This window comes from Bartonella sp. MR168JLCBS, assembly GCF_042194175.1.
The window spans coordinates 1-57,671 of the sequence record NZ_JBHIMP010000003.1; the positions used below are offsets into that span (position 1 = coordinate 1).

Consider the following 57,671-nt stretch of genomic DNA (forward strand, 5'->3'; position numbering starts at 1 on the left):
TTTGAGACGCTAAATTATGCTATTGAGGATGTTCGCAAGGAAGCAAGACAAGCAGCAGCGATTGGTTTAGCGGTGTCCAACTTACGTTACTATGATATACCAGGATCTTTAAGTGTTTCATTTGGTAGTGGTTTGTGGCGCAGTCAATCCGCATTTGCTATTGGGGCTGGTTATACATCTGAAGATGGAAATATTCGCTCGAATGTATCTATTACGAGTGCTGGAGGTCACTGGGGGATAGGTGCTGGAATTACTCTGAGGTTGAGATGATAATAGAAAAAATGGCTGTTATTGTAAAAAAGAGAAGTATTTTAGTAAAGGTTCTGTTTGCTCTTGCCTTAATAGGCAAGAGCAAAAGCTTTGCTAACGAGAACAATAATATTTATACAGTGCATCCACCGCACTTATCGATACCTAAGGGAGAACCTGGTGAAACACGTCGAATTATTATGCAGTTTTATGACTGGACTTTGATTTGTGACGAAAAACAAAAGCTTAAACATAAGCAAGGTATATGTAATGTGACACAGACTGTTCATGATCAAGAAGGAAATACCATTTTTAGTTGGTCTCTTGTGTCTACGACAAGTGGTCAAGCAGTGATGCTTTTTCGAACATTGCCAAATTCTGATATAAATGTTCCGATTCAAATGTTTGTAAAAGGTGTTAAAAAACCTGTTCTTATTCATTATACGCAATGCAATGAAACCGTTTGTTTGGCACAATCGCCTGTAGGGCCGGTTTTGACTAAACAAATAGAGCAGGACAATAAAGTACGTATTTCCTATAAACTTAAAGAAGGAAAGGTATTTTCTTTTACTGTACCATTTAAAGGGTTAAATGCAGCACTTAATTCTTTACGTCCTTAGAATCCATCGAGTATTTTTAACAAGAGTCATTTTTTCATAAATCGTTGTATTATATTTTTGAGTGTAAATTATAAGGTCAAATAAGTAAGAATTTTTATATAATATGACATCGAGCTGATTTATTGGAAAGAGTGAGAGTTTTATGAATATAAAGTCACAATAAGTTCTTTATATGTAATAGAAAATAAAGTTAGTATTTTCCATAAAGCTTAAAGAGTGGTTTCGTGAGTTATTAGAAGTAAAAAAGATTAGAAATACTCGATTTAAAATAATTAAAAAGATAGATTCCTTACAATAATAAGTAGGCTAAATTCTTTTTTAAAGCTTTAAATGGATTTTTAGAGCGGTCTGATTAAGCATTAATATTTTTCAGATAAATTTATAATCCTAGAGAATTTTTTGAACGATAGTTTTAATTGGTATTCACAAAATAACAGCTATTGTAATTGCATTTTGTAGTATTATGGAACTTTTATTCCAGCATAATCAAAGCCATTTCATTGCATACAACAAATAAGGCTCGTGTGTGGATAACGAGATTGAAAAAAGAAAAAATTTTTTATAAACCGTACTAATGTATAGGTTGTTGTGACCTTAAGAGTCAGCAAATAGTATGATAATGTAGGTTTGTTACAATAGAAGTGTGCTCCGTGTAAATGGTATAAAGAAAAGAGCAAAATTTATAAAAATTGATGCGAACGTAAACGATTAATTTATAGTTTTAAGTTCATAAAGAGAAGCATGATTTCACGGAAACAACCAAAAGATTATACAAAAATCTGAATGATGCTAGTTTAGAAAATTTTAATGATAGGCAAAGAAAGAATGATTTCTTGTATTTATCATTTGATGCTGCATTTTTGATGCTGCATTATTGCTTTATTTAGGAATGAGAAGAAGAGTTTTCGCGTTTATTTATTGGGGGGAACGCTCAAGGGATAAGAGAAATGACCCCGTTAAACTATGGTTCAAAAGAGTTAAAGCGAGGAGAAATATACGATACCAAAGCAGATCAGTTGTATGATCAGTGCGGTAGTAATACAAATAATCGTTCTGCATTGTCACGAACAGAATCATACTCTGTTTTTGTTGATATAAAGAGACAACAGAGAAAAAAACATTATGAACAGAAACAGGCTTTTGTTCAATCTGAGACAGCTTTTGAGTTTCATAGTCAGATAATGATAGGTGCTCAAAAAACAAAAAAACTCAAAGCGCCTTTTCTTCGACGGTTCCCTCCAGTAAAGTCTCCACCTCTTTATGCAGCACTTGATCTCGGAACGAATAATTGTCGTCTTCTTATCGCATCTCCCAGTAAGCCTGGATATTTTCGTGTTGTTGATGCTTTTTCTCGTATTGTAAGATTGGGAGAAGGTTTAATAAATAATGGTTTTCTTAATACACGAGCTATGGATCGTGCGATTGAAGCATTAAAGATTTGTCATTTAAAGCTAAAACAAAGGCATATTAAGCGTTATCGCTTGATTGCAACAGAAGCTTGTCGTTCTGCAGAAAATGGTAAACATTTTATTCAGCGTGTTTTGGAGGAGACAGGTCTTGAATTGGAAATTGTTGATCGGCAAACAGAAGCGCGTTTTGCTGTTACAGGGTGTAGTACACTTATTGAACCAAATACTGACGCAATTGTGCTTTTTGATATTGGAGGGGGATCATCAGAAATTGTGCTACTTGATGTTTCTCAAAAGCGTTCTTTTCGTTTAGCTAGACAAATTATCGCTTGGACTTCTCTTCCTGTTGGTGTTGTTACGCTTTCTGAACGTTTTGGAGGGAATGATATTAGCTTAGATGATTTTGAAAAAATGAAAAGCTATGTGCGAGGGTTATTAAATAATTTTTCAGATCGTCATAAATTAGGAGAGTTAGCGCAAGGTTCGAAGTTTCATCTTTTGGGAACCTCCGGTACAGTTACGACTTTAGCAGGAATGTATCTTAATTTAGAGCGTTATGATAGGAAAAAAGTGGATGGCATTTGGATGAATGATGCAGACATTACTCTTATGACAAAACGCCTATTGTCATGGGATATAGAAAAACGTGTCGTAAGTCCTTTTATTGGGCGCGAGAGAGCAGATTTAGTTTTAGCTGGTTGTGCAATTTTAGATGTTATTCGGGAAGTTTGGCCAAGTCAGCGTTTAAGAGTTGCTGATCGTGGATTAAGGGAAGGAATTTTGATAGAGCTGATGTTACGCGATAGGGTATGGTGTCGTCATAGAAAGAGCGGAGATTTCAAGCGTTAGAGAATTAAATATGGAGACAATGAATAACGATGAAAAAAACAACAAAAACACCGAGGGGTGGCTACGGAGGTTCAGGGTCACATGAATTATATCAGCGCGTAAAAAAGAAAGCAGGAACCATTAAAGCTTCATCACGACGATGGTTAGAGAGGCATCTGAATGATCCTTATGTCCATCAATCAAAAGTAGATGGTTATCGTTCGCGTGCGGCTTATAAACTCATTGAAATTAATGAGCGTTATAGGTTTTTGAAAAAAGGTCAAAAGGTTATTGATCTAGGAGCAGCACCTGGGGGATGGTGTCAGGTGGCTGAGCGTATAGTAGGGTCAAGTGATGAAGATCCTAGCGTTGTTGGTATTGATTATTTACATGTTGATCCATTGCCTAGAGTTGCCATGTTGGAAATGGATTTTTTGCATACAGATGCACCGCAGAAATTAATTGAAACTTTAGGGACAAAACCGGATGTGGTTCTTTCTGATATGGCAGCGCCAACAACAGGTCATCGTCAGACGGATCATTTAAGAACGATTTATTTATGTGAAGTTGCGGCTGATTTTGCTCTTTCGGTTCTTAAGCCTGGGGGACATTTTTTAGCAAAGGCTTTTCAAGGAGGAGCAGAAAACACTCTTCTCACAATACTAAAACAGCATTTTAAAAAAGTCTATCATGTTAAACCGCCTGCAAGCCGATCAGAATCAGTAGAGCTTTATCTTCTAGCACTTGAATTTAAGGGAAAAACAAAAATACAAGAATAGCGCCTTCTTTTAAGAAGATTTAACTTTACTTAACCTATTTAGATGTGATGATTTTTTCTCAAAGAGTTATCGGCGATATTGACAGTTTTTCTGTTATCAATGATGAAAAACTGGTAAAACTAATGTATTGCCTATAGAGGTAGAGAGATTGATTCCTCAGAGAGTGCTTCCAATGAAATTTCTTGATCAAGCTAAGGTTTATATTCGTTCTGGTAATGGAGGTTCTGGAGCAGTATCATTTCGTCGTGAAAAATTCATAGAATTTGGGGGACCTGATGGAGGGAATGGAGGACGGGGTGGTGATGTTTGGGCTCTTGTTGTTGATGGGCTTAACACGCTGATTGATTATCGCTACCAACAGCATTTTAAAGCAAAAACAGGGGGGAATGGCAAGGGTCGTAATATGACGGGTGAAAAGGGTGACGATGTCATCCTTAAAGTTCCGGTTGGGACGCAAATTTTTGAAGAAGATAATACAACGTTAATCTGTGATTTAACGGAAGTGGGGCAGCGCTATCGTCTTGCAAAAGGAGGGAATGGCGGTTTTGGTAATCTTCATTTTACAACATCGACAAATCGGGCACCGCGTCGTGCAAATCCAGGTTTGGCTGGAGAAGAGCGCGCAGTATGGCTTCGCTTGAAATTAATTGCTGATGCTGGGCTTGTTGGTTTACCTAATGCTGGAAAATCAACTTTTTTAGCTTCTGTAACGGCTGCAAAACCAAAAGTTGCAGGTTATCCTTTTACCACTCTACATCCTCATCTTGGTGTTGTACGTATTGATGGTCGTGAATTTGTTTTGGCTGATATTCCAGGATTAATTGAAGGAGCGCATGAAGGTGTGGGAATTGGAGATCGTTTTTTAGGACATGTAGAACGTTGTCGCGTACTGCTTCATCTGATTTCTTCTCAAGAAGAAGATGTAGCAAAAGCATATCAAATTGTGCGTCATGAACTTGAGGCATATGGAAATAATCTAAGTGATAAGACTGAAATTGTCGCTTTAAGCCAGATAGATACTCTGACAATTGAAGAGCGTAAAACGAAACAAGAAGCTTTGCAAAGAGCTGCGGGTCAACCTGTTATGATGTTTTCTGCGGTTAGCCGCGAAGGTTTAGAAAATGTGCTGCGGGCTGGTGCACATATTATTGAAATGTCAAGCAAAGAGGAGATCAGTGGGGATAGCAAGGTTGATTGAGATGGCTGTTGGATCGCAAAAACTTACACACTATAAACGTATTGTGGTCAAGATTGGATCTGCCCTTTTGGTTGATCCTCAGACAGGTTTACGGGTTGAATGGCTTAAAAGCTTGATCAGTGATGTTGTTGAATTGCACAAAAAAGGCGTAGAGATATTGTTGGTGTCTTCAGGCGCTATTGCTTTAGGAAGGACATTGCTACAGCTTCCTAAGGGCGTTTTGAAATTGGAAGAAAGTCAGGCATGTGCTGCTTTGGGGCAAATTGAGTTAGCAAAAACCTATGGTGATGCGCTTGCTCAACATGGGCTCAAAACAGGCCAAATTTTGCTCACTTTATTTGATACGGAGGAGCGAAGGCGTTATCTCAATGCACGTGCAACGATTGAGATGCTTTTATATTTGGGAGCTGTGCCTGTTATTAATGAGAATGATACTGTTGCAACAACTGAAATTCGTTATGGTGATAATGATCGTTTAGCTGCACGTGTGGCAACAATGGTGAGGGCAGATCTTTTAATACTTTTATCTGATATTGATGGTCTTTATACAAAGTCTCCCCATAGTGATCCTACGGCTGAATTTATACCTTTTGTTGCATCCATTACGCATGATATCGAAAAAATGGCAGATGTTGCTGCTTCAGAGTTTTCACGGGGAGGAATGAAGACTAAGCTTGATGCCGGAAAAATCGCTAATGCTGCTGGAACGGCGATGATTATCACCTCAGGCAAGCGTATGAATCCCCTTGCTGCAATTGACAAAGGTGAACGTAAGAGTTTTTTTGCGGCAAGTAAGAAATCTGTCAGTGCTTGGAAAACATGGATTTCTGGTCATTTAGATCCATCTGGTGTTTTGACGATTGATCAAGGAGCCATTAGGGCCCTTGAAACAGGAAAATCGTTATTAGCTGCAGGGGTTATTGCCGTTGAGGGAAATTTCCAGCGTGGGGATACGGTTGCAATTGTTGGTACAGATGGAGTTGAGATTGCGCGTGGACTTGTAAGCTATGACAAAGATGAGGCTGTACGCATTATAGGACATAAAAGTGAAGAAATTGAAGCTATTCTTGGGTATGAGGCGCGCTCTGCTATGGTGCATCGTAATGATATGATTGTACGTTGCTTGACCAATTCTGTTTAAAAAAGTTACTTTTGTTTTTATTGTTTTGGCAGAGTGGATGATACGATGACTTTAGAAGAACAAATGAAAGATATGGGACAAAAAGCGCGCTATGCCGCTGCAGCGTTGGCTGTTGCTTCTTCTGAGCAAAAGAACAATGCATTGGAAATGATCGCTTTAAGTCTGGAGGCTCAGTCAGATGAGATTTTACGGGCGAATTGTCAAGATTTAGAGAATGCTGCTCAGAATAATTTGAAAGCTGCAATGATTGATCGGCTAAAATTAGATGACTTGCGTTTACGTGCAATGATAGACAGTGTTCGCCAAGTTGCTCGTTTATCTGATCCTGTTGGACAGGTCATGAGCGCGTGGAAACGTCCAAATGGGCTTCATATAAGTCGTGTACGAACACCTCTTGGTGTGATTGGTATTATTTATGAAAGTCGTCCAAATGTTACAGTTGATGCGAGTTCTTTGTGCTTAAAAGCAGGCAATGCTGCGATTTTGCGTGGTGGTTCGGATAGCTTTCATTCTTCTCATGCTCTTCATGTAGCTTTGGTACAAGGTTTAGAGCGCTCTGGTTTACCCAAAGATGCTATTCAAATGGTTGGAACGACAGATCGCGCTGCCGTTGGGGAAATGCTCAAAGGATTGGATGGAGCGATTGATGTGATAGTACCACGTGGTGGAAAGAGCCTTGTTGCCCGCGTTCAGTCTGATGCACGTGTTCCAATTTTTGCTCATTTGGAGGGACTTTGTCATATTTATATTGATAAATCGGCAGATTTAGATATGGCACGCAATATTGTTTTAAATGCAAAGTTGCGGCGGACAGGGATATGCGGTGCTGTTGAGACAGTTCTCATTGACAGTCAGGCATTAAAAAAGTTTCTTCCTGTTTTAACTGCTTTACAGGAGAAGGGGTGTGAAATTCGTGCTACAGAAGATATTGTTTTTCTTATGCCAGATGTCAAATTAGCTTCTGAAGAAGATTGGTCGCATGAATATCTTGATGCTATTCTTTCTGTTAAAACGGTTGAGGGTGTTGAGGGAGCCATTTCTCATATCAAGCGTTATTCATCAGGACATACGGAATCGATTATTGCTGAGGATTTGGAAGTGGTGAAGAATTTTTTTAATCATTTAGATTCAGCTATTTTGCTGCACAATGCGTCCACACAATTTGCTGATGGAGGTGAATTTGGTTTTGGAATGGAAATTGGTATTGCAACAGGAAAAATGCATGCACGTGGCCCGATAGGTGTTGAACAGCTAACTTCATTTCAATATCATGTTAAAGGAAATGGTCAGGTTAGAGCTTGAGAACACCATTTTTTCCATGGAAAAATTGTATGCCACATGTTGAAAGATCCAATGTTGTGGGTCTTTTTGGTGGTTCCTTTAATCCACCGCATGCAGGGCATCTTCTTGTTGCAAAAATTGCCATTCGGCGTTTGCATCTTGATCAGTTATGGTGGATGATCACTCCAGGAAATCCTTTAAAGGATCGTACACAGTTGCTCTCTTTAGAGGAGAGAATGCAATTAAGTTTTAAACTTATTGACCATCCAAAAATTCGCTTAACAGGTTTTGAACAGGCTATAGGGAGCAAAGTATCAATAGATACAATTTTTCATATTCTTACCCATTACAGTGGCGTAAATTTTGTATGGATTATGGGGGCAGATAGTTTTACGACGATACATCATTGGTATCGATGGCATGATATCGTTTCTATGCTTCCTATTGCGATTATTGATCGTCCTTTAGGCAATCGGTCGGCACTTTCTTCTCCTATGGCACATATTTATCGTCGTTTTCGTTTGGATGAGAGAGAAAGTAAGCGATTACCTTTTATCAAGCCACCAGTTTGGACTTATTTGCATGGACCTTTATCTTTTCAATCTTCAACAAACCTGCGTTTGAAAAAGAATGATTTTTCTTGAACATTTCATAAGATTCTGCTTCTCTTTAGAGAAATCTCTTTTTAGATTCCACAATGATAAGAAAGGATATTGATCTGAAAAATATTGCACACAAACACTCTTACGATAGTATGCCTTCAAAAGAAAAAAAAGTTTTTTCTGTTAGAGAGAGTCTTGAAGTTATTCTCAAGAGCTTAGAAGATACAAAAGCAGAAGATATTGTTTCTATTGATATTCGGGGGAAGTCATCTTTGGCTGATTATATGGTCATAGCTTCAGCAAATTCGCAGCGTCATGTATCTTCTGTTGCTGATCATTTATTACATACTTGGAAAAATAATGGGCAGGGGCTTGCGCGTGTAGAAGGGCTTGCTGGAGGTGATTGGGTATTGATTGATACAGGTGATATTATCATTCATCTTTTTCGTCCAGAAATTCGCCTTTTTTATAATTTAGAAAAAATATGGATGACTCCGGATTTAAACGATACAGCTTTGCTTCTCTTCGGAGATCATTAAAATGCAAATTTCTATTTTTGCGGTTGGTCGTATGAAAAGTGGGGCGGAGCAAAAATTAGTTCAGCATTATTTGGATCGTTTTTCTAAAATTTCTGGAGTTGTAGGCTTTCATTTAAAAAAATTACAAGAGATACCAGAAAGTCGTGCTCAAACAGCGTGTCAACGTATGGAGGAAGAGGGGAGAAGACTTATTGAATTTTTACCTGAAAAATGTCGATTAATTGTGTTAGATGAGCGTGGAGAATCGATTTCTTCAATTTCTTTTTCTGAAAAATTGAGGTGTTATCGTGATGAAGGCATTCGAGATGTCGTCATTGCTTTGGGAGGACCTGATGGACATAATGAACAAATAAGGAAGCATGCTGATTTTCTTTTATCTTTTGGTTTGATGACGTGGCCACATCAAATCGCACGTATTCTTCTTACAGAACAACTTTACCGCGCTGTGACAATCGAAAATAATCATCCGTATCATCGTTTTTAATATTTTTGTGCAATTTTTAGCACTTATTTATATATTTATTAATATTGTTTTAGCTGACACCATTTAAAGCATCTCTAATGTATACGATGAGGTGTCATGGTTGGGCAAATGAAAAAGCTTCTTCATAGAAAGATGCTATATTTATATGGGGAGTGCGTGATATTTGTCATTTTGCTCTTGAGTATGTTTTTTTGCTTTTCTGTATCGCATGCGGAAGATACAATGAGGAGTACGGAAGCACATAAAGAATTAGGAGAAATTCGCCAAAACATTTCACTTTCGCGTGAGCGTGTTGCTTTTCTTACGCATCAGGTTGAGCATTTAAAAAAAGATCAACGTGTTTTGAGTGATGCACTCATAAAGGCGGCTAAAGAAGAACGTACAGTAGCAGATGATATTGCTAAAAGGGAAGAAAAGCTTAAAAAAATGATAGAAGAGCGGGTACAAGTCTATCAAAGTTTAAAAAATCGTCGCACTGAATTTGCGGAAGTTCTTGCAATTTTGGAACGTATGGGATTGAATCCGCCTCCTGCTCTTATGATACAGCCAGAGGACGCGTTGGCTTCTATACGTAGTTCTGTTTTATTAGGTACTGTTATTCCTCAGATGCAAGAGAAAACACGAGATTTAACACAGAAACTCAAGGAGTTGACCAATTTGAGTAATTCCATTACTACGGAATATACGGCATTAAAGACAAAACTGCAAAATCAAGCAGAGCAGCGAAAACGTCTAGAGCTTTTATTAGACAAAAAAAACAAACTACAAAAAAAATCAGAAAAAGAACTTACAGAACAGCAACAAAAAAATATTGCTCTTGCTAAAAAAGCGCAGTCTTTGGAAGAATTGATTTTAGAGCTCGACCGTCAGTCAAAACTTAGCTCTGATGCATCAGTACAGGTACGGAAAAGTTTGCAATTGTTAGAACAGTCCAATTTTGAAAGCCGAAAAGGTTCTTTACTTTTTCCTGTTTCAGGAAAAAGAATACATCGCTCTAACAAAAATTCGCAGATTACGCGCTTTGGTGAAACGATAGAAACAGAGTCAGGAGCTGTTGTTATATCACCTGTAGATGCTTTTGTTGCTTTTGCTGGGCCATTTCGTTCTTACGGACAGTTAATTATTCTTAATGTTGGAAATGGTTATCATATTATTCTTACTGGAATGTCGAGAATTAATGTAAAACAGGGGCAGTTTGTCCTTTCTGGTGAGCCTCTGGGTATAATGGAGATGCAATTTATTTCAAACAGTGTTGCATTGGATATAGGAAAAACTTCTCCAATGCTTTACATTGAGTTTAGAAAGCAGGGAAAACCTGTAAATCCAACTCCTTGGTGGCAGACTGAAAAAATAAGAAGGAGCCAAAATGATTCGTAAAGTTATTCTTTTGGTCGCTGGGGTATTGCTCGGCGCCTGTTCAATGATTATGGTGCAGTCTGTTGCTGCGAATAATGAAGATAATGCATATAAAAAGCTAGCTATATTTGGCGATGTTTTTGAGCGCGTGCGTATGCAGTACGTTACAGTTCCAGATGATAAAAAGCTCATTGAAAATGCTATCAATGGCATGCTCACATCACTGGACCCTCATTCATCTTATTTGAATGCTGAAGAAGCCAAGGATATGCGGGATTCTACGAAAGGAGAGTTCGGAGGTCTTGGTATTGAGGTCACTATGGAAAAAAACTTGATTAAAGTTGTTTCACCAATGGATGATACTCCCGCTTCAAAAGCAGGTATTTTAGCAGGAGACCTTATTTCAAAAATTGATGATGTACAAACGAATGGTCAAACATTGAATGAAGCTGTTAATAAGATGCGAGGTGCTCCTGGAACACCAATTACCTTAACAATTATTCGTTCTGGCGTTGATAAGCCATTTGAAGTGAAGATTGTTCGTGATATTATCAAGGTAAAAGCGGTGAAGTATCGGGTTGAGGGCGATATTGGATATTTAAGAGTTATCCAGTTTTCTGAGCAGACATTAGGTAATCTTCTGGCGGCAATTAAAGATATCCAATCTAAAATTCCTGAAGATAAGCTAAAAGGTTACGTTCTTGATTTGCGACTTAATCCTGGTGGGCTTTTAGATCAAGCTGTTAATGTTTCGAGTGCTTTTCTCAATAAAGGTGAAATTGTGTCGACTCGTGGGCGCAAAAAGAGTGATGTGATAAGGTTTGATGCGAAGCCAGGTGATGTTATCCATGGAAAACCGCTCATTGTCCTTATTAATGGTGGTTCGGCAAGTGCTTCTGAAATTGTTGCGGGTGCATTACAAGATCATCGTCGTGCAACAATTTTAGGGACGCAGTCTTTTGGTAAAGGATCTGTTCAAACAATTATTCCTTTGGGTGAAAATGGAGCTTTACGCTTAACAACAGCACTTTATTACACGCCATCTGGCACTTCTATTCAAGGAACAGGGATCACGCCTGATATTATTGTAGAGCAACCACTCCCTGAAAAATATAAGGGTTATGATGTAAAAGTTGGTGAGTCTGCATTAAAAGGACATATCAAAGGAAAACGAGAGAGTAATAAAGGATCTGGTTCAGCTGCTTTTGTTCCGAAAGACCCTAAAGATGATATTCAATTGAATGAGGCCTATAAGCTGTTACGAGGTGAAATGGCAAATGCAGCATTTCCACCAGATCCCAATAAGGATGTGTTAAAGTGAGAAATGATATCTATAGCTTGCGATTTTGAGGAATATTAAATGGATGCAGGTATTAATTTGAAGATTCTTCCATATCGCAAATGTGTTGGGATTGTTGTCTTTAATCATGAGGGTAAAGTTTGGGTTGGGCGTCGTTTAATGACGCCTATTCATGCAGAGACCGAGATATCTCATCGTTGGCAGCTTCCTCAAGGAGGGATTGATGAAGATGAAAAACCGTTAGATGCAGCATATCGTGAACTTTATGAAGAAACGGGTATTCGATCTGTAAAGTTGATTAAAGAAGCACAAAATTGGTTCCACTATGATTTTCCACAAGAACTTATTGGGTGTACATTAAGCAATAAATATCGTGGACAAATACAAAAGTGGTTTGCTTTCCAGTTTACGGGAAAGCTTTCTGAAATTGCGATTAATCCGCCACCAGATGGCAATAAAGCGGAATTCGATCAATGGAAATGGATTGATCTAGAAACCCTTCCGTTGATCGCTGTTTCTTTTAAAAAACATGTCTATATGAAAGTTGTCAGCGAATTTCGAGGTAGCCTTAGACCATTATAAAAGCTATATGATTATGAGAAAGCTTTTTTATTAAGACGCTTTATATCATTTATAAATAATAAACATGTTTCTCTTTTATGTAAAGAACAGGAATATAAAATGAAAAAATTATTTAATTTACTTATAGTTTTTACTCTCTTGAGTATTTCATCTGTTGCATTTGCGACAAATTCAAAAACTCCTGCATCAAAAGATGCGGCAGCGACATTGCCAAATGGAGCTTCTTCTTTGACTGAAACCTACGGTTTGTGGACTATTAATTGTGGTATACAAGAAGGGAAAAGAATTTGTTTTATGCACCGTCAAGAAGTAAATGAGCAGGGGCGTGTTGTTGTGGCTATGAGCCTTATTCTCAATGCTGAGGGTGTTGTATCTGGTAATTTAACAGTTCCTTTTGGTATTTTGGTTTCTAAGCCTGTTCGTTTACAAGTTGATGAGGGAAAAGCTGTTATCGAAACTGGTATTCGGACTTGTGTACCAGCAGGTTGCATGGTTCCTGTCGTTTTTGACAAAAATCACGTAGCAGCTTTACGTTCTGGAAAACAGTTAAAGTTGGCAATGACAATTGCTGCTGCAGGTGAACCAGCTTTGAATGATTTATTTGTTCAGCTCAATGGTTTTAGCAGTGCTCTTAACCGTTTGACTGCTTTGCAGAAATAATTTTAAAAATAAAATAAAAGCGGCCTTTAAAAGGCCGTTTTTAGTTAGTTTGTTTTTTATATATTAATAATTAAAACGATGAGGTTTAAGATTAATCCTATAAGGGATATTCAGACTTTTTTGCTGTTTCTTCTATTTTCATGTGCTATTTTTAATTTTGATATTTGTTTTCTAGCTGCATCGTCATTAAATAGAGAGATGAAGAATTTAGATGTCTGGTTTTTATTCAAGAAAAAGAGTATTGAAGTATAAAACCATTTTTTGATACACAAACCTGCTTTAATGAAGGTTTTCTATACGCTCTTCTGTTTCCTTGATTGAAAGGGATGACGCATGATTTATGCATTGCTTCGAACGATTGATTTGATTTTTGATATTTATATTGATATTTTAATCGCTAGTGTCATTTTTTCTTGGCTTTATGTCTTTAATATCATAAATTCGCGCAATCGCTTTGTTGTTTTGATAGGAAGCTTTCTAAATCGTCTTACAAATCCTGTTCTAAGCCGTGTACGGCAAATTTTACCAAATTTTGGAACAATTGATATTTCACCTATTGTAGTGTTCATTATTATTTATTTTATTCGTACTTTCATGTGGCGCATTTACGCAAACATGTATTTATAGAAATATTACTTGAGGCGAATACATGTTTTATCAAGTTGATAAAAATAACTTGATTTTGTTTGTATATCTCATTCCTAAATCATCCGTTGACAAAATAATAGGGGTTGAATGTAGGGACGGTGAAAAACAATATCTGGTTATACGCCTTCGTGCTGTTCCTGAAGATGGAAAAGCGAATAAAGCTCTCATTAAATTTCTTGCGAAGCAGTGGAAAATACCATCTTCTTCTATTTCTCTGAAAAACGGCGCAATATCTCGCTACAAACAACTTTACTTTTCAACACATTTAGAAGAGCTAAAGCAGATATGGCAATCCTTTAGAGATTGCATCTCGTAGAAAAAATAAATAATAAAGCCTATTAAAAAAACAGGCTTTTTAAAAAACAGGCTTTATTTTATTAAAATCGTTATATTTTTTTATTGCGCTCAACAGCTTGCTTAATTAATTCATGAGCAAAGTTTTTATCACGCCATCCTTCAATTTTAGCCCATTTTCCAGGTTCCAGATCTTTGTAATGCTTGAAGAAATGTTCAATTTGTTTGAGTGTAATCTCGGGAAGATCGGTATAGTCATGAATATTAATATAGCGTTTTGTTAATTTTGGAGTGGGAATGGCAATAATTTTTTCATCTTTACCACCATCATCTTCCATCATCAGAGCTCCGATGGGGCAAACATTGATAACACAACCAGGCATAAGTGGACGGGTATTACAGATAAGGACATCAATAGGATCACCATCATCTGAAAGTGTATGAGGGACAAAACCGTAATTTCCAGGATAAACCATTGATGTATGAAGAAAACGGTCAACAAATAATGCGCCCGACTTTTTATCCATTTCATATTTTATTGGTTGACCACCAAGGGAGACTTCCACAATAACGTTAATATCTTCTGGTGGATTTTTGCCTACAGGTATTTCCTTAATATTCATAGAGACATCCTTTCTGAGATATAGTGAGGCTCAATACAATTAAATATTTTACCAAAGAGATTATGAAATTAGCCTAAATTTGATGCACGTGTTTTTTCAAAACGTTTACGTTCATTAGGATCAAGATAGAGTTTGCGGAGACGAATATTTTTAGGGGTTACCTCCACAAGTTCATCATCTTGTATCCACGATAAGGCACGTTCTAATGTCATTCTAATGGGAGGCGTTAGCTTTACGGCTTCATCTTTTCCGGAAGCGCGCATATTGGTGAGTTTTTTTCCTTTTAACACATTAACTTCTAGGTCATTATCTCGTGAGTGGATGCCAATAATCATACCTTGATAGACTTTCACACCCGCATCGATGATCATAGGTCCACGATCTTCAAGATTAAAAAGAGCATAAGCGACAGATTCACCATTGTCATTTGAAATCATAACACCATTAACGCGACCAGCAATGTCTCCTTTATAAGGTTCATAAGCATGGAAAAGGCGATTCATAATTGCTGTACCACGTGTATCCGTTAAAAGTTCAGATTGATAACCAATGAGTCCTCTGGTTGGCGCATAAAAAACAAGTCGGACACGATTACCCCCAGAAGGGCGTAATTCCACCATTTCGCCCTTACGTTCAGACATTTTTTGTACAACAGTACCGGAATATTCTTCATCAACATCGATAACAACTTCTTCGATTGGTTCAAGAGTTATTCCATTTTCATCTTTTTGCATAACAACACGTGGGCGTGAAACACTAAGTTCAAATCCTTCACGGCGCATATTTTCAATGAGAACTGCAAGCTGTAATTCTCCTCGTCCTGAAACATAGAAAGAATCTTTATCGGCTGATTCTTCAATTTTAAGAGCGACGTTGCCTTCTGCTTCTTTTAACAATCTGTCACGAATGACACGACTTGTTACTTTATCGCCTTCAGTTCCAGCAAAGGGACTATCGTTGACGAGAAAACTCATAGTAACAGTAGGAGGATCAATTGGTTGGGCAGTAAGGGGTTCATTAACAGTAGGATCACAGAAAGTATCAGCAACGGTACCTTTTTGTAGACCTGCAATCGCAACAATATCGCCAGCACTTCCTTCTTCAATAGGTTGCCGTTCTAAGCCACGAAATGCTAAAATCTTTGAAATACGCCCAGTTTCTAAAAGTTTTCCATCTTGTCCAAGAACCTTGACATTTTGGTTGGGTTTTAGAGAGCCAGAATGAATCCGCCCTGTAATAATTCGTCCCAAAAACGGATCCGCTTCAAGAATAGTTCCAATCATGCGAAACGGTCCTTCTGCTACACTAGGAGAAGGGACATGCTGCGTCACAAGATCAAATAAAGGACTTAATCCCTGATCTTTTGGTCCCTCGGGGGCTTCAGCCATCCATCCATCGCGTCCAGATCCATAAAGAATAGGAAAATCAAGCTGTTCGTCGGTTGCATCAAGAGCAGCGAAAAGGTCAAAAACCTCATTAATGACTTCATCAACGCGTGCATCAGGTCGGTCAATTTTATTAATAGCAACAATAGGGCGCAACCCCACTTTCAATGCTTTGCCAACGACAAATTTTGTTTGTGGCATTGGTCCTTCAGCAGCATCAACAAGTACAATGGCTCCATCAACCATATTTAGAATGCGTTCAACTTCTCCACCAAAGTCGGCGTGCCCTGGTGTATCAACAATATTAATTCGAGTATCTTTCCAAACAACAGATGTCACTTTCGCTAGGATTGTAATTCCGCGTTCTTTTTCAATATCGTTTGAATCCATCATACGTTCACTTGTACGCTGATTATCACGGAAGTTTCCTGATTGCTTGAGTAGTCCGTCTACAAGCGTTGTTTTCCCATGGTCAACGTGGGCAATGATGGCAATGTTACGCAATTGCATAAATTTTCTTCTTTTCGTTTAATGAAATTTCATTTGAGGCAGAGTCTTTACATTCTTTGCCTGACTATTACAAAACCTTTTACATGTTTTTTTATAATTTTGGAAGATGGAGGTAATATTTTTATGGTAAAACTATTCATCCAAGTCTTTAAGGCTCTATTAAGCTTCAATTACTGGAGCTTCGTAAAAAGTTTTTTATAGTACGGATGTTTTATTCTCGAGCTAAGAATTGTCCATAAAAATCACTGTCAATTTGATTTTTATCAATATGATGTAAGGAATTTATATGAACGCTTGTAAGAATAAGTAAGTATAAAGCTAGCTGTATTATTGTTGTCGTTTTGCAAAGAGATTGATAAAAATCCCGAAGATCTCTCAATCCATAGCCAATTTATTGACGATTGTACGACATTTTTATTCTAATAAAGCTTTTTCTTATTCTATAACTTGTCAATCAAAATCCAGATCTAATGCAACCGTGTATTTGAGGTAAATATTGAGACGATTAAGCATTTTATAAGAAGTTCTAGCTTTTGTATGCCAGATTGGGTCAATAGTTATATCTGTTTTATTTATTTATGAAACCGGAATACAGTCTTATTTAGAAGGAATATGAAGGCATCAAAAGAAAATTCTTATCTTTGCCGTTAAGACAAATTTATGCTTTCAAAAGCATCTAAGCAATATCTTTAAAACCATGAAGATAGTGCATTGCCTCACACTTTTGTTAATCGCATTCTCTAATAGGAGTATGCGTTTCATGCCAAACAGAACGCTTTAAACAGAATAGACTTGTTGTTGCATATTCATGTACTTAAGAGAGATTTTTGAACGTACACTACATCCATTTCATGATAGGGCTCATAAATGATATAATATACGCGAATAGTATACTATCAACACCGTTGTGAAGAAATATAAAGCCTATTGAGCATATCATTATTATTCTTTCTCAGCTGTCAATATTGCAACAGTTTTTGATGCGAGAGAGAGGATATAAGAAGTATTTAATTTTTTCTTGAATAGTTTTTAGCTATACACCAATCCCCTTTGTGACAGGCAAGAAGATAACTTTAATTCATTTAATATGAGAAGCTTTATGATGAGGCAAATTTACGATATTCGGAGCTGTTATTCAATAAAAATAATAAATTGTCTATGGAGCGATGCGCTAGAAAATAAATTAATGGAGCTTATTCTCTTCTGGAAAGATCTTAGGTTACATGACAAAGTCTTTCCAGAAGAAAGAGTTTTTACTTTACATGTTTAAAGAAGAGTTCCTGACAAAATGATGGAAGCTACAGAAAAATAGATTATAATGCCCATGACATCTACTAAAGTTGCCACAAAAGGCGCAGAAGCACTTGCTGGATCAAATTTTAAACCTTTAAGAATAAAAGGCAGCATAGATCCAGAAAGAGAACCAAAGGTAACGATTCCGACTAAAGCTGTACCTACTGTTGTCGAAACAGCAATCCAATGTTGCCCATAGTCGTAGATACCGAATTGTTGCCAAATAGCAATGCGCGTAATGCCAATAATTCCGAGTAAGAGACCAAGAGATAGTCCTGTTGGAATTTCACGAATGAACACTTTCCACCAGTCTTTCAACGTGAGTTCACGTAAAGCCAATGCACGGATAATAAGGGATGTAGCCTGTGAGCCGGAATTTCCTCCTGAGCTCATAATGAGAGGTATGAACAGTGTAAGAATAATCGCTTTTTCGAGTTCTGTTTCGAAATGTTGCATAGCACTTGCTGTCAGCATTTCACCGACAAAGAGTAAAGCGAGCCATCCGCCGCGTTTTTTCATCATTTCAGGAAACTTAATTTGCATATAGGGCTTATTAAGCGCTTCCATACCCCCAAATTTATAGGCATCTTCATTCATCTCATCAACCATAGTATCAAGAACGTCATCGACGGTTACAATGCCAATGACATGGTTACTTTCATCAACTACAGGCACAGAGAGAAGATCATGGCGCTGGAAAAGGCGTGCGATGTCTTCATGATGTGTGAAGGGCGATATTGTAATGGGCGAGTCATGGGTAGGGACATTAAGAATTTGTTCATCAGGTGAGGCAAGAATAAGGTTACGCAGTGAAACAGCTTTGAGAAGAATACCTGTTTTAGGGTCAATTACATAGCTGGTATAAACGGTTTCACGTGTTCGCTCGACCTCACGAATGTGATCCAAAGTTTTTTGTATAGTCCAGTTTGAAGGAACGGCTATAAATTCTGTTGTCATCAGTGCCCCTGCTGTATGATCAGGATAACTGGTGAGTTTCTTAAGTTCAGCGCGCGTTAAGGGTTTAAGCAAGGCATAAAGTCGTGTGCGGGTTTCTTTATCCATTTCTTGAAAGACGTCTGCAGCAGCATCGGCAGACATGCCATCAAGAATTTCAACAGCACGATTTATAGGGAGAAGTTCTAGGATGGAAGCAGGTTGCTCAAGCTCGGGTTTATCAAAAAGTTCGATAACATAATCAAGAGGCAGAAGACTAAGAATGGTTACACGTTCCATGATATCGAGGTCATTGATGATATCAATAGAGTCTGCAAAATGCTGATTTTTTAACTTTTCAGCGAGAGCTTCAGGAGAAAAATTTTTGAAGTCGAAGGTCGTTTTAATTTCAGTCATGATAAAGTACCTCCTGAAGAGTTGGAGAGTTGTAAATCTAGATAATAGATGAGATAAAAACAAAAGTTTATGGAAGATTTAAAAAAAACTCCCCAGCTATATTCCCAATTGTTAATATTTGAAGTAAAGTCAAGGGTGAATTATAAGTTATAAACAAGTTTCTGAATCACTAAAACGAGAATACAGCTTAATTTGAGGATAATATAATATAAAAATCAGTTCTGATTTTTACCATCATTTCTTTAATGTAGTTTTGTGATTTTCAAAAGAATCTACAGCAATATTTTGTAAAGAGTGGAGATTATGCCTTTCTTCAAGTGTTTTTATTAATATGCAATTCTATTGTGGTGTGCGAGCGAATAATCTTTATTTCTCCAATATAATATGTTTTGAAATGAAAGAATTTTACGATTTCTAGTTTTTTATTCAATAGCGTTTGGAAAGGTCGTTTTGAAACTCACGAAATAGTTTTAGTATATTATCAATTTGTGTCGTAAAGATAATCGTTACAGCTTAAATTTATAATGGAGACATAAAGTATTATGACAAAAGCAGCAATGCTGGACTGGAAGGGATTTTCAGGTCTTCCTGATTTTTCTTCTATCAGTGATGAAGATTTTAAACCCGCTTTTGAACAGGCACTTCAAGAAGCCGAAGAAGAACTAGAGGCGATTGCGATGGTGCAAGAACCACCAACGCTTGAGAATTTTTTGCAGCCTTTTGAGCTTTGTGGCAAAGCGCTTGATCGTGTCTGTTCAATATTTTTCTTGCGCACCAGTGCTCATACGAATGTATTAATTCAACAGCTAGAGCAAGAGTTCGTTGTAAAACTTTCTCGGTATTCTTCAAAAATGATGATGGATGCACGGATATTTGCGAAAATAGATGCGCTTTATAAACAGTCGCAGCTGGGCATATTTGAGAGTGAAACAACACGTGTTCTTGAATTATGGTGGAAAAAGTTTGTTTGTCGTGGGGCAAAACTCGATGAAAAAGCTAAGAAACGGCTTTTGGAAATTAATGAAAGACTTGCTTTTTTAAATGCTACTTTTGGACAAAATGTCTTAAATGATGAAGCTGAATGGATTCTGTTTTTAAAACAGACCGACTTATCTGGTTTACCGCAAGATCTCATTGATTCAATGAAGGAAATTGCGTGTGAAAGAGGTAATGAAGAAGAGTATGCATTAACACTAGCACGTTCGATTGTTGAACCTTTTTTAAAATTCTCTGATCGTCGTGATTTGCGTGAGGTTGCATTCCAAGCTTGGGCTAAACGTGGTGAAAATAATAACAAGAATGATAATAAAACAATTATTGTAGAGATTGTTGCGCTTCGAGATGAGCAGGCTAAATTATTAGGATATAAATCTTTCGCAGATTTGAAACTCGATAATACCATGGCTAAAAGTGTTGATTCCGTTATGGATTTGCTTATGCCTGTATGGGAGCGCGCAAGAGCGAAGGCTTCTACTGAGCAAATTGAATTACAAAATTTTGCCAACAATCAGGGCAGCAATGAATCTTTAGCGGCTTGGGATTGGCGTTATTATGCTGAAAAACTTCGCACTGAAAAACTTTCTTTCGATAGCGCTGAGATTAAATATTATTTTCAGCTTGATCGTATGATTAAAGCGGCTTTTGGGGTAGCAGAAAAACTCTTTGGCATTACATTTGAAGAAAAAAACGCTGTTGCACTTTGGCATCCTGATGCACGTTTGTGGGAAGTAAAAAAGTCTGATGGAAGTCTACTTGGGCATTTCATTGGTGATTATTTTGCACGTTCTTCAAAACGGTCCGGTGCGTGGATGAGTAGTTTGCAATCACAATATAAATTGGATGGCGGACAAAAGCCTATTATCTACAATGTTTGTAATTTTGCTAAACCTTCTAAAGGGGAGGTTGCTCTTTTATCACTCGATGATGCGCGTACGCTTTTCCACGAATTTGGGCATGCATTGCATGGTTTGCTTTCTGATGTCACATGGCCATCTGTATCGGGAACATCGGTTTCGCGTGATTTTGTTGAGCTGCCTTCTCAACTTTACGAACATTGGTTAACTGTACCAAAGATTTTACAAACTTATGCTACGCATGCAAAAACAGGACATCCTATGCCGCAAGTATTAATGGATAAGGTTTTGTCAGCACAGACATTTAATGCTGGCTTTGCTGCAGTTGAATTTACTTCATCAGCTCTTGTAGATATGGCTTTTCATAAAGGACAAAAGGTAACTGATCCAACAGTGTTTGAACGCCAAGAATTAGAAAAGCTGCAAATGCCTGATACAATTATTATGCGCCATCGTCCTCCACATTTTACGCATATATTTTCAGGTGATGGTTACGCCGCTGGTTACTATTCTTATATGTGGTCGGAAGTCCTTGATGCTGATGCTTTTCAGGCTTTTGAAGAAACGGGAGATGTTTTTAATTCAGAGCTTGCTGATAAGTTGAAACGTTTTATTTACTCTGCTGGGGGAAGTCGTGATCCAGAGGAGCTTTATAAAGCTTTTCGGGGACGGATGCCTTTACCAGAGGCAATGATTAACAAACGTGGACTATAAGATATAACGGTATGGTTAATACCATGCCGTTTTCATATTATTCGAAAAATGCAGTTGTGATTTATGCAAATTTTCTCTTCACCATAGCTCTGTAAACAGAGTTTTTTATCTTATTTGCTTTTTGTTTACGGAGGAAATTAGATTTTGTATTTTAAAGAGACATTATGGGAAAGAAAAATTATCAGCTCGATCTTTTTGATGCCCATTTGATGGAAACCATGATTTTTTTATAAAACTTGACTTTCTTTTGCCTAAAAGGTGAGTGTTTTGTTGTGCCATATCATCGAGGCTCATTGGAGGCTGACGCATAATATTACTCCGCTCTTTATTCTCTGATTCTTGTATAAGTTTTTGAATAACTTGATCGGTTGAGTAAGGATTTTCATGAGAAAAGGCATAAAAATTTAAAATATTTTTCAATGGTTTTTCTAAATAAGAGGCAAGTTTTTTCTTTCCTTCAGAGGTGAAATGCATGCCATTATTGGTGCGTAATTTGGTTATTTTTCCATTAATATCATAGCCTGAAAAAGAAAAATTTCCTTCTTCATCACTAAAGCCGCTCCAGATATCGAGGAAATATCCTCCTGCTGTTTCTGTTTCTTGTTTGTAGAGCGCATTAAAAATTTTCATTTTTTGTGTCAAAAGGTCATTTCCAAAAGAAGGCTGACTTATCCATATCCATGATTTTCCAGAGGCATGAAGACTTTCAGCAATTTCGATAATTCTTTGTTTGTAGATGTGCATCCATTCTGATTGATCTGTGTTAATTGTGCTATAAGAGTCTGTGATTGGTTGATTATCATTTGCACCGATCATCATGATAATAACATCGGGGTTATTTTGATCAATGAGTTTAGAAATATTGCTTTGCCAAGAATAATAATCCGTTCGAACTAAGCCGGAAGCTGGCATTGCGTTGTTCATGATAACGATATCGCTATTATTTATAAAAAACTTCTTAAGTGCATCGGCAACAGCAGAAGCTGTAAAATCCCCTATGACAAGAATGCGCTTTGCATTCTCATTTTTTAGCTTTTGTATATTTTTTTGTGTTACGATCTTTTTTTGCGGCTTGTCTATTTTTTGTTCTATAATTTGCGGTGGTTGTTGCGTCTGTTTGTTATGTTGTGATAACCATTTGAAGAAGTTCGTTGCTTTACTTGGGGATGGCTGTATGAGCCCCACAATAGAAAGTGAAAATAGCAATAATGTCAAGTATATCAGGCGAACAGAAGACAAAACCTTAGTCTCCATTATTGTTTGCGCAGGAGAAAAAGCACTTGAGATGATGGATATCCATTTGCTTTTAGACCGTGACGTAGTTGAAAGGCTTTAATTGCTTTGCGAGAAGCTGTTCCGATTTTTCCATCAACATTCCCTTTATAATAGCCTAGTGCACTTAAGCGAGATTGCAGTTCTTTGCATTCTTGGAAAGTAAGAGGTTGAAAAGGTCTTTGCCAATCATGCACCAATCCAGGATGTCCAGCGATGCGATCAGCAAGAAGAGCAACAGCAAACGCATAACGATCTGCATTATTATAATGTTTCAGAACAAAGAAATTTTTTGTGACTAAAAATATAGGTCCTTTTGCTCCATCTGGATATTTTAATATTGCTTGTTCAGCTAATGTAGGAAGAGGATGCCCATTTGCGTGTTTTACACCTAATTTTTTCCATTGCTCAAAGGAATACCACCCTTCAGGAAGGTTTTTCCCCTGCGGCACTTTTACCTCTACTCCCCAAATAAGATTAGGTTGCCAGCCATTTTTGTGGAGAAGGTTAGCAGCAGTAGCCAGAGCATCTGGAACAGAGTTCCAGATATCACGCCGTCCATCCTGGTCCATATCAACTGCATAGGCGAGATAACTGCTTGGAATAAATTGTGTATGCCCCAATGCACCGGCCCAAGATCCAGTGAGTTGAGAGCGTTTAATTTCGCCACTTTGTAAAATTTTCATAGCAGCAATCAGCTGTGTATGTGCATATTTTGCACGTTTTTTATCAGCATAGGCTAGAGTTGCAAGAGAGCGAATGGTATCACGCATTACACTTTTATTGGCTAAAACTTTCCCATAGTTGCTTTCCATTGACCAAATAGCAAGCAGAATATTGCGGTCAACACCAAAACGTTTTTCAATTTGAAGAAGCCATTTGTTCCATTTTTGAGTTTGGCGCCGTCCTTCTACAATTGCAATATCATGGATACGATTATCGAAATAGTTCCATGAAGGAGCAACAAATTCTGGTTGGTATGCGGCGCTTTTTAGAACTTCTGGATCAATGGCATTAACACCTTTAAATGCCATATGAAACGTAGAAGGGGTAATATTGTGAGAAATAGCTATTTTTTTAAATTCTTTAATCCAGTGTTTAAATCCGCTATCAGCATATGAAAGGGATACAAAAAACATTAAAAAAGCAGAAAAAATAACGGCAGAGCCAGTGAGAAGAGTTCTCCAAGTTATTGACTTCTCTAAAAAAGAGAAAGTCTTCAATTCTGTTTTTTGCATTTTGAAATCCCCATTAATATTCAATTTATTAGATGTGCAATAACTTTATCTTGTATTTAGTTGAATCGATAATATGATCAAGAAGAGGAGAAAACTAAAATAAATAATTCATTTTAATCTTTGCAATAAATTCTCATATTCTCTTTTTCATTTTTGATTGTCCATTATAATGATAATCAAAACAATAAGATATCTTTTTTACCATTTCGTAAAAACATATGTTAAATAAAACAAAAAATATATGAATTCATTGAGGAGGATGAGTGTGCGTAAAATCCGGAAAGCTGTATTTCCAGTAGCAGGTCTTGGTACGCGTTTTCTTCCTGCGACAAAAACAATTCCTAAAGAAATGCTAACAGTTGTTGATAAACCTGTTATTCAATATGTTGTGGATGAGGCGAGGGAGGCTGGTATTGAGCATTTTATTTTTGTGACTGGACGTAACAAAGCAGTCATTGAGGATTATTTTGATGCGCAAGTTGAATTATACACGACACTTGCTGAATGTGGAAAGAAAGAAGATCTTGCACATTTATACCGTTTACAGCCATTACCAGGGTCAACTTCTTTCACTCGGCAACAGCAACCTTTGGGATTAGGGCATGCTCTTTGGTGTGCGCGTGAATTAGTTGCAGGGGAACCTTTTGCTTTGTTATTACCCGATATGCTGATTCAAGCCAAAAAGGGATGTCTTTCTGAGATGATTCGTCTTTATGAAAAGGTGGGGGGGGGAAATATTATTGCAGTTCAGGAATGCGATCTTGAGGAAGCACATAAATACGGTATAGTTGGCAAAGGTAAACAGATTGCCAATGGTTTTAAAATCACAAAAATGGTAGAAAAACCAGTGCTAGGAACGGCACCATCAAATTTGTACATCAATGGACGTTATATTTTGCAGCCAGAAATTTTTAATATTCTTTCCACTCAAGAACGAGGAACAGGAAATGAAATTCAATTAACAGATGCTATGATACGGCTTTCAAATGAACAAGATTTTTGGGGGTTGCAAGTAGAAGGGCGCACTTTTGATTGCGGTTCTAAAGCTGGTTTTATTGAAGCCAACGTTGCATTTTCTTTGGCACGCGCTGATATGCACAGCCATGTTTCTGCCTCATTGAAAAATTTACTGGAAACCATTAATGTTGAAAAATAATATAGATCTCTCATTTAATTTTATTGATCGAATTTGATTATGATAACACCGTCTCCTCATATGGCTTTGCAAGGTGCTGTTGCATCAGCGCTTAAAACACTTGCCAGTGAAAAGCAGGGGCTTGAAGTCCTTGAAAAAGCTCTTCTGGGAAGTCTTTCTTCTTCTTTTGAAGCGGCTGTTCAAACTATTAGAAATGCTCGTGGACATGTGGTAATTACTGGTCTTGGGAAAAGTGGTCATATAGGGACAAAAATTGCAGCAACCCTAGCCTCAACTGGAACGCCTGCCTTTTTTGTTCACGCTGCAGAAGCCAATCATGGTGATCTTGGTATGATTGGATCTGATGATGTTATTCTTGCTTTATCATGGTCTGGTGAAACTCAAGAGTTAAGTGGTATTATCAGTTATGCGGCGCGTTTTCGTATCCCCCTTCTTGCGATGACATCAAGTGAGTGCTCTGTATTAGGACGACAAGCTGATATTGTTTTATTGTTACCAAAGATAGAAGAGGCTTGCCCCCATGGGCTTGCTCCTACCACTTCAACAATTATGCAATTGGCAATGGGAGATGCATTAGCGGTTTCTCTTTTAGAAATGCGTGGTTTTACCGCAACGGATTTCAAAATATATCATCCTGGTGGTTCTCTTGGTGCAAGCCTTAAATACGTGTGTGATATTATGCACGAGGGTGATAATATTCCTTTGGTTATGCAGGGAACATCTATGATTGAAGCGATGAATGTTTTGGTGGAAAAGCATTTTGGTTGTGTTGGTGTTGTGAATCAAGAAGGCGAACTAATCGGAATTGTAACCGATGGCGATCTTGCACGTAACATGCATTTTAATTTATCAAAATTTAATGTTGACGAGGTGATGACCAAGGCTCCTAAAGTTGTAAAACCAAATACACTTGTTGGTGCAGCAACAGCTTTCATTAATGATCATCATATTGGTGCATTTTTCGTGGTTGAAGATAAAAAACCGATAGGAATTGTTCATTTTCATGATCTTTTGCGCATTGGCGCTGCCTAGATTAAAGTTTCCCTATCAAATAAAATGTTATTTTAGGTTAAAATAGATTGAATGATACAAAGTCACAGTTTTATTGTGAGGTGACTTTACTGATATTCTGTGGAAGAAAATGGTTATTTTACGCTGTTTAGAAAATTTTCAGGATAAAGATTATATTAGTCTCTTTGCGTATTTTAGAGAGGATTTTCTATCAGGAGGAGAAAGGATCGCCTCCTGCTTAATGTATGTGCCCCCTCTGTTCTTAAGAGAGGCTTCCCTTGTACGTTGTTTAAGATTTCCGCTTAAGGAAAAACTGTGCTCCTGTATGTGAGGTGCAGAGAAGTTGTGTGGCGTCATATGACATTGTACAATTGACTCTAGAAATTGTTCCACGGAGAATAGAGCGTATTTCAATTTCTATATTTTGGGCATTGAGATAATTATATGCCCCTTCTGATAGTTTTTCTTCTGTATCTGCTGCACGCGTTTCAAAAACACCATTGTGGAAAGAAGAAATAATACCATTCTCATCAACCCATTTTCCATCAATTCCAGTTGGCATATTTGAGTTATAATATTGCGAAAAGCTACAGGCACTTAACAGCAAGGTGGTAGTTGTAAGACATAAAATATGATAGGTATGTTTCATTTATTGCACTCTATTTAGATTATTTTGCTCTCTAGTTTTTATAACATTATTAAATTACTCCATGAGTCAATATGAAAAATTTGATGAAAATCAATGAAAAAGCAAAAAAATGGAAAAAAATGCCTTAATGTTGTATTTAATTAATAGCTTGATGAAGTTCGTAAGTGAAACACAAGAGGTGAAATATTTCTTATGGTTTACAACAATTTTTATATTAAGCTGCTGAGTAGTCTCAAAGGAGATTATTGACATTATGGTTGGTCCCATTCTTGTTGCGAGTGAAGATTATGGAAGACGTATAGAACTTTCTGCTATGCTGCGAGGTTTTGGTTATCGTGTCATTGAAGCAGAAAATGGTCTCCGTACGATTGATCTTTTACACAGGCGTAAAAACATTGTGCTTGCACTCCTTGATGTCGTTATGAGTGATTTGAGTGTGAGCGATTTGATTAAAATGATTAGAGTTGCTGGTGTTTCTGTTCCTATTGTCGTTATAGCACAACAAGAGAATCAGAATTTACTCCAGAAGGCTTTAACAGCTGGAGCTATTGATTATTGGATCCACCCAGTAACATTATTACGCGTAAGGGTTACTTTGGATATTCTTGCTCTTATTTCTGCCTTGGAGCATGAAGTTCGAGATATTCGGCGAAAAAAAGAGAATCATTTACGGTTTTCTGATCTTTGCATAAAAAGTAGAGCTATGCAGGTAGTGTTAGAACAATCGAGACAAGCAGCAACTTCTTTACAGAATCTTTTGATAGAGGGGGAAGTTGGAACAGGACGTGAGACATTAGCTCGGATTATTCATCATGAGGGATTATTCTCGGAAGGTGTTTTTATTCGCTTTCAATGTTCAGCCATCGTTGATCCAGAAGAAGAAAATCAGCAGTGGTTTAAAGAATTCCTACCATTGGTTTCTTCTCTTGAAAAAGGGACACTTTGCCTTTGTGATATTGATCGACTTGAGCCCATACAGCAAAAACGGTTTGCTCATTACCTTAAAGAAAGGGAAAGGGATACAAAAGGAGATTTTTTCCCTTTTCGGATCATTGCGATTTCAACATCGCGTTTAAAGGATTTGGTTAAAGAGAACTTTTTTTTGCATAGTTTGTTTGAACAATTTTCTCACTTGTCTATTAGCGTCCCTGCTTTACGAGAATTAAGGGATGATTTTCCAGAGATCACACAACGTTTGATTGATCGTATTATCACCGAAACAGGGCGGTCACATGTCCATGGTTTAGCAGGATCTGCTCTTTCCTTGCTTATGCAGTATGATTGGCCTGGTAATAAAAATGAGCTTGAAAACTTTTTATTTCGTGCGATTTTACTCAGTGAAGGACCGTTATTAACTGTTCGAGATTTTCCGCAATTAATGGGAAATCCATTAATGAATGTTCCCAATATCATTGAGGATAATATGCAAGAAGATAATGAACAAGAATCTATAAAATTTTTGAATACTGATGGGCATGTGCGTACTTTTGCAGAGATGGAACATGATATTATCGAGAAAGCGGTTAAACATTATAAAGGACATATGAGTGAGATTGCGCGCCGCCTTCATATTGGTCGCTCTACACTTTATAGAAAAATGGAAGAATTGCGAGCAATAAGAAATCAAGAAAGAAAGTAAAATTCATAACAAATCTCTCTTCATGACAAGTATGAGTTTCAAAAAAATAGAGTGGATTTTGATAAAGTCCGTGGGGGGGCTTAAGAAAACAATCATTTATTGTAAAATTTATCTATAGAGGATGATTTTGTAGATTTAAATCAAATATAAATTTTATGTGACTATTTTAATCGTCTGTTTCAGTTTATACAATTTTAGTTGAGTTTACATTTATTAAAGCAGAGAAGCATTTTTAAAAACTTTTAAATACTACCGCTAAAATTTTTGTATCATTAATATTAAATTTATACTCTCTTAAGCAAGAGGTGGCATTTTATCTGCTACACGGTTAAGATAAAGTGATTAGTATTATCGTTTGCATTACTGATGATGCGATAGCTTAAAATAGAAAGTTTGTCCTCTTTGACTCTTTTACATATTGTTATTGGTTTTGTCCTCTTTTTTTTTATTGCATCTATGTTGGCAATCTACACCTATGGGCGTTTTATGAAAAATGCTAGGGGGCAATGTTCTTATGCGCTACCTATTCAGAAAGATGAAACTAAGCTTGATCGTATCATTAGTCAATTAGCTGAGGAAGAAAATGGATTGGGGATTGATAAAGATGCCCTTTCCCTCATTATCAGCAATTTGGATGCGTTTTGTGTTCGTGCAATAGGAGCTGCAGAGGCTGGGCGTAGCCTTGATCTGATGTATTATATTTGGGATGATGATTTAACAGGGCGTCTATTATTAAGTGAAATAGTTAAGGCAGCGGATCGGGGTGTTCGGGTACGGCTTCTTTTGGATGATATTAATGCTCAAGCACGTGATCCAGCTTATATTGCGCTAGATAAACATCCTCATATCGAGGTGAGAGTGTTTAATCCAGGACGATCGCGTAAAGGTGGATTACGTCGTGGTTTAGAGATTATATTACGGGCGATTACTGTTACACGTAGAATGCATAATAAAGCTTTTATTGTTGATGGTAGAATCGCTTTTGTAGGAGGACGTAATCTTGCAGATTCTTATTTTGATGCTGGTGAAGAATCCCATTTTCGAGATTTAGATTTGATGTTAATCGGACCTTCTGTTAAAAAGGTGGAAAGTATTTTTGATGATTTTTGGAATAGTGCTGTTGTTTTGCCAATTCATACTTTGGTTGTTCCTAAAAGCGCAAGTGATCTTAGCTATTGGAAGGATAAATTACAAAAATTTCGGGATTCCAAGGTTGCAAAAGTTTATTTAGATTATGTCAAAGAGCACATTAATTTTGATTGTTTTATTCAAACAGGAAGGCGGTTATTTTTAGCAGACAAAGTTGTTGTTCTTTCTGACCCTCCAGAAAAAGCATTGCGTAAAAAAGCAAGCAATTGGCTTATGAAGGCACTTTCAAAGGTTATTGGAAATGCCCAAAAAACGGTTCAGATTACGTCACCTTATTTTGTTCCTGGTAAGGTTGGAACGCAGAATTTTAGTAATTTGGTTTCAAAGGGTGTTGATGTCAAAATTCTGACGAATTCTTTAGCAGCTACTGATGTAGCATTGGTGCATGGTGGTTATGTATCGTATCGTAAGGCGTTGTTGAAAAGTGGTGTTAAGCTTTATGAATTAAAAGCGGAGGGCAACACCCATGGGTTACGGTTGTTTCGATCGAGTAAGGCAAGTTTACATGCCAAAGCTTTTTTAATTGATCGTAAAACAGCTTTTATTGGATCTTTAAATTTTGATCCAAGATCAGCATCATTAAATACAGAAATGGGCATTCTTTTTGAATGTGCTCCCATTACAGCAAGATTAGATTTGTTGTTTTCTGAAGAAACCACAGGGGAAATGAGCTATCATCTGCGTCTTGGTAATAATAATCGTATTTATTGGGATTTTATTGAAAATGAAAAAAAATATAGCATTGACCATGAGCCAGAAAGCAGTTTTTGGCGTCGCGCATTTGCAAAAATAATAAGTTGGTTACCTATTGAATCACAATTGTAAATTTTTATAAACCAAAAAAAATATTTATTTTTCTTTTCATTTTGTTTGTAGCATGGCATAATTTTTTGCCAATCTACCATGTATGAGAACCGCAGTTGTATTTTAAAGCTCCTTGCGGTGTTTTATTATAAAAGGAATTTTGCTATGGCAAAGATTGTTGAAACGGGGACAGGTGCATTGGCACTGACTTTTGATGATGTACTTTTACAGCCCGGTCATTCTCTTGTTATGCCTAGTCAAGTGGATCTCAGTACGCGCATTGCAGCGGATATTAAGCTCAATTTGCCATTGCTTTCTGCTGCAATGGATACGGTAACAGAATCGCGTTTGGCAATTGCTATGGCTCAAGCTGGAGGTCTTGGGGTTATTCATCGTAATATGTCTCCTGCAGAACAGGCAGAAGAAGTCCGCCAAGTAAAAAAGTTTGAATCTGGTATGGTTGTTAATCCAGTCACAATTGGACCAGATGCAACACTTGAAGAAGCGAAATCTTTGATGCGCTCTCATGGCATTTCAGGTATTCCGGTTGTTGAAAATAGTGTTAAAGGTGAGACAGCGGGACGACTTGTTGGCATTTTGACCAATAGAGATGTCCGTTTCGCATCAGATCCAAAACAAAAAATTTATGAATTAATGACGCATGAAAATTTGATCACAGTGCGTGAAAATGTCCAACTTAATGAAGCAAAATATCTTTTACATCATCATCGTATTGAAAAATTATTAGTTGTGGATGAACAAAATCGTTGTGTCGGACTGATAACAGTTAAGGATATTGAAAAAGCAAAATTAAATCCAAATGCTGCTAAAGATTCTCAAGGGCGCTTGCGTGCTGCAGCGGCCAGTAGTGTTGGGAATGGAGGGATTGAGCGTGCTGAACGCCTCATAGACGCGGGTGTTGATGTGTTGGTCATTGATACAGCGCATGGACATTCTCAACATGTGCTAGAAACTGTTGAACGAATTAAAAAGATGGCTTCCTCTCCAGCTGTTATTGCTGGGAACGTAGCAACCGCTCAAGCAACGCAGGCATTGATTGACAGTGGTGCAGATGCGGTAAAAGTTGGTATTGGTCCTGGCTCTATTTGCACAACGCGTATAGTTGCTGGTGTCGGTGTTCCTCAACTTGCAGCCATTATGAATGCCGCAGAAGTTGCTGAAAAAGCGGGCATTCCCATTATTGCAGATGGTGGAATCAAAGCATCAGGTGATTTTGCTAAAGCTTTAGCTGGTGGGGCTTGTGCAGCGATGATTGGATCTCTTTTAGCAGGTACAGAAGAAAGTCCTGGTGAAGTTTATCTTTATCAAGGTCGATCTTTTAAAGCCTATCGTGGTATGGGATCTGTTGGTGCTATGGCACGAGGATCGGCAGATCGCTATTTTCAAGATGATGTTCGTGATGAACTTAAGTTGGTTCCTGAAGGTGTGGAGGGGCAGGTGGCTTATAAAGGGCCTATAGCATCAGTTCTACATCAGCTTGCTGGTGGACTTCGTGCTTCAATGGGGTATGTTGGAGCAAAAGATCTCGTAGAGTTTCGTGAAAAAGCAATGTTTGTACGTATTACGAATGCGGGACTCCATGAAAGTCATACGCATGATGTTTCTATCACACGGGAGAGTCCAAACTATCGTGGGCCAGTTTAAAGATATTTAAAGATATAAGAGCATAATGTCATATCGCATAAATATAAAATCTTCCGAGAACAAGAAAGAGAGACTGCGCTTTTTTCTGTTTGTGATTTGGTGTAATAATCCCAAAAAGGAAAGAATTAGAGGTCAAAACTCTAATTCTTTCTGTTAAGACTATATGAAATAAGTTATATAAAATTAGAATTAACTTTTTGTAGTCTTCCGTCCTGTCTTTGACGCACGTTGGCGAGTGTTTGTCTGATCACTTTGGACGGATTTCTTTCCGTTGTTTGAGGGCATTGTGTTATGACGGCTTTTAGATGAAGTTGTTTTTCCATTATTATAAGTCATTATTTTCTCCTTTTAAATTGTCTGGCAGTTGCCAGTAGAGTAAAAACGGTCATGCCAAATAGTGGTTCCAAGCATTTTCTAAAAAGTTAATTTTTTGGTGAACGTAAGATGGACGTGTTTAATTTTATGAGAAGATTTTTTCTATTTTTTCAGATGGATAGCCCTAAAAAGATGGGAGATATTTGATTTTTTCTGTTATTCAGATAATCCTCGTAAATTTTATTTTACGCAATAATTAAGGAGTTTGTTTTTTCGTAATGCATGGCGGAAATAAGTTCTTTATGGATGGCTGCGTATCTTTTAGTATAAGAGGTAGAGGGATAAAAAGTGAATGGGCAGAAGATGAAAGGAAAAATCTAGATACTCTAATATTGGATCTTATAAAAAGTATGATCAGATCATTTTAATGGTTTTGAGAAGGTTTTATTGGCAAGAAGAAGATAATATTATTTTTTTAGATGATTTAAGATTTTATTATTTTAATGGGAGAAATGAATGCGATTAGGTGGGCGTTTGCAAGCAGCAATAGATGTTCTCAAAGAGATAGAAATGAAGCATCGCCCAGTAGGAGAAGCTTTAAAGGATTGGGGGCTTTCTCATCGCTTTGCTGGAGCAGGTGATCGCGCAGCTATTGGCACAATCGTTTATGATGTTTTAAGACGACGCTATTCTTTACAATGGCGTATGGAGAGTGATGATATCCGAGATATCGTTTTTGGTGCCTTATTAGATTCTGGAAAAATGACGCTGGAGCAAATTGACGGTGAGTTAGCAGAAGATCGGTTTGCGCCGCAGTTATTAGGAGCTAAACAGCGTAAATCGTGGCAAGGTCAGCAATTAGTGGATGCTCCAGACTATATTCGTGGTGATATTCCGCAATGGTGTCAAGCGCATCTGCGTCCTTTATTTGGTGATAATTGGATCACTGAAGCGGCTGCGTTAGCAACGCGTCCTTCTTTAGACCTACGGGTAAATAACTTAAAGGCAACACCAGAAAAGGTGTTGAAAGAATTAGCAAAAACCAAACTTAAATCTTTGCCATGGTTTGAGCAAGCTTTGAGAATTGCACCGATTGAAAAGTTTAACCGTCATCCTAATGTTCAAGTGGAACCAGCTTTTCAAAAAGGACACTTTGAAATACAGGATTTAGGATCTCAAATTGTTGCTCACCTTGTGGAAGCGCGAGAAAGCATGCAGGTATTAGATTATTGCGCAGGTGCTGGGGGTAAAACATTAGCTTTAGCTTCCGATATGAACAATCGTGGGCAAATTTATGCTTATGATTCAGACAAAGCTCGTTTGGCTCCTATTTTTGATCGTCTTCGACGCGCTGGTGTTCGTAATGTACAAATACGAGTGCAAAGAGAAGAATTAAAACCATTAACAGGTCAGATGGATAGAGTTCTACTAGATGCACCATGTAGTGGGACAGGAACATGGCGTCGTCGTCCAGATGCGAAATGGCGTTTAACATTAGAACAGGTGAAACAACGCCAAACAGAACAGAGATCTATTTTGAATGAAGCGATAGCTTATCTTAAGCCAAATGGGCGCCTAGTCTATATTACCTGTTCTCTCTTTACAGATGAAAATGAGGAACAAATTTCCCGTTTCCTTCAACAACATTCTCATTTTGCTCCAATAGATATGCCAGCGCTTTGGCAGAAACATTTTAGTTTTTCTCCTGTGCAACCAGTTTTTTCAAATTATGGACTTACTTTGTCGACGGCCACAACACAAACAGATGGGTTCTTTTTATCTGTGTTGCAAAAAAAACATTGATCCATATTTTTGCATTTTTTATCATAAATTTTACGAGAATAATCTTTTTCTTAAGAAAATAGGCTTGTGAAAAAAGAAAGATTGAATCATAACTCGCATGAGTTTTCTTTTACAATTGTTGATTGGTTTTCTATGAGCATATCACATCCAGACACGGTTCTTATTATTGACTTTGGTTCACAAGTTACACAACTTATTGCACGACGGGTACGAGCAATGGGGGTATATTGTGAAATTGCTCCTTTTCAATTGGCTTTAGAAGCTGTGCGCCGCATAAATCCTAAAGCTATTATTTTATCAGGGAGTCCTTATTCCGTTATTGATGAGGGCTCTCCGCGTGCTCCAATGGAAATTTTTGAGGCGGGTATTCCGATTCTGGGTATTTGCTATGGTGAACAAGTCATGTGTGTTCAGCTTGGAGGAAAGGTTGAAGCTGGACATGAGCGTGAATTTGGGCGTGCTTTTTTGGAAGTGCAAGAAGAGAGTGCTCTTTTTGATGGAGTGTGGGAAAAATGTTCTCGTTATCAAGTATGGATGAGCCATGGTGACCGTGTGGCAGCTTTACCAGAAGGTTTTCGTGTCATAGGGACCTCAAACGGAGCTCCCTATGCGGCTATTGCTGATGAAAAAAGACATTTTTATGCAGTACAGTTTCATCCTGAAGTTATCCATACACCAGATGGTACAAAACTTTTGCAAAACTTTATTCATAAAATCTCTGCTATTAAAGGTGGTTGGTCAATGGCTTCTTATCGTGAGCAGGCAATTGCTACGATACGACAAAAAGTTGGGAAAAGTCGTGTGATTTGTGGTCTTTCAGGGGGGGTGGATTCATCTGTTGTAGCGGTACTCCTTCATGAAGCCATAGGAGATCAACTGACATGCATTTTGGTAGACCATGGGCTGATGCGCAAGAATGAAGCTGAAGAAGTTCTCACGCTCTTTCGTGATCATTATAATATAGAGCTTATTCACGTTAATGCTGCCGATATATTTCTTAATGCTTTAGAGGGTGAGACAGATCCAGAAAAAAAGCGCAAAACGATTGGTCGCCTTTTTATTGAAGTTTTTGAAGAAGAAACTAAAAAAATAGGAGGTGCAGAGTTCTTAGCACAAGGAACACTTTATCCAGATGTTATTGAGAGTGTGTCTGTTATTGGTAAAACGGTAACCATTAAAAGCCATCATAATGTGGGTGGGCTGCCAGAACAGATGAATATGCAACTTGTAGAACCGTTGCGTGAGCTCTTTAAGGATGAGGTTCGCTTGCTAGGGCGAGAGTTAGGATTACCAGAGCAGTTTATTGGTCGCCATCCTTTTCCAGGTCCAGGTCTTGCAATTCGCTGTCCAGGTACTGTGACCCGTGAAAAATTAGAAATTTTACGTGAAGCAGATGCTATTTATCTTGAGGAAATCCGTAAAGCCGGTCTTTATGACGAAATTTGGCAAGCTTTTGCTGTTCTTCTTCCTGTTCAAACTGTTGGCGTGATGGGGGATGGTCGCACTTATGAATTTGTTTGTGCTCTTCGTGCCGTCACATCTGTAGATGGAATGACTGCTGATTTTTATCCCTATGATATGGCGTTTTTAGGTAAGACGGCAGCACGTATTATTAACGAAGTTAGAGGGATTAATCGTGTTGTATATGATGTAACCTCAAAGCCTCCTAGTACTATTGAATGGGAATAATTAAAATGAAGGATAAGCCTTTATCTGGCAATCTGTACGCTAATATCGTTTAAAATTGAGAAGTGTGGAATTTTGCATGTCTGAGAAAAAAATTGTTGCACACCGTGGCGGAGCTCATCTTTATCCTGAAAATACTCTTTCGGCATTTAATAATGCTATAGCGTTAGGTGTTGATGAAGTTGAATGCGACGTTCATTTGCTGAAAAGCGGTGAAGTGGTTGTCTTTCACGACTTCCGTCTAGACCAATTGGTTGGAAAAAAGGGGTATATTCACGACATTGATAATGAAACACGCAAACAACTCTGCGTAAAAGGAAGCCAAGAAGCACCTCCCTTATTAGAAGAGGTGCTTGATCTTTTAGCACCAACGAATATTGCATTGCATCTTGAAATCAAGACATGTGGTGAAGTGGAGCGTGAAACAATATTATCCCAAAAAGCGCTTGCGCTAATAAAAAGCCGAAATTTATCAGAACGGGTTTCTGCAATTAGTTTTGATCCTTTGATCCTTCGTCCTTTTATTGAAGCAGGAATACCATCTGGTCCATGTGTTGATAATCTTGAAGGTGATATGTACCGTCATTTTTCTGTATGGAAGCAATTAGGTTATTCTGATCTAAGTTTAGATGGCTCCATTGTTTCACAGGACTTTATTGAATCAGCTCTTGAGGCTGGTTTTACTGTAGGGGTATGGACAATTAATGGAAAAGCTCGGTTATCACATTGGCTTGACATGCCTGTACATTATATTACGACAGATCAACCCGATCTCGCATTGCAATTGCGTGCACAAAGGTAAAAATACATCAATACAAAGGGAACTATATATCCTCATAAAGCTAGCGTAATGAAAGAAGAAAAATTATCTAATATATAACAATAATACATTGATTTATAATGATAATTAATGGTTTATTCATATGAATAAGAGATCTTAATACGTAAGATTTTCTTATTTCAAATCTTTTTACAATGAATCAATCAAAATCATTCGTTTACACATTACAAGCAGGGTTGGTGTGTGGATAAAAAATTATTGAGAAAAGAATAAAAATATTTATTTAACGTATTTCAAATGCAAGACTTGTTGAAGCATTAGGGGCTCATATGATGGCATACAAAAAGTCTTATATAATTTAGTGGAGAGGCTTTATGGCTTATTTTATAGGAGCTATCATGAAATGTAGATGTATTGAAAGATTTTTTAACAGCATGGAAATTGGTAATACAATGTCATTTTGTTTTGCGTGAGGAGCGTGATCTCACTACAGGAAAGGAACTATTAAGCGTTTCAAAATGATTTTCGTAGTTTTAAGAAAAATTCTATTTGTCTCTTCGTTAAATTCAGTAGCAACATCGTGTTAAAGTTATAAGCCGAAAGTTATAAGACAAATAGCAAAAGAATAAATAATTCTTTTTAAAAAAAGTAAATCCAGATATTAGAATAGTCATTGAATGACATTTACGATCTATATCTTTTTACCAATTGACTTTGCTTATTTAAGCCATCTCACTTTTTTCAGATAGTTACAAACGCGTATCTCGTTAATACATAAGAAAGCTTATAAAAGAAAACGAATAAATTTAAACAAATTCATTTGACCTTTTGGTGGTTCCTGTTTAAATGAGAGAATATATTTCTGAAATAAAACTGTCATAGCATGTTCATGTGTAATACTATAAATTTAGGGGTAGTTTGTATTCCATCACTTCAGAAAGGGTGAGCCATGAGTCGTTTTTATCTTTCCATAGCGGCCACGGTTGCTATCATAATGTCTACAGCGGGAATAACAGCAAGTTTTGCGCAGACAAAAATCAGCTTTTGGCATTCTATGAGTGGTGAATTAGGAAAGCAAACTGAAAGTCTCATTAACGATTTTAATGCAAGTCAATCAGAGTATAAAGTTGTTCCTTCATTTCGCGGCGAATATGAAGAGGGGTTGATTTCACTCATTGCAGCATTTCGTGGAAAGAAACAACCAGTGCTTGCCCAGATTTATGACGTTGGTACTGGAACTATGATGGCTGCAAAAGGCGCAATCTATCCATTTTATCAACTTATGGCTGATACAAAACAAGAATTTGATCCTACAGATTATTTCCCTGCTATTAGTGGTTATTACTCCGATGAACAGGGACGTATCATCTCTATGCCATTTAATATTTCAACTCCCATTCTTTATTATAACAAAGATATCTTTAAAAAAGCAGGGCTTGATCCGGAACAGCCTCCTAAAACGTGGCAAGATATAGAAGACTTTTCCAAAAAAATTCTTGAGACTAAAGCGGCAACTTGCGGTTTTACGATGGCTTATGCTGCTCAATGGATTGGTATAGAAAATTTTTCAGCGTTGCATAATGTTCCTTTTGGAACGAAGGAAAATGGCTTTAAAGGACTTGATTCAGAACTTACATTTAATGGACCTTTACAAGTGCGTATGTGGACTGACCTGAAAAAGTGGTCTGATCAAGGTATTTTCCGTTATGGTGGTCCAGCAGGTGCATTAGATTCAACACCAATGTTTATGGCACAAAATTGTGCAATTTTTATGCAATCTTCAGGATCACGTGCTGGAATTGTTTCGGAAGCTCAGTTTGATGTGGGAGTTGGTATGCTACCGTATTATAAGGATGCAGAAGGAACACCACAAAATTCAGTTATTGGGGGAGCTTCTATTTGGGCGTTTAAGGGACATACCCCAAAGGAATATGCAGGGGCAGCCGCTTTTCTTAAATTTCTTTCAAAAACAGAAAACCAAGCAAAATGGCATCAGGAAACAGGTTATCTTCCAACCACAAAAGCGACTTATGAATTGAGCAAAAAACAACATTTCTATGAAAAAACGCCAGGTGCGGATATAGCTATCAAACAGATTAATCTTAATCCACCAACAGTTAACTCGAAAGGGATAAGATTTGGTAATTTACCACAAATCCGTGCCATTCTTGATCAAGAGTTGGAAGCTGTTCTTAGTGGTTCAAAAACACCGAAAGATGGTTTAGATGAGACCGTTGAACGTGGAAATAAACTCTTGCGTGAATTTGAAAAATCTAATCATTAATCTCGTTTTATTGTTAAACATTAAAGACTCAACAAAAACAGTTGAGTTCTTTTTGTTTATCTTTTTAAAGTCTCTACATTTAAAGAGCCCTACGAATGCAAGAAAAACATGCATATTTTAAAAATAGTCTACTTTCTTACGGACTGCTTTTCCCTCAGCTTCTTGTGACTTTTTTGTTTTTCTTTTGGCCTGCTGCTCAAGCAATAAAATCATCTTTTGAGCGTGAAGACCCTTTTGGCTTTACAACAACCTTTATTGGTTTTGAAAATTATCTAACCGTTCTTTCTGATCCTACTTATCTGCAATCACTTCTTACAACCGCAGTATTTTCCATCTCAGTTACTGTCGCTTCAATGACAATATCACTTCTCTTAGCTGTCTGTGTTGATCGTGTCATCCGTGCAAAAAAGGCTTATACAATGCTTTTGCTCTGGCCCTATGCTGTTGCTCCAGTATTGGCAGGTATATTATGGCTGTTTATCTTTCATCCCACCATCGGAATTATCCCTTTTCTTCTCGAGAAAATAGGGGTGCTATGGAATTATCGTATTAATGGCACTCAAGCAATGATTCTTATTGTCATAGCGGCTAGTTGGAAACAAATTTCTTACAATTTTCTCTTTTTTCTTACAGGTCTTCAGTCTGTTCCGCGTTCTCAAATAGAAGCAGCCGCCATTGATGGTGCTGGTCCCTTTAAACGATTTTGGACTGTAGTCTTCCCGCAAATTTCACCAACGACGTTTTTCCTTCTTATTGTCAATGTCAATTATGTTATGTTTGATACCTTTGGTATTATTGATAATACAACTTCTGGAGGTCCTGCGCGTGCAACGAGCATCCTCGTCTATAAAGTATATGACGATGGCTTTAGAAATCAAATAATCGGTGCATCAGCAGCACAGTCAACAATATTGATGTTGATGGTTATTGTCTTAACCTTTATTCAGTTTCGCTGGATTGAGCGTCGTGTACAATATTAGGAAGTAAATTATGGTTGAAAATCGCCCTATTTTGAAATTTCTAACCCATATTACTCTCATTATTGGCATTATCATTATTTGCTTTCCAGTTTACGTTGCTATCATTGCATCAACCCATAGTTCAGCAGCATTCAACTCGGGAACACTTCCTCTTTTACCTGGGAAATATGCTTTGGAAAATTATAAAACAATCTTTGGTGATGGCCTTGCACAACTCGGTCTTCCCAACCTCTGGCCACTCTTAATGAATTCACTCATTATGGCTCTAGGGATTAGTATTGGAAAAATTATTATTTCACTTTTATCTGCTTATGCAATTGTTTATATGCGTTTTCCTTTCCGAAAAACTGCTTTTGTTCTTATTTTTGTTACATTGATGCTCCCTGTCGAAGTTCGTATTCTTCCAACCTATGAGGTTGTTGCGAAATTGGGGATGATCGACACCTATAGTGGAATGATTATTCCACTTATTGCATCTGCAACCGCTACATTTTTATTTCGCCAGTTTTTTTTGACTATTCCAGATGAACTCTTAGAGGCGGCACGTGTTGATGGTGCAGGTCCAGTTAAATTTTTTAAGGATATTCTTCTTCCTCTTAGTAAAAGCAATATCGCTGCTTTATTTATCATTATGTTTATTTATGGATGGATACAATATCTTTGGCCTCTTATCATCACAACGGATCAAAATCATCAAACGATCCTTATTATTTTAAAACAGCTTATTGTCGAATCACTTCAACATGATCCTCAATGGAATATACTCATGGCAGTATCGGTTGTTGCCATGGTTCCCCCTGTTCTTGTTGTTATCTTCATGCAACGGCTTTTTATCAAAGGCCTTATTGAAACGGAGAAGTAATTATGGCCATAATCCAGTTATCAAATATAAAAAAACGGTATGACAACGGCATTCTGGTCATTGATGATTTAAACTTAACTGTTGCTGATAAAGAACTTCTTGTTCTTGTCGGTCCTTCAGGGTGCGGAAAATCAACCTTATTGCGTATTATAGCAGGACTTGAACAAGTTACCTCAGGTGAATTATGTATTGATAACGAACGTATCAATGATTGTGAACCAGCTGATCGTGATATTGCTATGGTTTTTCAAAATTATGCTCTTTATCCCCATATGACAGTTCGTGGAAACTTAGAATATGGTCTTAAAAATCGTAAAACTCCTAAAGAAGAAATTAAAAAACGCATCGCACATGCTGCAAAACTTTTGGAGATAGAATCATTTCTTGATCGTAAGCCACGACAATTATCAGGAGGACAACGTCAGCGTGTTGCAATGGGGCGTGTGATTGTACGTCAACCCCGTGTTTTTCTCTTTGATGAACCTCTTTCAAATCTTGATGCAAAATTGCGGGCGCAAATGTGTATTGAAATAAAAACACTACAGCGTTCATTAGGAACGACCAGCCTCTATGTTACCCATGATCAACTAGAAGCTATGACATTAGCTGATAGAATAGTCGTTTTGAATAAAGGAGCTATCGAGCAAATTGGAACACCAATGGAAATTTACGACACTCCAGCAACAACATTTGTTGCTGATTTTATTGGTTCTCCTCCTATGAATTTTCTTGATCGCCATGTCTTAGAACAACATTTAGGGCATTCATTTTCTTATGGCGAAGAAACTGATCTTTTAGCATTCAGACCTGAAATAATCTTATTGGGCGAACATCCAGATAAAGGACCTGTCTTTCACACAAAAATTGAGCTTATCAAGCCTATCGGAACAGGTTGCCATGTTTTAACGCGTTGGAATAATATCATCTTTACGATTGAAATAAAAGAACGCTTGACACACGACTATGGGCAAAAACTAAGTTTCACTGTCGCTCATCAGAATTTTCATACTTTTAACAAAAACACTGGAAAGCGTACAAATAGTAAGTAAGCATTAATTGATGTGACACGACTTTCTTTTATGTTGCGTTTCGATTTTCTCGATTGCATTTACAAAATCAGGTTGTAACCGATGGGATTAAAAACAAAATTTTAAAAGTTTTGGTAATGATCCATTGTCCCATGGCGCTGAGAATGTCAAAACATTTATATGAAGAAAATATGCATTTTCACGGTCTGTGAGAAGAATATTATTTTCAAATCTCAAACATAATAAAATCATTTTCACTATAAAAAAATATCAATATAAAATAACCATTGATTAACCATATTTTGCTCATAAAAAACAATATATTATCATGTGTTTCTTGATGTAATAATTTATGTAACTTATAAAAAGTAAATGAGAGAAATAGAGGGAAACAATAATTCACAGATGAGAGGGGATGCGCCCCATATCGTAGCTTTGATCCCTAACATAAGAAGTCTATTTGATCCAAAAAATACGACGCTGTTCTAAATAGTCTGTACGAGAATAGGCATATTCTATTTTACTGCTGACTATATGATCTTAAATGGTTTCAGAGATCCTATAAGAGGCATTTTTTCTTCAAGTGGTTTTTATTCATACACTCATTCTACTTGTATGTTATAAATGGAGTTGGGTAGATAAAAATACTTTAAGAAAGAGACCCCAAATGCTTCTTATGAATCGTTTCAAGTGTCGAGAGTTATTGTAAAAGAAGCGTTGGAAAATAGAATGATGCCGCTGACGATCTGGGCATCATGAGGCAATAAATCCACTTACTTTATCTATCTTAGCATCTATTGAGTATAAATTTCTCTGTAAAAGTAACTTTATTTTATATCAATATTATCAATTATAGATGTTGGGTATCATTAGTAATATAATCATAGACTTACGATTTTATGAACGCTTTTTTATCTCTTTTGTAGAAAATCTTAATGTTTTGTGATGGCATCAATGATGGTATTCACATTATGTTCCATCATATCGAGATAAGTTGCTGCAGGGCCATTTTTATTTGACAATGCATCAGAATAAAGAGTCCCACCAATTTTTAAACCTGTTTCTTTTGCAATCTGTTTTATGAGCCGAGGATTAGAGATATTTTCAACGAATAGTGCAGCTGCTTTATTCGCCTTAATTTGTTTGATAAGTTTAGCAACATCGGCTGCGGTTGCTTCAGCTTCTGTTGAAGCATTTTGGGGAGCAAGGATAGTAAAACCATATTCTTTGGCAAAATAGCCAAAGGCGTTATGAGATGTGATAATGATACGTTTATCTTTAGGGATGGTAGCAATTTTTGTTTTCAGGGTATCTTGTGCTATTTTAAGTTTTTGGATGTAGGTTTCGGCATTTTTTTTGTAGCTGGTGCAGGATTGTGGATCGATTTTACAAAAAGCAGCAGCGATATTCTTCACATAGATTTTGACATTGGGAATTGTTTGCCAAGCGTGTGGATCAATAACGCTATGGTGGTGATGGGCATTATGTTCTTGATTTTTCATTTTGAGGGAGGGAATGTTAGCGCTAACTTTGACAAGAAGTGCTTTTGTACCGCTTGCTGTAATGAGGCGATCAATGAATCCTTCTAAATGAAGTCCGTTGATGAAAATAATTTGAGCATTTCTAAGAGCTTGAGCATCATGGGGGGTAGGTTCATAAGTGTGGGTATTCGCATTGGGACCTACAAAAGTGGTCATAGAGATATGGTTGTCTCCTACATTTTTTACGAGATCTGCGAGAATAGAAAAGCTCGCAACAACTTTGATTTTATTGTTTGCAGAAGCAGAAAATGGAGAAAGGGAAAGCAATAAAGCTCCAAGAAGAACAAATTTTTGAGTAAACTTAGGCACATTTTTTCCTTAAAGTGAGGAGGTATAAAAGAGGTGGGGAAACCATGTTACAATAAAGCCACGTGGACTTATCAAGCAGGAAAAAAGATAAATAAATCCTGCGGCAATGATGATAGCAGGGCCGGAGGGAAGAGAAAGATGAAAAGAAAGCAGGAGACCACATACGCTAGAAATGATTCCAAAAAGAGTGGAAAGCGCGCAAATAGGGCCTAGCCGTGAAAACCAAAAACGGGCTGTAATAGCTGGAATCATCATAATGCCAACGGAAAGTAATGTTCCTAGTGATTGAAAGCCTCCAACCAGATTCAACACCACAAGTCCAAGCAATGAAATATGAATATATTTACTCAACGGAGAGAGTGATTTAAAAAAGAGGGGGTCAAAGCTTTCTAAAACAAGTGCACGCCAAAAAATACAAAGGCTGCATAGTGTAATCAGCATTATAATAGTGATTAACCAAAGGGCTTGTGCATCAAGTGCAAGAACCGATCCGAATAAGAGATGAAGCAGCTCAATTGTTGAGTCTTTTAGTGAGATAATAATGACACCTGCCGCGAGTGCAATAAGATAAAAGACGGTCATGGATGCATCTTCTTTCTGAAAGCTATTTCGTGAAATTAAAATGGTTGCTAAAGCAACAATAATACCAGCGAAGATGCCACCAAGTGTCATAGATATGAGGGAAAAGCCACAAATCAGAAAAGCAGTTGCAACACCAGGAAGAATGGCATGAGAGATAGCATCTCCTATCAAGCTCATTCCACGGAGCATCAAAAATACACCAACAGGACAAGCGCTAATAGACAGGAAAATAGAACCGATAAGGGCGTTTTGCATAAATTGGAAATCAACAAAGGGGGCAAGAAAAAATGCATACACGTCTTATAACCTAAGAAAGAGAGGATCATTGATGGGAAGATTTTGTTTTTGTGCGCTAATAGGAAAAGAATTGGATGTGAGAGGTGGCATAACGTGATGAATAGTGTTGTTAAAAAACTGTGTTGTTTTTCCATAAAAGGCGTTTTGTTGATTAATTTGAATCATTTGGGGGAAAAATTCTTGCACGATGAGAGGGTTATGGAGTGCTGCGAGAACTGTGCGTCCTTGCTGTTGCCAGTATGTGATCAGTGTAAGAAGGTCTTTTTGGGTATTATGATCTACACCATTGAAAGGTTCATCAAGCAAAATAATATTGGCATCTTGCACAATGATACGTGCAAAAAGAGCGCGTTGTAATTGCCCGCCTGATAATGTTTCAAGCGAACGGGGTGCTAGTTCTGTAAGCCCAACCGTTTCAAGCGCATTTTGAATCTTAGAATCATAAAGGCGCTGGCTTTTCCATAATCCACAAAAAGACCACAGTCCTGTTTTTACAAGCGTTTTCACATCAATTGGAAATGTTTGATCTACATCACATTGCTGAGAAAGATAAGCAATACGGCTTTTTTTTGGTTTTGTAATTTTTCCCTTAAGAGGTTTAATCAATCCGGCGATGGCTTTTAGCAGTGTCGATTTTCCAGCGCCATTATCGCCTGTTATTGCGACCAATGAACCAGCTTTTAACTTTGCTGAAAAGTTCTTTATTGCTATTCTATTTCCATAGCCTAATGTTGTCTTATTGAAGTGCAGATCCATATTTTTTACCATCGTTGCTTATTATTTTGAAAACTATGTAATAATATAACGTTTGTCAATAAAATGTTATATTATTACATAGTTTTGAGGACTGAAAATTTTAGTGTGAAGATCGTGGAAAATTAAAAATAATAATTGAATTCACCTTGACGAAAGAGAGAGAGTATATACTATATATAGTATCAAAATGATTGGTGATTCTAAATAAGCACAAGAGAGGGTGTTAGTGTGTTTCGTTTGGTATCTAAGTTATTTCCATTATTGTAAAGAGTTTATTGACCAAGGGCATAGCAGTGTTTTTGCTGAAGGATCTCTTTTGGAAGGATTCCTTTCGTTTTTGTAATTGATTTTTGCCGTAAAAGAGTAAAACAGAGCTCTTGAAAAACGGTAGTTTAGAACGTTAGTTTTTAGACAGCAGGAGGGAATTGTAATGCAAGCAAAAGATTGTTTTATAACTGGGGGGCTTTGCCATTTAAGTTATAGAATAATCGCTTATTCTCATCATAGTCTTTGAAGTTATTTGATGAGGAATTCTGTTATGTTCAAGAAGCTGTGTACTATTTGAAAGTAACCACATGTTTTGCGTACAATTTCTGTTTTTTGTTATTCTTGAGTACTTATAAAATTATTAGATTGACCTTTTAGGGTTGATTGTTTGGAATTGTGAAAGTTGAAGAAAATGTCGATCACTATTTATAGCAAACCATCTTGTGTCCAATGTGATGCTACACGCCGCGCTTTTGATGCAAAAGGCATTCATTATCGTGTTGTTGATATTTCTTGTGATGAACAAGCATACAATTTTGTTCAATCTCTGGGGTATCGTCAGGTTCCTGTCGTTGTTTGTGGTGAAAATCATTGGTCTGGTTTTAGACCAGATATGATTAGTGGTCTTTGTGCTTAATGGGGCTTATTGTTTATTATTCGAGTGCAACGGGTAATACAGAACATTTTGTCTCGCAACTTGGTCAACGACTCTTCAAAATTGATAAAAGAAAGCCTTCTGCATTGGTTGGTGAACCTTATGTACTGGTTGTTCCTACATATGCAGATGGTGAAGGAAGAGGAGCAGTGCCGAAAGCCGTTATCCATTTTCTTAATGAAGCTGAGAACCGAAAATTAATTCGTGGTGTCATTGGTGGTGGGAATCGTAATTTTGGTTGTTATTATAATTTAGCAAGTAAAATCATTGCTGAAAAATGTTGTGTACCTTGCCTTTATCGTTTTGAGCTGCGTGGAACTGATGAAGACGTTATTTATGTAAAAAAGGGATTGGAAAGATTTTGGAAACAATTGGTATAGGGCAATCGCAGAAATCGGATCAGATTACTGATTATCATGCGCTGAATGCAATGCTTAATCTTTATGATGAAAATGGTCATATTCAATTTGATATGGATAGGCTTGCCGCACGGCAATATTTTCTTCAGCATGTTAATCAAAATACAGTTTTTTTTCATAACCTGAAGGAAAAAATAGACTACTTAATAGAAGAAGGTTATTATGAAAAAGCTTTATTTGGGCTTTATGATTTTTCTTTTATTAAAAAGCTTTTTAAACGTGCTTATGCATTTAAGTTTCGTTTTCCTACCTTTTTAGGCGCATTTAAGTACTATACCAGCTATACATTAAAGACTTTTGATGGGAAACGTTATCTTGAACGTTATGAAGATCGTGTTTGTCTTGTAGCTTTATATTTGGCACAAGGGAATAAAGCTCTTGCTGAAAGTTTTGTGGATGAAATTATTACAGGACGTTTTCAGCCGGCAACACCGACATTTTTAAATGCTGGGAAAAAACAACGTGGTGAATTGGTTTCGTGTTTTTTGCTACGTGTTGAAGATAATATGGAATCGATAGGTCGTTCGGTTAATTCGGCTTTGCAGCTTTCAAAACGTGGTGGAGGTGTGGCGCTTTGTTTAACGAATTTGCGGGAAGCTGGGGCACCAATTAAGCAAATAGAAAATCAGTCCTCAGGAGTCTTACCGGTGATGAAACTCTTGGAAGATTCTTTTTCTTACGCCAATCAGCTTGGGGCAAGACAGGGGGCTGGAGCTGTTTATTTGCATGCTCACCATTTAGATATTATGAAGTTTTTGGATACAAAGCGTGAAAATGCTGATGAAAAAGTTAGAATCAAAACGCTTTCGCTTGGTGTCGTTATTCCTGATATTACTTTTGAGCTTGCACGGAATAATGAGGATATGTATCTCTTCTCATCTTATGATATCGAGCGTGTGACAGGTAAGCCCTTTAGCGATATTTCTTTAACGGAGCATTATCGTTCTTTTGTTGATAATGCAAAGATTCGTAAAAAGAAAATAAGTGCACGCGTTTTTTTCCAGACATTAGCGGAAATTCAATTTGAGTCGGGTTATCCCTATATTTTATTTGAGGATACTGCTAATCGATCGAACCCAATAGCTGGGCGCATAAGTATGAGCAATTTATGTTCAGAAATTTTGCAGGTGAGTGAGGCAAGTGAACTGGAGACAGATTTAACTTATCGCACGATTGGAAGTGATATATCCTGTAATCTTGGATCCATGAATATTGCCAAAGCAATGGAAAGTCCTGATTTCGGACAGACCGTGGAATCTGCTGTTCGTGCCCTTACTGCGGTTTCGGATATGAGCAATATTGCCTGTGTGCCTTCCATTGCGAAAGGCAATGCTGAAAGTCATGCGATTGGTTTGGGACAAATGAATTTGCACGGGTTTCTAGCGCGTGAACAGATCTATTATGGATCTCCAGAAGCGATAGATTTTACCAATATCTATTTTTATATTGTGACATATCACGCCATACGGGCTTCCAATTTGATTGCACGTGAACGTCAAGAAATGTTTGCAGGGTTTGAAAAATCAGCTTATGCAGATGGACGTTTTTTCGAAAAATATATTGAAAAAGAATGGAAACCGCAATTTGCGCTTGTGCAAGAGCTTTTTGCACGGAACAATATTGTTATCCCAGATCAAAAGGATTGGCAGGAACTCAAAAAATTAGTCATTGAGTATGGGCTTTATAACCGTAATTTGCAGGCAGTTCCACCTACGGGATCTATTTCCTATATTAATCATGCCACTTCTTCTATTCATCCAATTGCTTCAAAAATTGAAATTCGCAAAGAAGGAAAAATTGGACGCGTTTATTATCCCGCTCCTTATATGGATAATACGAATTTGAATTTTTACCAAGATGCTTATGAGATTGGTCCTGAAAAAATTATAGATACCTATGCTGCAGCAACACAGCATGTTGATCAAGGTCTTTCATTGACATTATTTTTTCCTGATACCGCTACCACACGTGATATTAACCGCGCACAAATTTATGCCTGGAAAAAGGGTATAAAGAGTATTTACTATGTACGATTACGGCAAGTAGCATTAAGTGGAACAGAAGTTGATGGCTGTGTTTCGTGCAGTTTATAGGAGATCATCATATGACAAAGATTACAACCAAAAATCCTGTTGTGTGCGCTGTTAATTGGAATAGATTACATGATGAGAAAGATCTTGAAGTATGGAACCGCTTAACTGGGAACTTTTGGTTACCTGAGAAGGTTCCACTTTCCAATGATATTCCCTCATGGTCAAGCTTAACAGATGAAGAACGTAAATTAACAATTCGTGTTTTTACAGGACTAACGCTTTTAGATACAATTCAAAATACTGTTGGAGCCATTTCGCTTCTGGCTGATGCAATAACAGAGCATGAGGAGGCAGTGTTGACGAATATTGCTTTCATGGAAGCGGTTCATGCACGTTCTTATTCCTCTATTTTTTCAACCCTTTGTTCGACGGTAGAAGTTGATGATGCGTTTAGATGGTCAGAAGAAAATATTCATTTGCAGAAAAAGGCTAGATTAGTACTTGAGCGTTATGAAGCAAATGATCCACTTAAGAAAAAAATTGCTTCGACTTTGCTGGAAAGCTTTTTATTTTATTCTGGTTTTTATTTGCCCATGTATTGGGCCAGTCGCGCTAAGTTGACCAATACAGCAGATCTCATTCGATTAATCATTCGTGATGAAGCAGTCCATGGTTATTATATAGGTTATAAATTCCAATTGGGCTTTGCAAAGCTTGATGAAGCCAAAAAGAAAGAAATTAAAGATTTTGCTTTTAACCTGCTCTTTGATCTTTATAATATCGAGTGCAAATATACTGAAGATCTTTATGATGCACTTGGATTGACAGAAGATGTTAAAATTTTTCTTCATTATAATGCTAACAAGGCTTTAATGAATTTAGGTTTTGAAGCTCTTTTTCCCCCTGAGGTTTGTCGTGTTAATCCCGCTATTTTGGCAGCTTTATCACCAAACTCTGATGAAAATCATGACTTTTTTTCAGGGGCAGGTTCTTCTTATGTCATTGGCAAGGCGGTTGCTACCACGGATGATGATTGGGAATTTTAATGTTTGCATGCAAATAGAAGTGCGCGGGGTATTCCACTTAGATCTTTACGCACTTCTAAACATTGAAAACCATTTTTTTCAAATAAATTACAGACTTCATTTTCTTGAGAGTAACCAATTTCAACAGCGACATAGCCGTTTTCTTTTAAGTAGTTGGCTGCTTCATGGGCGAGTTTTCGATAAAAATCAAGTCCATCTTCCCCTCCTATCAGGGCGCGTAATGGGTCATGTAAGCGCACTTCTTTTGCAAGTTTTTCGATATCTTGTGCGGGAATATAAGGTGGATTGGAAACAATGAAATCAAAGCGATCTGCGACCGCATCAAACCAGTCGCTAAGAAGAGGTGTGAAGCGGTGTGCTACTTCAGCGTTTTTTGCATTTTTTTTCGCTGTTTTAAGGGCATCTTCAGAAATATCGACTGCCACCGCATAGGATTGGGGAATTTGTTTAAGGAGTGTAATGGTAATGGCGCCACTTCCTGTTCCCATATCAAGGAATCTTGTTCTTCTCGAATTTTCGACCTGTTTTTGGAGAAAAGGGAGAACAAGATCTATTAGCGTTTCTGTATCAGGACGAGGTTCTAACGTCTCTTGAGACAATGCAAAAGATATACCATAAAATTCTCGTGCTCCTATAATACGGTAGACAGGTTCTCCTGCAATACGCCGTTGTAGAGCCTGTTCTATTTGTATAATATGCTCAGAAGACAGATGCATATCTGGTTTAGAAATTCTTTCAGCAGCATTTATTCCTGTTATCCATTCAACGAGTATTTTCGCATCGAGATCGGCTTCAGCAATTCCTTTCGTGCGCAATTTTTCTTGCATTCGTTGGATGACATTCTTGAAAGAATATTCGCTCAATTATTATCCATTTCCATAAGCAGTGTTGTTTGATGATCTGAGATGAGTGCATGAAGAAGCTCATCAAGATCTCCCTCTAGAATGCGATCAAGCTTATACAAGGTTAGATTAATACGGTGATCCGTGACACGTCCTTGTGGAAAATTATAGGTACGAATACGTTCTGAACGATCACCAGAACCAACTTGGCTTTTACGAGAAGCTGAACGTTCACTTTCCGCTTTTTGTCGTTCGATATCGAATAAGCGTGCCCGTAAAATTTGAAGGGCTCGTGCTCGGTTTTGATGTTGTGATTTTTCTGCTTGTACGACCATAATTCCTGTTGGAATATGCGTGATACGAACAGCTGAATCCGTTGTATTAACATGCTGTCCTCCTGCTCCAGATGCACGCATTGTGTCAATACGAATATCTTCAGGGCGAATATCAATATCAATTTCTTCAGCCTCCGGAAGGACTGCAACGGTAGCAGCAGATGTATGGATACGTCCACCGGTTTCTGTTTCGGGGATGCGTTGCACACGGTGAACCCCTGATTCATATTTCAATTTAGAAAAGACACCTTTTCCTGAGATAGTAGCAATAATCTCTTTATATCCGCCAACTTCTCCCTCACTGAGTGAAATAACTTCTACTGTCCAATGGTGAGCATGGGCATAACGTTCATACATACGGAAAAGATCACCGGAAAAAAGTGCTGCTTCTGATCCACCCGTTCCTGCTCGAATTTCAACAATAGCGTTTTTTTCATCAGCAACATCTTTAGGCAAAAGCAGAATCTGGAGTTCTTTTTCAAATTGCTCTACTTTTTTATATAACAATGGTAGCTCTTCTTGGGCAAGATTACGCATCTCTACGTCTGTTTGTTTATCATTGATAATTGTTTCTAATTCTGTAATCTCTTTGTAAAGAGCATTTAATGCGCGTATAGAGGCAATAACGGGTTGTAGTTCTGCATATTCAGAAGCTAATTTGACATATGTTTCAGCATTTGGATTAGTCGTCATTTGGCTTTCAATTATTTCAAAGCGCTTTTCAAGCTGTCTCATACGATCTTGTGGCAAGGAAACCATGATAATATTGGCCTAATTTTTCATAATACAATTTTTATAATATTTTGTTGCAATGATTTTTTGTTATAATACTGACAATGAATTACCGTATAGCATCATACAAAAAGGGGTAATAGAGCAAAAAATTTTTTTTGCCAATGGAAACTATTATATCTTAAAGGTAAATTTTTATAAAACTCGATTTACCTGAGGTATTTTATCTAATGATATATAATCACTTTTTTAAGAGTTTTTTTTTCCGTAAAGTTCAAGGCGGTGATGAATAATATCATAGCCAAGGGACTTTGCAATTTCCTCTTGAAGCTTTTCAATAACATCAGAATGAAACTCGATAACTTGTCCTGTTTCTATATCAATGAGATGATCATGATGTTGACCATCTGCTTGCTCAAAACGAGATGGACCACCACTAAAGCTATGGCGATGAATTGTTCCATTTCCTTCTAATGTTTTCATGGTTCGATAAACAGTTGAGAGTGAAATACTCGAATCTATTTTGTTTGCACGCTGAAAAATTTCAAATGCATTGGGATGGTCATTTGTGTCAGTCAAAATATCAAGAATAACTCGTCGTTGACGTGTTACTCTTAAACCAGCTGTGCGCAATTCTTGCTCATAATTTCGCTTTTTATTCATTTTCATAGTTTGCTTTTCAAACAAAGGCTCCATGACAGTGTTTGTATTTTTTCTCTGAACCGCAAGGACAACGCTCATTACGTCCAACTTTTCCCCATGTGGTTATATCATTAGGGTCACGATCTTGTGGATTAACAAATCTATTTTCTTGTGATCGTGCCCATAAGGTGGGAGCATTTTCTTGACTTTGATCATTAAAGACAGAAGAAGTAGCATCAGTTTGCTCAGGCATGGTCGGTTCTGTAGGTTGTTGAATGATTTCAAAGCGCATAAGCTTAGAAGTGACAATTCGGCGCAAATTTCTCAACATACTTTGAAAGAGTTCAAAAGATTCTGTCTTATATTCATTGAGCGGATCCCGCTGCGCATAACCACGAAAACCAACAACAGAACGCAAATGGTCTAAACTCACCAGATGTTCACGCCATAACGTGTCAATAGTTTCGAGCAATACTGCCTTGTGAAAATAAGCCATAACCTCTGGAGAATAGCGTTCAGTACGTTCATTTTCAAGTTTTGTAACAGCATCTGATACACGCTCCAAAATTTGCTCCTCGGCAATTCCATCTTCTTTTGCCCACTCTTCTACTGGAAGCTCAAGATTAAAGAGTTGTTGAAGTTCTTCTTCGAGAGTTTTTACATCCCATTTTTCAGAATATGTCCCTGATGGAATATAAGCCTCTACGAGATCCTCTACGACTTCATTGCGCATTTCAAGGATCATTTCTGATAAATCATCTGCGTTCATGATCTCCATACGCTGTTCAAAAATAACCTTGCGCTGATCATTCATGACATCATCATATTTTAGCAGATTTTTACGAATTTCAAAGTTTCGTGCTTCGACCTTTTTTTGTGCTTTTTCAAGGGCTTTATTAATCCATGGATGGATAATAGCTTCATTTTCTTTCAATCCAAGTTTTTGCAGCATACCATCCATACGATTGGAGCCAAAGATACGCATAAGATCATCTTGAAGAGAAAGAAAGAATTTTGAGCGACCTGGATCGCCTTGGCGACCAGAACGTCCACGAAGCTGGTTATCAATACGACGGCTTTCATGACGTTCCGTCGCAATGACGTAAAGACCACCAGCCGCTAAAGCTTTGTCTTTAAGCTTCTGAACATCTTTTTTTATTTCTTCAATTTTAGCTGTCCGTTCTGGACCTTCGGGGATATCCTGTAACTCTTGTCGGATGCGCATTTCAACATTACCACCAAGCTGTATATCCGTACCGCGTCCTGCCATGTTGGTTGCAATGGTGAGAGCTCTAGGAACTCCTGCTTGCGCAATGATGTATGCTTCTTGTTCGTGATAGCGAGCATTTAAGACTCTAAAATCGGTAATGCCTTCTTTTCGCAAACGCTCTGCCAATTGTTCTGACTTTTCAATAGAGGTTGTTCCAACAAGAATAGGCTGTTCTTTTTCGTGTGCTTGACGGATATCACGCACAATTGCCCGATATTTCTCTTCTGCTGTTCGATAAATTTCATCATCTTCATCAATACGTTGTATTGGCAAATTTGTAGGGACTTCGACAACGTCAAGACCATAAATATTTCTGAATTCTTCGGCTTCTGTTGTTGCAGTTCCAGTCATTCCAGATAATTTCCTATACATACGGAAGTAATTTTGGAAAGTGATGGAAGCAAGTGTCTGGTTTTCTGGTTGAATAGCAACATGCTCCTTAGCTTCTAACGCTTGATGAAGTCCTTCAGAATAACGCCGCCCAGGCATCATTCGCCCTGTAAATTCGTCAATAATAACGATTTCATCATTGCGAACAATGTAATCTTTATCGCGAGCAAACAGTTTATGAGCTTTTAGAGCATTATTGACATGATGAACGATAGCGACATTTTCTATGTCATAAAGGCTTTCACCTTTAAGATGTCCAGCTTGTTCGAGCATTTTTTCAATTTTTTCAGTACCAACTTCGGTAAAAGTCGTTGTTTTTTGTTTTTCGTCTATTTCATAGTCTTCTGGAGTTAAGGCAGGAATAAATGTATCAATAAGGTTATAGAAGTCAGTACGATCTTCTAGAGGACCAGAAATAATAAGGGGTGTACGGGCTTCATCAATAAGAATCGAATCAACTTCATCAACAATTGCGTAATGATGTCCACGTTGGACCATTTGACTACGATCAAAGGCCATATTATCACGCAAATAATCAAAACCTAGTTCATTATTTGTGGCATAGGTGATGTCGCATGCATAGGCCTCTCGGCGGGCATCACTATCAAGATCATGGAGAATCACGCCTGTTGTAAGCCCTAGAAAACTAAAAATTTTTCCCATTGTTTCAGCATCACGACTGGCGAGATAATCATTTACTGTCACAACATGAACGCCTTTACCTTCCAATGCATTGAGATAAATTGGTAAAGTTGCCATTAATGTTTTACCTTCACCAGTACGCATTTCAGCTATGCCACAGTCGTGAAGGACCATTCCACCAATAAGTTGCACGTCAAAAGGACGCATGTCATAAACACGTTTTGCGGCTTCACGAACAGTTGCGAAAGCTTCTGGTAAGAGCAAATCAACACTTTCACCTTCACTAAGACGTTTACGAAAGGCATCTGTTTTTTGGCAAAGCTGCTCATCACTTAATTTTACAAATTGTTCTTCCAAAGCATTAATTTGTACAACTTTTTGGCGGAGTGCTTTGAGACGTCGCTCATGAGCTGAACCAAAAAACTTACGGGCAAAAACACCTAAACTGACCATCTCTGGCCCTTTCTTTTAATTGTTGTCACTCTTGTTGGGTAATTCATACGCTTTCCCCATACTCTACATTTTCTTCAAGTTATCTGATATGATTAGAGACATCATGAAATGCAGATGGTACCATTATACTTGTTGGTGTGCAATTTTTCACTTTAATTGTAAAGTAGAGATAAGAGGCTAAGCGCTCTATGTCAACTTTAGGTACGCTATTTAACTGATACAATACAAAGTAATTTAAGATACAATATGTCATTTTTCTCTATTATCATGTTTTTCATCTGCATTAGATAGGATTGGAGCAACTCAGATAAAAGGACAATTTTATACTTTTTTAAAATAAAATTACTAATTTATTTCTCTATGTTTAAAGGTTAAAGTGTTATGGTAAAGAAAATTGGAATCTTGAACCTGCCTTCATTTTTAAGGAGTATATTTATGAAATTTAACTTTATCACGCTTTTTTTAGCATCAACTTTATTGGCAAGTACAAGTTTAGGGGTGAGAGCCCAAGAAGGTTTGAATTCATCGTCGAATGATTTAAAGACTTTGGAGAAAGCTTCTGAAAAAGCCGTTTCTCCTTCTCATGTTATGGCGGTTATTGATGGGAAAAATATTACAGCAGGCCAATTGGATGATTTAGCGCTTGAAATAAATCCTAATTTAGCACGTTTTCCTGATGAACAACGCCGTATGATGGTTCTAAAAGCTTATTTAGATATGCAGGCACTTGCAAAAGCAGCAAGAAGCAAAGGTCTTGATAAGACAGAAGCTTACGATAAACGTATGGCAGTCATGCGTGACAATGTTCTTCAACAGCTTTATTTTAAACAGGCGATTGTTGACAAAATCTCGGATACTGATTTGGAAGCTCTTTATAAGCAAGAAGTCGCTGCTTTACCTAAAGAAGATGAGGTTAAAGCGCGTCATATTTTGGTCAAAACGAGAAAAGAAGCAGAAGCTATCATTAAGCATTTAAATAAAGGCGAAAATTTTGAAGAGATTGCAAAGAAAAGTTCAACAGATGGTTCTGCTGCCGTTGGGGGTGATCTTGGTTATTTTAGCCATGGTCAAATGGTCAAGCCTTTTGAAGATGCTGCATTTGGTTTGAAAATTGGCGAATACACTAAACAACCCGTTGAAAGTCCTTTTGGTTGGCATATTATTAAATTAGAAGATCGTCGTTTGAAACAACCTCCTGCATTTGATGATGTTAAAGAGATGTTGCGGACACAGCTGATAAAAAAGCGCTATCAAGAACTGATTGTTGATTTGCGTAGCAAGATGGATGTGAAATACCCTGATCCTAATGTTACAAAAATCATGGAATCGCTTCATCAAAATGGGACGCTACTTCCCGATGAGACATCAGATGAAGAAGATACGGAATAGCTAGGAAAAATAAGTGGATAGCCTCTTTAATAGATAATTTGCTAGGTTAGTTTTGTTCAAAAAGCCTAGCAGTTTTCTATGAGAGGTTATTGATCTGCAATCATTTCATTTGTTTTTACAGAAAGCATATTGTGGTTTTGAAAATTTCTCCTTTATCGCCTCAAAAGATCCAGGAGCTTTCTCCCTTATCTGGGGTACGGATAGCAACAGCTGAAGCTGGGATTAAATATAAAGATCGTACAGATCTTCTTTTCATCATATTCGATAAGCCAGTGAGTGTGGCCGGTGTTTTTACCCGTTCAAAATGTCCGTCTGCTCCTGTAGAGCATTGTCGTGCATCGCTTCCTCATGGGGTGGCGAGGGGTGTTGTTGTGAATTCTGGAAATGCAAATGCTTTTACAGGAAGCAAAGGAAAGCACACAACCAATGAAATCATCTGTGCAGCAGCGAACGCTTTAAAGGTTAGAGGAGATGAAATTTTTATAGCTTCTACGGGGGTTATTGGTGAGCCAATGGATGCTTCTTGCGTTGTGAATCTTTTACCAACTATGGCAGAGACAGCAGAAGAGGGAAATTGGTTGGAAGCTGCAAAAGCCATAATGACAACGGACACATTTCCAAAACTTTCTACACGCAGATTTGATTGTGGAGGCGAGACTGTCACCATTAACGGGATTGCAAAAGGTGCTGGTATGATTGCACCCGATATGGCGACAATGCTGTCGTTTGTGGTTAGTGACGCTACTATTTCTTCGGATGTACTCCAATCCATGTTATCAGAGGCAGTTGAGGGTTCTTTCAATTCAATTACTGTTGATAGCGATACCTCAACTTCAGATACGCTTATGTTGTTTGCGACAGGAAAAGAACATTTCCCATGTCTTACAAGTAAATCTGATCCGCGTTATGGAGTTTTTGTGAAACAATTGAGTGCACTTTTGCATGAACTTGCACTACAAGTTGTTTGTGATGGCGAAGGTGCTCGTCATTTAATTGAGGTTAATGTGATGGGGGCTACAACAAACAATGCAGCTAAAACTATTGCTTTATC

At 37.5% G+C, this 57,671-nt stretch carries 49 protein-coding genes (1 of these 49 running past the window's edge); 35 read left to right on the forward strand and 14 right to left on the reverse strand.

Annotated elements, in window-relative coordinates; all coding sequences use genetic code 11:
• The 16 genes from ACFIK8_RS03210 to ACFIK8_RS03285 all read left to right on the forward strand — a co-directional run.
• On the forward strand, positions 1–270 hold a 270-nt coding region (locus ACFIK8_RS03210), incomplete at its 5' end, for a YadA-like family protein (RefSeq protein ID WP_375644661.1).
• On the forward strand, positions 267–869 hold the full coding sequence (locus tag ACFIK8_RS03215) for an invasion associated locus B family protein (RefSeq protein WP_375636036.1): 603 nt from the start codon (positions 267–269) through the stop codon (positions 867–869). The genes ACFIK8_RS03210 and ACFIK8_RS03215, both read left to right, overlap by 4 nt.
• Positions 870–1,816: 947 nt before the next feature.
• Positions 1,817–3,127: a Ppx/GppA phosphatase family protein gene (locus ACFIK8_RS03220; protein WP_375636035.1), complete on the forward strand. Its 1,311-nt coding sequence runs from the start codon at positions 1,817–1,819 to the stop codon at positions 3,125–3,127.
• A 29-nt stretch (positions 3,128–3,156) separates the two neighbouring features.
• Complete coding sequence (locus ACFIK8_RS03225; RefSeq protein WP_273790641.1) at positions 3,157–3,885, forward strand: RlmE family RNA methyltransferase; 729 nt, start codon at positions 3,157–3,159, stop codon at positions 3,883–3,885.
• 172 nt (positions 3,886–4,057) lie between these two features.
• The gene (gene obgE, locus ACFIK8_RS03230; RefSeq protein WP_375636034.1) at positions 4,058–5,083 is read left to right on the forward strand and encodes a GTPase ObgE; all 1,026 of its coding nucleotides are present in this window, start codon (positions 4,058–4,060) and stop codon (positions 5,081–5,083) included.
• A gap of 1 nt (position 5,084) precedes the next feature.
• On the forward strand, positions 5,085–6,224 hold the full coding sequence (gene proB / locus ACFIK8_RS03235) for a glutamate 5-kinase (RefSeq protein WP_375636033.1): 1,140 nt from the start codon (positions 5,085–5,087) through the stop codon (positions 6,222–6,224).
• A gap of 45 nt (positions 6,225–6,269) precedes the next feature.
• Positions 6,270–7,526, forward strand: a complete 1,257-nt coding sequence (locus ACFIK8_RS03240) for a glutamate-5-semialdehyde dehydrogenase (protein WP_375636032.1) — start codon at positions 6,270–6,272, stop codon at positions 7,524–7,526.
• Between the two features lie 29 nt (positions 7,527–7,555).
• Positions 7,556–8,149 (forward strand): nicotinate-nucleotide adenylyltransferase, encoded by a 594-nt coding sequence (locus ACFIK8_RS03245; protein WP_012754576.1) that lies wholly within the window; start codon positions 7,556–7,558, stop codon positions 8,147–8,149.
• A 53-nt stretch (positions 8,150–8,202) separates the two neighbouring features.
• Positions 8,203–8,646 carry a ribosome silencing factor gene (rsfS, locus tag ACFIK8_RS03250; protein WP_375636031.1) on the forward strand — a complete coding sequence of 148 codons (444 nt, stop codon included), beginning with the start codon at positions 8,203–8,205 and terminating at the stop codon, positions 8,644–8,646.
• A 1-nt stretch (position 8,647) separates the two neighbouring features.
• Positions 8,648–9,130, forward strand: a complete 483-nt coding sequence (gene rlmH, locus ACFIK8_RS03255) for a 23S rRNA (pseudouridine(1915)-N(3))-methyltransferase RlmH (RefSeq protein ID WP_375636030.1) — start codon at positions 8,648–8,650, stop codon at positions 9,128–9,130.
• A gap of 96 nt (positions 9,131–9,226) precedes the next feature.
• Entirely contained in the window at positions 9,227–10,507 is a 1,281-nt protein-coding gene (locus ACFIK8_RS03260) for a murein hydrolase activator EnvC family protein (protein WP_375636029.1), read from the forward strand.
• Complete coding sequence (locus ACFIK8_RS03265; RefSeq protein ID WP_375644656.1) at positions 10,497–11,807, forward strand: S41 family peptidase; 1,311 nt, start codon at positions 10,497–10,499, stop codon at positions 11,805–11,807. The genes ACFIK8_RS03260 and ACFIK8_RS03265 overlap by 11 nt, the downstream gene beginning before the upstream one ends.
• A 39-nt stretch (positions 11,808–11,846) precedes the next feature.
• Positions 11,847–12,368, forward strand: coding sequence for an RNA pyrophosphohydrolase (locus ACFIK8_RS03270; RefSeq protein WP_375636027.1), 522 nt, complete (start codon positions 11,847–11,849; stop codon positions 12,366–12,368).
• Between the two features lie 99 nt (positions 12,369–12,467).
• Positions 12,468–13,028 carry an invasion associated locus B family protein gene (locus tag ACFIK8_RS03275; RefSeq protein ID WP_012754582.1) on the forward strand — a complete coding sequence of 187 codons (561 nt, stop codon included), beginning with the start codon at positions 12,468–12,470 and terminating at the stop codon, positions 13,026–13,028.
• Positions 13,029–13,361: 333 nt separating this feature from the next.
• The gene (locus tag ACFIK8_RS03280; RefSeq protein ID WP_375636026.1) at positions 13,362–13,655 is read left to right on the forward strand and encodes a YggT family protein; all 294 of its coding nucleotides are present in this window, start codon (positions 13,362–13,364) and stop codon (positions 13,653–13,655) included.
• A gap of 22 nt (positions 13,656–13,677) precedes the next feature.
• Positions 13,678–13,992, forward strand: a complete 315-nt coding sequence (locus ACFIK8_RS03285; protein WP_012754584.1) for a DUF167 domain-containing protein — start codon at positions 13,678–13,680, stop codon at positions 13,990–13,992.
• A 70-nt stretch (positions 13,993–14,062) separates the two neighbouring features.
• Here the strand turns inward: ACFIK8_RS03285 and ppa are convergent, their stop codons facing one another.
• The 3 genes from ppa to mgtE all read right to left on the reverse strand — a co-directional run bounded on the left by ppa (position 14,063) and on the right by mgtE (position 19,131).
• Positions 14,063–14,593 carry an inorganic diphosphatase gene (gene ppa / locus ACFIK8_RS03290; RefSeq protein WP_012754585.1) on the reverse strand — a complete coding sequence of 177 codons (531 nt, stop codon included), beginning with the start codon at positions 14,591–14,593 and terminating at the stop codon, positions 14,063–14,065.
• Positions 14,594–14,661: 68 nt separating this feature from the next.
• Complete coding sequence (gene typA, locus ACFIK8_RS03295) at positions 14,662–16,488, reverse strand: translational GTPase TypA (protein ID WP_375636025.1); 1,827 nt, start codon at positions 16,486–16,488, stop codon at positions 14,662–14,664.
• 1,266 nt (positions 16,489–17,754) lie between these two features.
• The gene (gene mgtE, locus ACFIK8_RS03300; protein WP_375636024.1) at positions 17,755–19,131 is read right to left on the reverse strand and encodes a magnesium transporter; all 1,377 of its coding nucleotides are present in this window, start codon (positions 19,129–19,131) and stop codon (positions 17,755–17,757) included.
• Positions 19,132–19,673: 542 nt separating this feature from the next.
• Here mgtE and ACFIK8_RS03305 point away from each other — a divergent pair.
• A complete protein-coding gene (locus ACFIK8_RS03305; RefSeq protein ID WP_375636023.1) occupies positions 19,674–21,698 on the forward strand; it encodes a M3 family metallopeptidase in 2,025 nt (674 codons plus the stop codon).
• A gap of 162 nt (positions 21,699–21,860) precedes the next feature.
• Here the strand turns inward: ACFIK8_RS03305 and ACFIK8_RS03310 are convergent, their stop codons facing one another.
• Positions 21,861–22,937 carry an SGNH family hydrolase gene (locus ACFIK8_RS03310; protein WP_375636022.1) on the reverse strand — a complete coding sequence of 359 codons (1,077 nt, stop codon included), beginning with the start codon at positions 22,935–22,937 and terminating at the stop codon, positions 21,861–21,863.
• A 14-nt stretch (positions 22,938–22,951) separates the two neighbouring features.
• Positions 22,952–24,208, reverse strand: coding sequence for a lytic murein transglycosylase (locus ACFIK8_RS03315; RefSeq protein WP_375652619.1), 1,257 nt, complete (start codon positions 24,206–24,208; stop codon positions 22,952–22,954).
• 265 nt (positions 24,209–24,473) lie between these two features.
• On the opposite strand from ACFIK8_RS03315, the gene ACFIK8_RS03320 reads away from it, so the two are divergent.
• Both ACFIK8_RS03320 and ACFIK8_RS03325 read left to right on the forward strand, forming a co-directional pair.
• On the forward strand, positions 24,474–25,364 hold the full coding sequence (locus ACFIK8_RS03320) for a UTP--glucose-1-phosphate uridylyltransferase (RefSeq protein ID WP_375636020.1): 891 nt from the start codon (positions 24,474–24,476) through the stop codon (positions 25,362–25,364).
• Positions 25,365–25,403: 39 nt separating this feature from the next.
• Positions 25,404–26,396 carry an SIS domain-containing protein gene (locus tag ACFIK8_RS03325; RefSeq protein ID WP_375636019.1) on the forward strand — a complete coding sequence of 331 codons (993 nt, stop codon included), beginning with the start codon at positions 25,404–25,406 and terminating at the stop codon, positions 26,394–26,396.
• A 268-nt stretch (positions 26,397–26,664) separates the two neighbouring features.
• Here ACFIK8_RS03325 and ACFIK8_RS03330 read toward each other — a convergent pair whose 3' ends face one another.
• Entirely contained in the window at positions 26,665–27,024 is a 360-nt protein-coding gene (locus tag ACFIK8_RS03330) for a hypothetical protein (RefSeq protein ID WP_375636018.1), read from the reverse strand.
• Between the two features lie 253 nt (positions 27,025–27,277).
• Here ACFIK8_RS03330 and ACFIK8_RS03335 point away from each other — a divergent pair, with 253 nt between their 5' ends.
• The 3 genes from ACFIK8_RS03335 to guaB all read left to right on the forward strand — a co-directional run bounded on the left by ACFIK8_RS03335 (position 27,278) and on the right by guaB (position 32,281).
• Positions 27,278–28,663, forward strand: a complete 1,386-nt coding sequence (locus ACFIK8_RS03335) for a sigma-54-dependent transcriptional regulator (protein WP_375636017.1) — start codon at positions 27,278–27,280, stop codon at positions 28,661–28,663.
• 402 nt (positions 28,664–29,065) lie between these two features.
• Positions 29,066–30,637, forward strand: coding sequence for a phospholipase D family protein (locus tag ACFIK8_RS03340; RefSeq protein WP_375636016.1), 1,572 nt, complete (start codon positions 29,066–29,068; stop codon positions 30,635–30,637).
• 144 nt (positions 30,638–30,781) lie between these two features.
• Entirely contained in the window at positions 30,782–32,281 is a 1,500-nt protein-coding gene (guaB, locus tag ACFIK8_RS03345; protein ID WP_375636015.1) for an IMP dehydrogenase, read from the forward strand.
• A 189-nt stretch (positions 32,282–32,470) separates the two neighbouring features.
• On the opposite strand, the gene ACFIK8_RS03350 is transcribed toward guaB, so the two are convergent.
• Positions 32,471–32,617 carry a hypothetical protein gene (locus tag ACFIK8_RS03350; protein WP_273722522.1) on the reverse strand — a complete coding sequence of 49 codons (147 nt, stop codon included), beginning with the start codon at positions 32,615–32,617 and terminating at the stop codon, positions 32,471–32,473.
• Between the two features lie 495 nt (positions 32,618–33,112).
• On the opposite strand from ACFIK8_RS03350, the gene ACFIK8_RS03355 reads away from it, so the two are divergent.
• From ACFIK8_RS03355 to ACFIK8_RS03385, 7 genes are all read left to right on the forward strand, one after another.
• On the forward strand, positions 33,113–34,399 hold the full coding sequence (locus ACFIK8_RS03355; protein ID WP_375636014.1) for an RsmB/NOP family class I SAM-dependent RNA methyltransferase: 1,287 nt from the start codon (positions 33,113–33,115) through the stop codon (positions 34,397–34,399).
• Between the two features lie 132 nt (positions 34,400–34,531).
• Positions 34,532–36,088, forward strand: a complete 1,557-nt coding sequence (guaA, locus tag ACFIK8_RS03360; protein WP_375668987.1) for a glutamine-hydrolyzing GMP synthase — start codon at positions 34,532–34,534, stop codon at positions 36,086–36,088.
• 76 nt (positions 36,089–36,164) lie between these two features.
• Positions 36,165–36,887: a glycerophosphodiester phosphodiesterase gene (locus ACFIK8_RS03365; protein ID WP_375636013.1), complete on the forward strand. Its 723-nt coding sequence runs from the start codon at positions 36,165–36,167 to the stop codon at positions 36,885–36,887.
• A 928-nt stretch (positions 36,888–37,815) separates the two neighbouring features.
• Complete coding sequence (gene ugpB, locus ACFIK8_RS03370; protein WP_375636012.1) at positions 37,816–39,150, forward strand: sn-glycerol-3-phosphate ABC transporter substrate-binding protein UgpB; 1,335 nt, start codon at positions 37,816–37,818, stop codon at positions 39,148–39,150.
• Between the two features lie 95 nt (positions 39,151–39,245).
• Positions 39,246–40,130, forward strand: coding sequence for a sn-glycerol-3-phosphate ABC transporter permease UgpA (gene ugpA, locus ACFIK8_RS03375; protein ID WP_012754601.1), 885 nt, complete (start codon positions 39,246–39,248; stop codon positions 40,128–40,130).
• Positions 40,131–40,140: 10 nt separating this feature from the next.
• Positions 40,141–40,992, forward strand: coding sequence for a sn-glycerol-3-phosphate ABC transporter permease UgpE (gene ugpE, locus ACFIK8_RS03380; RefSeq protein WP_375636011.1), 852 nt, complete (start codon positions 40,141–40,143; stop codon positions 40,990–40,992).
• Between the two features lie 2 nt (positions 40,993–40,994).
• On the forward strand, positions 40,995–42,041 hold the full coding sequence (locus ACFIK8_RS03385; RefSeq protein WP_375668964.1) for a sn-glycerol-3-phosphate import ATP-binding protein UgpC: 1,047 nt from the start codon (positions 40,995–40,997) through the stop codon (positions 42,039–42,041).
• Between the two features lie 911 nt (positions 42,042–42,952).
• On the opposite strand, the gene ACFIK8_RS03390 is transcribed toward ACFIK8_RS03385, so the two are convergent.
• The 3 genes from ACFIK8_RS03390 to ACFIK8_RS03400 are packed head-to-tail and all read right to left on the reverse strand — an operon-like array spanning position 42,953 to position 45,505.
• Positions 42,953–43,870, reverse strand: coding sequence for a metal ABC transporter solute-binding protein, Zn/Mn family (locus ACFIK8_RS03390; RefSeq protein WP_375636009.1), 918 nt, complete (start codon positions 43,868–43,870; stop codon positions 42,953–42,955).
• A gap of 9 nt (positions 43,871–43,879) precedes the next feature.
• The gene (locus ACFIK8_RS03395) at positions 43,880–44,749 is read right to left on the reverse strand and encodes a metal ABC transporter permease (RefSeq protein ID WP_375636008.1); all 870 of its coding nucleotides are present in this window, start codon (positions 44,747–44,749) and stop codon (positions 43,880–43,882) included.
• Positions 44,750–44,752: 3 nt separating this feature from the next.
• A complete protein-coding gene (locus ACFIK8_RS03400; RefSeq protein ID WP_375636007.1) occupies positions 44,753–45,505 on the reverse strand; it encodes an ABC transporter ATP-binding protein in 753 nt (250 codons plus the stop codon).
• A gap of 679 nt (positions 45,506–46,184) precedes the next feature.
• Here ACFIK8_RS03400 and nrdH point away from each other — a divergent pair.
• From nrdH to nrdF, 4 genes are read left to right on the forward strand one after another with little or no spacing between them, the layout of a single operon-like run.
• Entirely contained in the window at positions 46,185–46,409 is a 225-nt protein-coding gene (gene nrdH / locus ACFIK8_RS03405; RefSeq protein WP_375644644.1) for a glutaredoxin-like protein NrdH, read from the forward strand.
• Positions 46,409–46,807, forward strand: a complete 399-nt coding sequence (nrdI, locus tag ACFIK8_RS03410) for a class Ib ribonucleoside-diphosphate reductase assembly flavoprotein NrdI (protein ID WP_375636005.1) — start codon at positions 46,409–46,411, stop codon at positions 46,805–46,807. Before nrdH ends, nrdI begins: the two co-directional genes overlap by 1 nt.
• Complete coding sequence (gene nrdE / locus ACFIK8_RS03415) at positions 46,789–48,939, forward strand: class 1b ribonucleoside-diphosphate reductase subunit alpha (RefSeq protein WP_375636004.1); 2,151 nt, start codon at positions 46,789–46,791, stop codon at positions 48,937–48,939. The genes nrdI and nrdE overlap by 19 nt, the downstream gene beginning before the upstream one ends.
• Before the next feature lie 11 nt (positions 48,940–48,950).
• The gene (nrdF, locus tag ACFIK8_RS03420; protein ID WP_012754609.1) at positions 48,951–49,925 is read left to right on the forward strand and encodes a class 1b ribonucleoside-diphosphate reductase subunit beta; all 975 of its coding nucleotides are present in this window, start codon (positions 48,951–48,953) and stop codon (positions 49,923–49,925) included.
• Here nrdF and prmC read toward each other — a convergent pair.
• From prmC to secA, 4 genes are all read right to left on the reverse strand, one after another.
• Positions 49,922–50,788, reverse strand: a complete 867-nt coding sequence (gene prmC, locus ACFIK8_RS03425) for a peptide chain release factor N(5)-glutamine methyltransferase (protein ID WP_375668965.1) — start codon at positions 50,786–50,788, stop codon at positions 49,922–49,924. The two genes, nrdF and prmC, sit on opposite strands and share 4 nt — an antisense overlap.
• Complete coding sequence (prfA, locus tag ACFIK8_RS03430; RefSeq protein ID WP_375644642.1) at positions 50,785–51,861, reverse strand: peptide chain release factor 1; 1,077 nt, start codon at positions 51,859–51,861, stop codon at positions 50,785–50,787. Before prfA ends, prmC begins: the two co-directional genes overlap by 4 nt.
• Positions 51,862–52,083: 222 nt before the next feature.
• Positions 52,084–52,575 (reverse strand): Fur family transcriptional regulator, encoded by a 492-nt coding sequence (locus tag ACFIK8_RS03435; protein ID WP_026500203.1) that lies wholly within the window; start codon positions 52,573–52,575, stop codon positions 52,084–52,086.
• Positions 52,514–55,231: a preprotein translocase subunit SecA gene (secA, locus tag ACFIK8_RS03440; RefSeq protein WP_375668966.1), complete on the reverse strand. Its 2,718-nt coding sequence runs from the start codon at positions 55,229–55,231 to the stop codon at positions 52,514–52,516. The genes ACFIK8_RS03435 and secA overlap by 62 nt, the downstream gene beginning before the upstream one ends.
• Positions 55,232–55,666: 435 nt before the next feature.
• On the opposite strand from secA, the gene ACFIK8_RS03445 reads away from it, so the two are divergent.
• A complete protein-coding gene (locus ACFIK8_RS03445; RefSeq protein WP_273787784.1) occupies positions 55,667–56,620 on the forward strand; it encodes a peptidylprolyl isomerase in 954 nt (317 codons plus the stop codon).
• 131 nt (positions 56,621–56,751) lie between these two features.
• On the forward strand, positions 56,752–57,671 hold the 5' portion of the coding sequence (gene argJ, locus ACFIK8_RS03450; protein WP_375636000.1) for a bifunctional glutamate N-acetyltransferase/amino-acid acetyltransferase ArgJ. The gene runs 313 nt beyond the window's last position; only the first 920 of its 1,233 coding nucleotides appear in the window; the start codon lies at positions 56,752–56,754; its stop codon lies beyond the right edge, outside the window.

Coding starts and splice junctions, on each gene's coding strand:
- ACFIK8_RS03280 (WP_375636026.1), top strand. CDS start 13,362: ATGATTTATGCATTGCTTCGAACGATTGATTTGATTTTTGATATTTAT.
- ACFIK8_RS03215 (WP_375636036.1), top strand. CDS start 267: ATGATAATAGAAAAAATGGCTGTTATTGTAAAAAAGAGAAGTATTTTA.
- ACFIK8_RS03225 (WP_273790641.1), top strand. CDS start 3,157: ATGAAAAAAACAACAAAAACACCGAGGGGTGGCTACGGAGGTTCAGGG.
- ACFIK8_RS03240 (WP_375636032.1), top strand. CDS start 6,270: ATGACTTTAGAAGAACAAATGAAAGATATGGGACAAAAAGCGCGCTAT.
- ACFIK8_RS03365 (WP_375636013.1), top strand. CDS start 36,165: ATGTCTGAGAAAAAAATTGTTGCACACCGTGGCGGAGCTCATCTTTAT.
- guaB (WP_375636015.1), top strand. CDS start 30,782: ATGGCAAAGATTGTTGAAACGGGGACAGGTGCATTGGCACTGACTTTT.
- ppa (WP_012754585.1), bottom strand. CDS start 14,593: ATGAATATTAAGGAAATACCTGTAGGCAAAAATCCACCAGAAGATATT.
- guaA (WP_375668987.1), top strand. CDS start 34,532: ATGAGCATATCACATCCAGACACGGTTCTTATTATTGACTTTGGTTCA.
- rlmH (WP_375636030.1), top strand. CDS start 8,648: ATGCAAATTTCTATTTTTGCGGTTGGTCGTATGAAAAGTGGGGCGGAG.
- proB (WP_375636033.1), top strand. CDS start 5,085: ATGGCTGTTGGATCGCAAAAACTTACACACTATAAACGTATTGTGGTC.
- ugpB (WP_375636012.1), top strand. CDS start 37,816: ATGAGTCGTTTTTATCTTTCCATAGCGGCCACGGTTGCTATCATAATG.
- ACFIK8_RS03350 (WP_273722522.1), bottom strand. CDS start 32,617: ATGACTTATAATAATGGAAAAACAACTTCATCTAAAAGCCGTCATAAC.
- nrdF (WP_012754609.1), top strand. CDS start 48,951: ATGACAAAGATTACAACCAAAAATCCTGTTGTGTGCGCTGTTAATTGG.
- ugpE (WP_375636011.1), top strand. CDS start 40,141: ATGGTTGAAAATCGCCCTATTTTGAAATTTCTAACCCATATTACTCTC.
- ACFIK8_RS03220 (WP_375636035.1), top strand. CDS start 1,817: ATGACCCCGTTAAACTATGGTTCAAAAGAGTTAAAGCGAGGAGAAATA.
- ACFIK8_RS03325 (WP_375636019.1), top strand. CDS start 25,404: ATGATAACACCGTCTCCTCATATGGCTTTGCAAGGTGCTGTTGCATCA.
- ACFIK8_RS03335 (WP_375636017.1), top strand. CDS start 27,278: ATGGTTGGTCCCATTCTTGTTGCGAGTGAAGATTATGGAAGACGTATA.
- ACFIK8_RS03270 (WP_375636027.1), top strand. CDS start 11,847: ATGGATGCAGGTATTAATTTGAAGATTCTTCCATATCGCAAATGTGTT.
- ACFIK8_RS03355 (WP_375636014.1), top strand. CDS start 33,113: ATGCGATTAGGTGGGCGTTTGCAAGCAGCAATAGATGTTCTCAAAGAG.
- ACFIK8_RS03385 (WP_375668964.1), top strand. CDS start 40,995: ATGGCCATAATCCAGTTATCAAATATAAAAAAACGGTATGACAACGGC.
- nrdI (WP_375636005.1), top strand. CDS start 46,409: ATGGGGCTTATTGTTTATTATTCGAGTGCAACGGGTAATACAGAACAT.
- nrdH (WP_375644644.1), top strand. CDS start 46,185: ATGTCGATCACTATTTATAGCAAACCATCTTGTGTCCAATGTGATGCT.
- ACFIK8_RS03245 (WP_012754576.1), top strand. CDS start 7,556: ATGCCACATGTTGAAAGATCCAATGTTGTGGGTCTTTTTGGTGGTTCC.
- ACFIK8_RS03400 (WP_375636007.1), bottom strand. CDS start 45,505: ATGGATCTGCACTTCAATAAGACAACATTAGGCTATGGAAATAGAATA.
- prfA (WP_375644642.1), bottom strand. CDS start 51,861: ATGGTTTCCTTGCCACAAGATCGTATGAGACAGCTTGAAAAGCGCTTT.
- rsfS (WP_375636031.1), top strand. CDS start 8,203: ATGATAAGAAAGGATATTGATCTGAAAAATATTGCACACAAACACTCT.
- ACFIK8_RS03445 (WP_273787784.1), top strand. CDS start 55,667: ATGAAATTTAACTTTATCACGCTTTTTTTAGCATCAACTTTATTGGCA.
- ACFIK8_RS03330 (WP_375636018.1), bottom strand. CDS start 27,024: ATGAAACATACCTATCATATTTTATGTCTTACAACTACCACCTTGCTG.
- ACFIK8_RS03285 (WP_012754584.1), top strand. CDS start 13,678: ATGTTTTATCAAGTTGATAAAAATAACTTGATTTTGTTTGTATATCTC.
- ACFIK8_RS03265 (WP_375644656.1), top strand. CDS start 10,497: ATGATTCGTAAAGTTATTCTTTTGGTCGCTGGGGTATTGCTCGGCGCC.
- ACFIK8_RS03275 (WP_012754582.1), top strand. CDS start 12,468: ATGAAAAAATTATTTAATTTACTTATAGTTTTTACTCTCTTGAGTATT.
- ACFIK8_RS03305 (WP_375636023.1), top strand. CDS start 19,674: ATGACAAAAGCAGCAATGCTGGACTGGAAGGGATTTTCAGGTCTTCCT.
- secA (WP_375668966.1), bottom strand. CDS start 55,231: ATGGTCAGTTTAGGTGTTTTTGCCCGTAAGTTTTTTGGTTCAGCTCAT.
- ACFIK8_RS03315 (WP_375652619.1), bottom strand. CDS start 24,208: ATGCAAAAAACAGAATTGAAGACTTTCTCTTTTTTAGAGAAGTCAATA.
- ACFIK8_RS03260 (WP_375636029.1), top strand. CDS start 9,227: ATGGTTGGGCAAATGAAAAAGCTTCTTCATAGAAAGATGCTATATTTA.
- typA (WP_375636025.1), bottom strand. CDS start 16,488: ATGCAATTGCGTAACATTGCCATCATTGCCCACGTTGACCATGGGAAA.
- ugpA (WP_012754601.1), top strand. CDS start 39,246: ATGCAAGAAAAACATGCATATTTTAAAAATAGTCTACTTTCTTACGGA.
- mgtE (WP_375636024.1), bottom strand. CDS start 19,131: ATGACTGAAATTAAAACGACCTTCGACTTCAAAAATTTTTCTCCTGAA.
- ACFIK8_RS03435 (WP_026500203.1), bottom strand. CDS start 52,575: ATGAGCGTTGTCCTTGCGGTTCAGAGAAAAAATACAAACACTGTCATG.
- obgE (WP_375636034.1), top strand. CDS start 4,058: ATGAAATTTCTTGATCAAGCTAAGGTTTATATTCGTTCTGGTAATGGA.